The organism is Niallia laureatilytica, from assembly GCF_046613985.1.
Lineage (GTDB): Bacteria > Bacillota > Bacilli > Bacillales > Cytobacillaceae > Niallia.
The window spans coordinates 1-51,959 of record NZ_JBKKHP010000018.1 but is presented as its reverse complement, the minus strand read 5'-3'; the positions used below and the strand labels follow the sequence as shown (position 1 = coordinate 51,959).

Below are 51,959 nucleotides of genomic sequence, written 5' to 3'. Positions count from 1 at the left end.
TATTTATTTGTTTCTAATCCAATCCTTTGTAAAAGAATCTCGACAACTCGCTTATCACCTGTATTCTCTCCAATTTTCCCTAGAATAAAATAGATATTCCTTTTAATGGATTCTTTTTTACTTTTTTCTAACAGGTCACTTAGAAAAGAAATTAAAGTTGTATCTGTCAACGACCTTGCTTTATTGTATGCAATCGAAGATGGAGATCCTTCACTTGTATAAACTCCCTGCATTTCATTATAAATAGTGCCAGGTCCATCCATTTCTCTGATTATACTCAGCAGTTCTCTCTCATTCACCATCAAAACACCTGCTCACAGTTAGTTTTTAGTTCTATTATATAATGAACTTGCAATAAACTCCCTGTCGTTCTAAAACTTAAAGAGAATTAAATAAAAAAAGCACTAAGCCTTAATTTGATTTAATTAAAGATTCTTTCATCTTGAAATAATTGATTTTTACCCAAGCTTATTCAGCTAAACTGCCATTTTAGCGACATAACAAAGGAAGGAAAGCCCCCTATAGCTTAAGTATAATTATTCATAAACCTATATTTGTAATGGGTATTTTATTTCAAACCTAAAATTACCTAGGGTTAAACAAGAATGACAGAGACTTTAGTATTTTAAGTTTTTTTATTCAGTGTTTTTTAAAATTTTATTAGTCGAGTCTATTCCCCAATTCCAATAATCCGAACCATATGAAGATAAAAATCTGTTCAAAAACTCAGTGAAATTACTGTTAATACTAACAAAGTAATCATCTGCAATTGGATCGACGACATAAATTCTATTATCATCCTCATTAGTAAGAAGATTAATAGCTATTTGTAGTTGTGAACTCAAGGATGTTCCAATAACCACCATATAATCTGGGTAATCAAATATTTCATAGCTTTCAAGCATATCTTCTATATCGGAAATTTTAGCATCATAATGACGAAATTTTAATCCGTTTGTATATTGCAAAAATTCTTTATAATCATTTGGCAGCTTATAACCAATTTTGTTTTCCAAATAACTAATTTCTTTATCTGTTGCACCTTTTTTAAAATTAAAGCCATACTCAACTTTTGAACCATAATAGTATATTTCAGTATTTTTAGTTTCGGTTAACGCCTTAAGAATACTCTTAATATTTATATTGAAGTATTCCTCCATATTTTCCTCGCTCATGATTTGATTCCCCTTTCATATTTACTCTTACAAACCAGCTCTTCCTATGAAGATTCAAACAAATTCGTCACGTAAGTTTTGCTTCTTGCTCTTAAATATTCGTTCGATCATTAAAAAAACCTTCTTGAGCTAAATGCCACGTTTGTGAAACAAGAAAGCTTCTCTTCAGTTATTACAGGAATGCTGCCCTTTTAGTTACAAATAAAAAAAGAACATTAATTGTACTTAGATTAATGTCCCAGTTAGTTCAATATAATCTCCATTTTTCTACTCTTCGTTTTCATCCCAATCGACCTATAAAATCCAATGGCAGCTGTATTTTCCTCGGATACTCCCAATTCAATACTATCAACTTCAAGGCTTCTTCCAAAATCAAAAATGTATTTAATTATTTTTTTTCCAATACCTTTCTTTCTATGTGTTTCAACAACACATAAACTCTTTATATATAATACTTTCCTCGTTTTAACAAAAGTATTTTCTGTTACTTCTTCTTCCTTTGTCACTACAACACCAACTAATTCAGTGTCAGTAGTAGCCACAAAAATATGCTGTTTGTCATCAATCAATTGGCTTTCAAAAAACTCCTGTTCGACTGGTGTGGAATTCTCTTTGTACAGATCTGGTCTTATAAAAACATGGAATTCGTGAACCTGCCTAAATAATGGCAACAACGATTCATAATCACTTTGCTTAGCTTTTCTAATAAGAATATCCATAAATTTTCTACCCCCAGTATTTGTTTTGGTTGGAATTTGACACTTTTGCTCTTACCCAAAATGCTTTATTAAATTATGCTGCCACAATTGTTACAAAAAAAGCTACCTTAGGCAGCTTATGCTTTAGGTTCAAAAATTTAAGTGCTATGTATAGTAACGGTTCCTTCGTTTTTCTCCTTGTGATTCCATACTACATGAATTTCAAATGTGCCATCTTTAAAAAATAAAGGAAATCTCCTTTTAATTGATGGTTGCATTGGAAGATTGTAGGCTTCCTCTATATTTACCCAGTTAGCTTTTCCTTCAGGACCATCTTCAAGAAGTTCTCCTTTAAAGTCTCTTGTAATGTAATTAAAAATCATATATCTATCATTCACAACTGGATTTACATATTCATATAGCCCCTTGTAAATCAGATTACTAACCTCTAATCCTGTTTCCTCTTTTACTTCTCTAATTGCACTTTGGACAATGCTCTCTGGAAAGTCAACCTTGCCACCAGGCGGAATAAATCCTTTAAAATGATCATGTTGTCTATTCAAAAGCAAAACCTTCTCGTCTTTTTGAATCATACAAACAGTCCATATCTTAACATTTACTAATTGACCCATTATTTTTCCACTACTCCCCCACAAAACTAATCTTTATATTAATTCTATGAGTAATTAAGATAGTCCTTCTTCCGTTAAACTTCCCTGTTAGCGCCAAAGCATATATAGCATCCCTATTGTTACATAAGGAAGTTACTTAAACATTTTTTACAGGAATTATATCCATTTAGCACCAAAAACAATTCCAGTAACCCTAATGTTATGACAAAAAAAGACTATATATATTTATAGTCTTTTAATTCTTCATTTTCTTATTCAATCCCGACTCCCCAACCGTCGATTTCTCCATCTAGCGGATGAATCAAGTCTCTTAGTTTGTTCTGTACTTCAACAATACCTTCATAAGTCAGCATCATTTCAATGAAGCAGTAAACAGTCCACATGTCTTCTTCCTCATCATAGTCCATTTCACATCGGTAACCTTCCGTCTTTAACTCTTCAAGAACTTGCTTGCCAGAATTCTCATTAGGTACATCGATAACAAATTCCACTGTTTGTTCTACACTAAAGTCACATCCATATTTATCTAATTCATGTAAAACATCTCCATCTTCATCTTTTGGAAACTTTCGTTTTCTAAAAAACACCATAAAATCCCCTCTTTTCTACTACTATAATCAATTATCATTAAAACAATTATAGCACTGTATACGTTAAGAATTAATTCCTGATTTTAATTAAAATAGCTTTTTTTCCTCATCAAAATTACAACTCTTGCACTGGTAAATATTAAATTATCTGTCCCTAAAACCTGAATGTTTTTAGAATCAGAAAACTTGAATTTATAACTCAATAAACAGTATCAATTGGTAATAACTTTAAGATCTTATTATCGGCATTTAACTTATGTATCCAGGAAAAGAGTTAAGAACAGTTATACTGTTCTGATACCTTTATTTGTTAATTAAGGGTCACACCTTTAAAAGTAGTGATTAACTCATAAAAATACTATATTGTGAACAATTTCACTTAAACAAACCTGCCCCGTTTCTACAATAAGAAAATAACCTACGTAGCGATCATAATGTTTAACTCTAGTCCACTTAAGCTTTATTTTGTTCAGCATCCTCGAATTGTGCATTACTGTTCAACGGAATGACTCAGTTTCATACTGTTTAATTTTCCGTTATAATAGCATCGGACAGGAGGGACTATTTATGACAAAAGATGAAGATTTTATTGAAATAGCCATTAAAATGGCTTTAAAGGCTAGAGAGGATGGAAATGAACCATTCGGTGCTATCTTAGTAAAAAATAACGAAATAGTAATGTTTGGTGAAAATAAAATTAATAGTTATTGTGATCCTACGCACCATGCTGAAATCGGACTTATTCGTACTTTTTGCTCTGAAAATAACATTTTTGATCTTAGCGAATATACTTTGTATACCAGCTGTGAACCTTGTGTGATGTGTACAGGGGCAATGGTATGGTCTAATTTAGGCAAAATAGTCTACAGTGTATCTCATGATCAACTAGCCAAAATTGCAGGTAGTAATATCATGATTTCATGTAAAGAAGTTATTGAAAAAAGTCCAAATAAGCCAGTAGTAGTAGAACAAGTTTTAAATGTTGAAGGGTTAAAAGTATTTGAAGGGTACAAATTTGCTCATTAACATTATAGTTCACAGCAATATTTATCCATGTTATTCAAGCACCTTAGAATGACATGGATATTTGAATTCTCATTACTAGCCATTTGTTTCTATAGTTGAAATTTTTTATTAACAAAACTGCCCCTATAGTAAAATAAAAAATTAATTCTAAATGGAGACTGTTTGTTAATTTTATTCTTATCCGTTGATAAGTACAACAAGATTTACTTATGGGCAAGTACTATGTTACCGTTAAAATACATCACATAATAGATTGGGTCCTATTAGACTTTTCTTAGTCACCTTCCCTTTATAAATCATGTCGACAGCCAAGAATTTAGACCATATTAGTAATATTTCGTTCGGTCAAAAAGTTAAATACAAAAGTAAAATACACTTTTGCTTTTTTAATCATGAAAATGGATTATTAGAATTAAAAGATCCTGATACAAGCTCTATTTTTTTAGTTAGACAAAAACCACTCGTTTATAGGATTAAGTAAAACCTTCAATAGTTTAGCATTGATGGTTTTGTTTTGCTTCATCCTTCTTTCACTAAACTCCCCTGTTAGTTCAATGGAATTAAGATTTAGTCGTTTCCCTTAATTAAGATTTGTTTGTTAATATGATGTTCCATATGGTTAAGGTAGTCCTGTATAAGCCATTGTAATGTTTTTTGGCTATTCCCAATATCACAAAGATAGGTTAATTTCTCAGAAGGAATATTCTTAATGATATTTATCACTTGCTTATTGAGGTTTTGAAAAAGAGTCAGTATTTCATCAAGCGGCCTTTCTTGATAATTCTGAACTACAACCCATTGTTCTTGATTATAAGATTGGATGACATAAGGTTGCTCCGTATATTGAATATCCACAAACCTCTGAATATTATTTATTGCAGAGTCACAAAGATGTCCTAATATCTCTTTTTTAGACCATTTATTTGGTAATGGGCGGTTTGATATTTCTGTATCTGACATAGAGTTGTATTTCTTTGGTAATGCTTGTATCCAGTGGTTTATTGCATTAATTATATCTTCCACACTCATACACTCCTTTAATATGTATCTAAAAAACAATATTCTTCTAAAGTCGTAAATATCCCTTCTTCCACTATAGTGCCATGTTAGCACCATAGCCAATAAAAGCATTAATGCCCCAGTCAATTTAAGTGTATCACTTCACAAATTTGGTTTTTACGTAGGTAATATATTAGAGGAATGCTTCCCCCTCAGTAAAAAAAGAAATGCATCCTAAAACAGTCGGTATAAAATTTTATTTATTCGCTATAACACTTGGTAAATCCATAATTCCCCTTTTTATTCCTTCAAATAAAGTTTTTTATAATCAATAAAAAAATTGACACAATACTGTTATCTACAGCATACTGTTATTAACAGTACTATATTATTGATAAAAAATAAGGAGGTTTTATACTTTATGAAACATACTGGGAGACATACAGGTGCATTTCTATTGCTGTTTTTAACAGAGGGCGATAACTATGGAGGGAAACTCCTACAAAAATGCGAGGAAGAACTTCCCATTAATCCCATTGATAGTTCGATCTTATATCGCACACTAAAAAAATTAGAGGAAGAAGGTTCTGTAGAATCTTATCTTGATGCATCTGAAAGAGATAAACCAATAAGGATGTACAAAATCACTGATGTTGGTAAAAAGAGATTAGAGGAATTTAAAATAGATATTGAAGAAAAAATTAAAAATTTATCGTTTTTCCTAGAAAGATATAAAGAATGGAACGATTAAAATAATGATTAGTGGAATTATTCTCTATACTATTGCCGCTATTTATTTGGGAATTTCCTTCATAAAAGACAAACATAAAACAAAGGCTGCCTTATTGAGTTCATGGAAAATGTTTCGCAATGTTTTACCGGATTTATTAGCCATTATGCTTTTTATTGGGCTGGCATTATCGTTATTTACACCGACTCTTATCTCATCAATTATTGGTGAAACTTCCGGCTTACTAGGTATCATTTACTCAACAATCATCGGCTCTATTGCTTTAGTACCGAGCTTTATTGTCTTTCCTCTTGGACATACATTATTTCAAAATGGTGCCGCGCTTCCACAAGTAGCCGTATTAATGTCAACAATGATGTCAGTAGGACTCGTAACTTTATCTATGGAACAAAAAACTTTCGGAAGAAGATTTGCTTATGCCCGAAATATTTCTGCCATAATAATGTCTCTTCTATTCGGATTGATTATTGGGGTGGTAATGACATGACAAAGCTAAAAGAATATCGGTTCTTTTTCATCTTATTATTAGGGCTTCTTATAATTGCGTTTATAAATCACTCTATAGCTTTGAAAACCGTTCAGATAACTAGTAAAAGTATTTTAGATATGTTATTCCTACTTCCTCCTATATTCATCTTGGTGGGATTATTAGATCAATGGGTAAAGAAAGAATCACTTATTCGGTATATGGGTGAAAAATCAGGGATATACGGAGTCTTCTTTACTATAATATTAGCAACGGTGGCTGCAGGCCCTCTTTATATTGCCTTTCCAATTGCAGTATTATTATTAAAAAAAGGAGCAAGTGTCCGCTATATAGTGTTTTTTTTAGGAGCTTGGTCAACAGTGAAATTACCAGTTATAGTCTATGAAATCACTTCATTTGGCTCTAAATTTACACTTATTCACATTTGTTTTGGCCTCGTGTTTTACTATTTAACAGGAATTCTTTTCGAAAAATTTATGACCGACAAAAATTTAAAATATGAAATAAAAAAGAAAATCTAGATTTAAAAGCATTAAGGACAATTCAGATTTGCGTTGTTATGGGGGATAATAGAAGAGATAGTAAAGATAGTCGCCAAATTGGAGTATTCCAAAAGATAATATTGCTGGAACTTTCTAAAATTTTATTTTGGCCGATATCGAGGTTGAAAATAGTAGAGAATCATTAACTCCTATAATAGGCCTTTGTAAAATTCATTAATCAAATGGGTGTAACTCCTGCTTTCTAAGGACTAATTGTCTTAATTAGTCCTTTTATTTTGTCTTATTGCACCTATTATTTTCATATGCTTACTAAACACAAAACTGCACCGATTGTTACATAAGCAAGATTTTTTTCATTTATTACAGAAGTGCTGCCACTTTAGTTTAATTAGAAAAGTAATCCTGAATATAAAAAAAGAGGCCATCCTTTTTGGACAGCCCCCTTTCCGCTAATTATAAAATTTCTAACAGAGCAAGATATCATTATATTAGCCACTACAGAATGTATCATCTATTCAATCTTGAAAACTATGAGTATACTGCTATTTTACGTGCGATAGATTCTGTTAAACGAGATGCTACTTTCGGAACTGCCAATTTAATAATTGGTGTTAACATTGCACCAGATAATCCGCCTGCATGGATTTCCACCGTACAAGTCATCATTGTTTCACCATTAATATCTTCTGCAGTAAAGAGACCGCTTCCTGAAAAATTATCTGATAAACCTTTTAGTTCAAATTTAATATTTGAAGGTTCATTCCATTCGGTAATATCTACCTGTGCTTGTATTGTTTTTTTAATGCCTTTCAGACTACCTTCAAATGTCCAAATAGATTGCTTGTCATTTATGATTTTATGTTCTTTATAGGCTGGTACTGTCGTTGCCCATTTTTCAAGATCACTGACATAATCCCAAACTGCTTGTACATCTACTGGAACTACTACGGTATGAGTTCCTGTTGCCATTATGACCCCCACCTTCCCTATGTATGTAACTTTACATCTCTACAGTTTAATTATTACATAAAAATCATAAACTTTCATCTATAATGACACATAGCTTTCCTACTTCCACTTCCCCAATTATTTACATTCTCCACAACCCAGCTGTTTAATGAAATAAACAGAACTTCCGTTTTCAATCGACTTTTATGTTACTTAATACTATTCTTTATGGAATTTATCACATAAAGAAAGGCTATCCATTTAATTAAAGGCTAGTATCTTCTGTTAGGTGTTTACCAAAAGAAACTGGAATTCCCATTAGTAAAACAGGTATAGAAGTAGTAGGAAGTTTGCCAGCCTTCTTATTTAAAGGTGAAGAGAAAATAATAGTTCAACCAAAATCATTTATTTAAATCCTTGTGTCTATCCAGTGTAAACCATCGTATTAATAGCAACATATATCTGTTCTCCCTGATTATTATGGTTATTATTTCTCCACTTTCTTTCCTCTTTTGATATCATCAATTTTCTCCGATGTAAATTATATAATCGTTCTTCTTATTGCTACTTTAAAACTCAAAATAGTTAACCCTATCTGAATGGCATTATAAGCACACCTTACTAAGTTTTTTCACATAACATTAGATTCCTTCGGGTAATTAGTATGCGATAAAATCAAAGGTTTTATAAGTAGAACGATTGAAAGTGAACACTTAAGGACTTAATACGTGGAGGGAACAACTATTCCCCTTTTTTGAATGACTTACTTTTGTTATTAATTTTAACCTGAAGAATTTGGCACTGCTCGAATCTTTTACTTTTAGTATGCCGCAGATGCTTTTGTGCACAATATGATACATGTAAGCAGCATGATAAGTAGCATCCGTTTAACTTATTTGTTGTCTTTGTATAACCACAGACTACGGAGTTGAAAAAATGAAGTTTAACAAGAAGAAGATTAACATCGTAGATATCCAAACGGCAAAGAAAAGTGTGTTTGCAACTGGGGTTGGAAATGCAATGGAATGGTTTGATTTTGGTTTATATTCCTACTTAGCTGTTATTATTAGCCAGAACTTTTTTAGTGCAGTACAAAATGACGAGTTAAAATTAATATTTACTTTCACGACTTTCGCCATTGCCTTTTTAATGCGTCCATTAGGCGGTATTATCTTCGGTAAAATTGGTGATAAAGCAGGAAGAAAAGTCGTCTTAACTACAACCATTATTTTAATGGCCTTTTCTACCTTATTGATCGGTTTATTACCTACTTATGATCAAATTGGTATATGGGCTCCCATCCTGTTATTAGTCGCAAGAATTATTCAAGGCTTTTCAACTGGAGGCGAATATGCTGGTGCAATGGTCTATATTGCTGAATCATCTCCTGACAATAAGCGCAGCATCCTCGGAAGTGGATTAGAAATTGGTACCCTAACTGGGTATATATTGGCTTCCCTCGTAGCAAGCATACTTTTTGTCGCATTATCTGATGAACAGATGGCCACATGGGGATGGAGAATCCCATTCTTGCTTGGTTTACCGCTAGGACTTATTGGAATGTACCTGAGAAAAACCTTAGAGGAATCACCTATTTTTGAAAATGAAATTTCTTCTACTGAAGCTGAAGAACAAACAGAAGAAGGCTTCTTTTCTATTCTAAGAAATCATAAAAAAGATATAATAGTCTGTTTCGTATCTGTAGCCTTCTTTAATGTGACAAATTATATGCTACTATCCTACATGCCTTCCTATTTAAACGAGATAATTGGTTTATCAAGCACGACCGGTACTATTTTAATTACACTTGTGATGGTCATCATGGTGCCACTTACATTACTATTCGGTAAGTTAAGTGATAACATTGGTAATAAAAATGTCTTCTTAATTGGTTTAGGCGGACTATCACTCTTATCTGTACTAGCTTTTTATTTCGTGAATCTGAATGGCTTACTATTTATTTCGTTAGGTATCCTTATTCTGGGCGTACTGCTTGCAACGTATGAAGGCTCTATGCCCGGTTCATTGCCAGCAATGTTTTATACCGATATACGCTACCGAACACTATCTGTAACATTTAATGTCTCTGTTTCCATATTTGGAGGTACTACACCATTAGTTTCCACCTGGCTTGTTCACCAAACAGGCAATAACTTAGCGCCTGCCTGGTATTTAACAATCGTAAGCCTTGTCGGATTCTTTGTAATACTATTCTTATTTAAGAGTACTACAGGAAAATCCTTAAAAGGATCTTATCCAACAGTTGCGACGAAATCTGAATTTAAAGAAGTTGTTGAGAATCCTGAGGATGCACTATGGTGGCGGACGGAACAAGAATAAAGCAAGCTTTATTAACATTCACCAATTAGACAAGGTTCGACTGACACTTTTTTAGCTTATTATTACATCAAAGGTTGAAAGAGAACGTATTTATATGTATAGAGTTCTCAATAGATTAAAGCATCAGCATACTTGCTGGTGCTTTTTTTAGTATTAATTGAAATAAATTACACATTAACTATAAAAGTGTTAACTCCAATATAATTGTTTATCCTTCTTAAGTTGAAATTGAAAAATACGTCTAATCCTTTACACACCAAGGTTTATACGCATTTCCCAAAATAAATTTAATGATACTTGTTTATACTTCTTCAACGACTGCTTCTTTTCTTAACTATTTAAGAAAACCATCAATTATTATTTGCTCCTCTTTGTTTAAAGTAGAAATGGGTTCCCGACAAATACCTGCAGATACATTTTGCTTATCTAATATATACTTAATGGCTCGAAGTGCTCCAATCTCTGTAATAGTCTTCATATAAGGGGACAGTTTAGAGAGTAGCTCCTTTGCAACATTAATCTTACCAGACTTTATTTGTTTAACTATCTCATGTATTTCGTTAGGAAATACATTTCCTAACACACTAGAAATACCATTAAAACCAAGTTCAGCATCTTCTAATATAGTTTGGTCTGATCCAGTTAATACAATAAATGAAGAACCGAGTTTTTCTTTTACTTCCTTTACTGTAGCTCGATCACCCGCTTCCTTTAATGCAATAATCTGAGGGAACTGTTTAACTAATCTAAATAATGTTTCTATATTTAAATTAAAACCAGTTCTTGGAGGGTTATTATATAGCATAATTGGTAAAGAAGTATGGGAACAAACCTTTGCTACATAATGAAAGGCTTCCTCTTGATTAATTCGGAGGTATGGAGGGAAACCTAACATAATTCCATTTAAACCAGCTTCTTCTGCTGCAATAGCCAGTGAAATCGCATCTTTCGTTTGAACTGCTGCAACTCCTCCATAAAGTAGAACTTCATTTTTCGCTGCTTCTTTTACTTTATGAAATAAAGTAATACGTTCTTCTATAGTCATAGAATGTTGCTCTCCTGTAGATCCACTAATCAGTAAGGAGGGAACATTATTCTTTTTATAGTAATCAATTAATGGCGGTATACCGTCTAAATTAAGCTTACCGTCATAAGTAAACGGTGTTACCATCGCAATACTGAATTCAAGAAAAGGATTTTTCATTTCAAGTTCTCCTTATATTTTATTTTCTTCACCACTTGTGCCACTTAGAATCAAGTTCTTTATACCTGCTTCATCATTGGGAAATATTAAGTTTTATAGATGGCTTCAGAAAAATTCTATAATGTAATCTGACATAAAAAAAGGTACAATTATGAACAAATAAACATGTCAAGGGTGGCATTTAATGAAAAATACTATTTTTGCTCTTAATGACGACGCACCGAAATACAAACAAATTTACGAACAGTTTAAATTATATATTGAGAATGGAAATATCTCCGTTAACGAACAGCTGCCATCTATTCGTCAACTTGCAGACTCCCTTTCGGTAAGCAGAAATACTACACTTAATGCCTATGAACAACTTTTGGCAGAAGGTTATATTCGTAGTGATGGACGTAAAGGCTATTTTGTAAACGAATTAGATCCGCTTTTATATCAAAGTGTAAAAATGCCAACTAAAAATGAAAAAAAAGAATTAAAAAATGTCCGCATTGATTTCCGAGCAGGAACCGTAGATCAACAGCATTTCCCATTGAAAACTTGGAGAAGAGTGACCAATCAAGTTCTAACTATGCACCATAGTTATCAATATGGAGACCCTTTTGGTGAAGAATGCTTACGTGAACAAATTGCAGCCTATTTATTTCAATCTCGTGGACTCAAAACAAATGCAAATAATATCATAATCAGCAGTGGCACTCAGCCTATGTTAATTAATTTAGGGAAGCTTCTGAGGGAAAATTTCTCTAGCTTTATTGTTGAAGATCCAGGATATGTTGGTGCTAGAGAAGCTTTGAAGTTTCATGATTTTACATTGGAAACGGTACCTGTTTGTGAAACAGGTACAGATTTTTCTACACTAAATCAGAAGGAATCAAGACTGATTTATGTAACACCATCTCACCAAAGTCCAATAGGCGTTAGTATGTCCATACAAGAAAGGTTAAAGCTTATAAATTGGGCCAGTGTCAGACAGGGATATATTATTGAAGATGATTATGATAGTGAATTCCGTTATACACAGCAACCATTCCCAGCATTAGCTTCCATTGATTCAACAAGAGTCATTTACTTTGGGAACTTTTCGAAGTCATTTCTTCCTGGAATACGTATAAGTTATATGGTTCTTCCAGATTCATTAATAAACCAGTATAAAAAGCAATTTTACCTTTTTGAAAGCCCTGCTTCGCTTCATAATCAGCTTGCAATGGCTAAATTTATGAAAGATGGTGAATGGAATCGCCATCTTAAACGAATGCGTCTTGTTTATAAGCAAAAAATGAATTATATCGTTTCAGAATTAAAGAGTCATTTCAAACAAACTATAACGATAATTGGAGAACAGTCTGGATTATTTGTGCTCGTTAAACTCCATCTTAACCGTACTGAAGAATGGTTAATCAATCGCGCTTCATTATATGGAGTAGTAGTGTATCCTACCTCCATATATACGCTAGAAAATCACATGAATGAGCCCACTATAAAGCTTGGCTTTAGCAACCTAACATGTGAAGAAATTCAATTAGGGGTTCATCTTTTAAAAGAAGCTTGGTCATAAAAATACCATGTAGTCGTTAGTAAATTACTAACAACTACATGGCATCTTAATCTATGAAGGATTAATGCTCATTTTCTGATTGAACTGAGCTTTATCCCTTCCCTCACACTACAATCTAATAGAAGTTTGCTTCCTTTTACCAGAAAATAAATAAGTACAAATAAATCCAAAGATGATCATTAGAGTAGCTAAAAGCCCTCCTTCTAACCCAAAAGAACCTCCTGTTAATAAATCATTTCCACTACTCACATCTATTGTATATACACCATATGGCGTTGTTCCACTAACAGGAAAGCCGAAAACATTTCCCTGAAAATAGTTCCATGTAATATGATAGCCTATTGGTGTCCACAAACTCTGTGTTTTGTCATACATGTAAGCAAATAGTATTCCTACTAGGAAGATATTGAAAATGCCTAGTAGAGTTACATTTTGATTAGCCAAATGTGCAATTCCAAAAATCAGGGCTGACACCATATAAATGGTTACCTTTCGACGACCTCTATCTGCAAGGGTAGACATGATATAGCCTCTGAATACAAGTTCTTCAAACAAACCAACCAAAATAAAAAAGATTAAGTAAGTAATAGAATAAGTTGAAAAGTTTGGGTTGGAAAGTGTGTTGATTAATTCAATATTATCAGTAAATAACAGGATAAAGAAAATGATTGCAATAGATATTGCTCCTAATAGTAGACCAAATATTATATTTATTAGGAATAAACCAAAACCCAAATCTTGTATTTTCTTTTTGTTTAAGAATTTCCATAATAAAAGCAATGAAATTAAAGCAGCCACATAACCAAGTGCATAGGAAAATACATCTAACCACGGTCGACCATCCATAATAACACTTCTATCCATTGTAAACACAGCTGTACCGTCACCGTCTGAAGCCACTGTAAATAATGCGTACATCTCTACTGGAAGCATAAAAATGGCTTGAATAACAAAAGTAATGATAAGCGTTACAAAAATGAGCCACCCTGTCCTTAACTGGCCTTTACTGTTTTTAAACAAAATGCTTTCACTCCTTCTGCTTTTATACAGGCACATACTAGTAGACTAATCTTATAGAAAATAGAGGTGAAAGAAGTCCCTATCCTAATATACGCATATTATCACTATATTCCATTATCGCTAATAAATGCTTTCAATGATTAAACACTTTACTCCGATTTATACACTTTCCCTAAAGATGAGTGTTAAGCCATAAAACAAGCGTTAATCCTTCTTAGAATAATTAATTCGGAAAGAAAAAACCGTCTAATCCCATATATATTAGTGGTTTCGACGGTCTCTTTACTTATTTTATTAAGTGTTAATAAGAATTTAACGCAGACTTGGAGATTCATTTATTTATTGTTTAAACTTCTTCTCTTGTCTGTTAAAGAAACTCCATTCTATTTTATAGGCAGTTTTACTTTCTCCAATTGATACTATAAAAGGAACAAGAAAAAGCTAAAATCACAATATTTTCTGTAAAAATAAAACTTGCTCTATAGAGTTTTAATTTATTAAAATAAACCAAAAAGGCAAATGAAATATCTTTGCCTTTTTTTGATTTATTTCAATTGCTTCTAGTGATTATTCAACGTTCCCGACTACCAATCGTTTTTTTCAAAAATAGACTATTAACCACTACATTTAAAACAAAAAATACCGCAACAAATATACCCCAATATAAAGCTAAACTATCGTAATTGAGTAGCAGCACTCGATAGATAATCTTATGTATTAATACGGTAAATAAAATTAAAATAACATTTATAAAACTTAACCCTACAATCTTCATAATTCTAGCCCCTTCTCTCCTATACGTATGATTCTATCCGAATTATCAGCGATTTCCTTATCATGGGTTACACAGACAATCGTTTTGCCTAACTTTTGCAATTGGTGAAATAAGGATAATATCAACTTTTTATTTGAACTATCTAAATTTCCTGTTGGCTCATCAGCTAATATAATCTCACAGGGTTTTAACATAATTCTAGCTATTGCTATTCTTTGTTGTTCCCCACCACTTAACTGATACACCTTTTTATTTAATGCTGTAGAGTCTAATCCTACCTTCTCTAATGTATCTATCAACTTTTCTTTACTAAATGAATTATTATATGTTTTTGAAATCAATAAATTTTTATAAACTGTTTCATTATCCATTAAGACGTAATTTTGAAAAATGTACCCCATTGTATACCTTCTCAAATGCATGGTTTCTTTTTTATTAGGATTTACATAACCTGCAACCGAAACATTGCCTTTATCCGGTTTATCTAATAAGCCTATAATGTTTAAAACTGTTGTTTTTCCAGCTCCACTTGATCCTACTATAGAAACAAATTCATTTTTCTTTATCTTTAATGAGAAGTTAGATAACACAGGCTTACCATCAAAACTTTTATTTATGTCCTTCAGTTCGATCATACATGATCTCCTTTTAAAACTTTTTTCATATTTTTTTGGTTTAAATTGTTACCTATAATATTTATAACAACTAACTCAATAATTAAAACACAGCCTATTATTACGAGAACTATAGTAACGCTGAAAACAAAATACACTAATAACCCTGATAATATATTTGATATAACTGTAAATAAAATAATTTTTTTATTTCTTTTCCAGTAAGAATATCCAAACACATATCTTAGACTTAATTGATAAACATTAGCACTGTAATAAGCCCAAATAAAGGAAAGAAAGAGAATAGCTGAAAAAATAATAGTTAAAATTAAACCTACTACTTGCTGGAATAATAGCCATTGTTGCTTCACAATTTCTTCATTTGCCTCACTATAAACAGAAATGGCATTCTTAATCTCAGGTACTTTTGCCTTTGTTATAGAAGGTAATATGTTTTCATATGCTTGTCCTTGCGAAGTATCCAAATAAAATAGAGAGGTAGTTGTATAGGCACCTATATTAGAAGTATCTACACTTTCATTATAAATTACTGCAATAGGATCTCTGATTTTGTTTTGACTATTACCCGTGAAGCTATCAAAGGTAAAATAATCCTGCCCTGGCTTGGTATAAATAATATTAATCTTAAGATCATCGATCTTTTTCTTATTCAGCGGAAAACCAAGCTCTTCATTATAAATATTATCAACTTCCACCTTTTGAAAATAGAACCATTCTTTATAAGACTCAACAATTTGATTTTCTCTATCTCTAAATTGTTCAGGAACTAAAATATTTAGAATATCTTTATCATCTTTTACTTGAATCTCAATAGGTATACCATTACTACTTTTGATTGCATTGACATTTAAATAGTTTTTATTTATTGTTACTTTTCTGCCATGCGGAGAATATATTTCCTCTTCCCCGAATGCATTCAGAGTATAACTATAAATCGGGTTTCCTTTGACATCATAATCCATTACATTGAAATTTTCAGACTCTATTAGAAACGCATTGTTTTTAGATTCAATCTCTTTATAGAAAGTAAATAGTCTATCATTCAATTCCCTATCTTTTTCTAAATTACTATCTATATCGTCATCTAAATTTCCGACTTGTACTTTAAACACATCTTTTGTTTCATTCCAATAGCGAAAACTATCAACTTTTTTACTTAACTGGTAATAATTCGAAAGAGAGAAGCTAATAAGACTGAATAAAATAATAGCGATTAATGCTTTTAAAATAGCAGACATTAACTGTATTCTTTCGAAAGGTAATTTACCTTTAACATTTAACGAGCTATCATTAAATTTTTGGATCAGCCAAGTTCCGAACAACGTAAATAATAAGAGAATAATGATGGTAACTATATTGGTAAGAGTAAACATCATTATATAGTCTAAAAGAAAGTATGTTTGTTTAAACCAAATGATAAATATTATATATCCAAACAATATCAAACATTGAAGTGTAATACAAAAACGCAAAAATCTCTTTGGAACAGAGAATAATATTAAACTTTCTGAATATCCCCATAATTGCTCCAATAATAATGCTTTCCGATTACTAACAAGAAAATAAAACATCCCTATAAAGAAAAGTACAAATGAAAATATTACAACCATTAACAAGGGTATGTTCATTAGCTCTAAACTGCTAACCTTTTCGTGCAATAATGAGATATTCCCATAAATAGAGAATTCTTTAATAAAGGCGTTAACTATTTCTTTCTCTGCGCCGATTATATAAAATTCATTACCTAGTCCAACATTTTTGACTTGTTGAATATCATAAAAACGAATCTTCCATTTTGATAAGGGTAACGAAAAAATTCCTGATTGTTTGGTAGTACTATCATCTATATTTTCATTGGAGATGTATTGATTGCTCTTTGGTAATTCGCCAGTTTCTATATGAATCCTTGAATCATCTTTTATATTGGTGGAATAAATATTTAGATCACTTTCACTTAAAAAATTATACTGTGAAATGTTTATTTTTGTATCTTTAGAGAATTTAACCAGATGGTCTATTAACTTTGCATTTTCTATATTGGACGTAGCTTTACTATAATCAAAATGAACTATTTGATACTTTGGATATAGTACACTAGTCAATTGCTTGTTACTCATTAAAGAATATCCGAATATATTTACTAAAATGAAAACTAAAGTCAATAACACATAAAGCAATTTTTTCACAAAATATACTCCTTTAAATAAATTAACATAGTGTAGTTATTTCTACACTATGTTAAAAGTTAGTGATTATTTTGTTGCCCAGTTTGCCTTGTTACCAGTCAAAGTAGATTTAATCCAAACCGAAGCTAAATCTTCTTTGCTTTCCCAAGCACTACGTTCAGTAAATTTTTTATTTGAGGCACTGGATCTATGAGTTTTTGTTGGATGATTATAATTCGACCAATGACGATCCCCTCCCCATTCAACCCAGAATGTTCCTCCACCGGCTTCTTGTACATTAGAAGCTTTTGCAATAGAGAAAACACCTTTTGTGGATGAGCTAGATAGTTTAATAGTTCCCTCAGGAGAACTTGCAAGGAAGGAATCTAAATTAACTGCACTACCTTCTTTAATATTTGTAGATGAAGCAGCAGATGCACTAATTGCAGAAACTCCAAGACAAGCACAAACCACAAGTGATGAAACTATTTTTTTCATAATAAAAAACCCCTTTTCTAAGATGCGTTTTAACAACATTTTACATATTATCATATATTCCCCAAAAATTCTATGGCTTTTTCTTTAATTTTAGTAATTTATGTATTTATTTGTCAAATATATACAGTATTAATGTTATTTGGCTGATTTGAAATATTTAAAAATAAAAAGCTCACTGTTGTCATCCCAGTATGCTATACCAATAATTCCTTGATCTCCCACTATAAAAACCGAATCTGGATATGCTGGTGAATAAACTGGACTTATTTCTGTAAGTTCGCTTTTTTTATATGATTCTATATTTCTCTTTTCCTTTGGCATAACTGGAATCAGAATAAAATTGGAAGGAAGCGTGTTGCAATATACCTCTTTTAGTCTCAGAAAATCTTCTTTTTCCTAACCGATTATTAGGACGAATCAATTTAAAAGAAACCCCTATTTCATCCTCTTCTAGAAACAAAGTTTTCTCTCTTACACTCCCTAATTTAAAATACATAGTGTTTTCCAGTAGGACGAAATAATCCCTTTGTTCTAAATATTTTTGAAAGGCTTCCTTTTTTATTCTCTCGTAAAAGGTTTTTTCACTTTCTGTTATCTTCTTTTACCACTTGTCCACTTTAGACATAACCACTGATAATCAAATCTTTCACAGTATTTAGCGTTCTAACCGATGTTCATATTCCCATATCACAATCCCTTCTCCATTATATTTTGTGAATAAATGTGATTGCCCTTTATTTCATCTATAAAGGTAATAAAAGAACACAAAGTGAATAGAGATATAACTAAAGACGCTACATTTGAATGTAGCGTCTTTTTCCGTAAAACTAGCTTAATCTTCTTTATTTATCTATTACTGTTGCAAATACCCTCGCAAGAAAACTTTCTATGGCTACAGCGGGAGGCACTGCGGTTATCATAAATCCATCACTAGGTAATGCTTGTAAGTTTGTCATATCTTCACATATAGGGATTTCTTCACCTAGAAGTATATAGTGTACTGGTGTACCATTGTCAGAAAGATTAGAAATATCATCTACAAGAGGGGTATCAATACCTACAAACACTACTTGATTTTCTACTAGTGCCCTAGCCAAATCAATTGTTAAGTATGCTGAATTCACCCCATATTCGGGTGTCATAAAAAATTTGTCGTGTCCACTGTAAAATAAAACTGCTTTGTCTTTTAAATCTAAACCTTCAATATCCTTCACATCAAAATAATTTCTATCGTCTGCTAATGTGACTACTACGGAAGGGATGTTGACAAGCTTTTCTAATGGGTAATCTTTAATCTTTTTCCCATCCTTGAAAACATGATAAGGAGCATCTAAATATGTCCCACTAGTACTAACCAACGTAATTTTATTGATTTCTGCACCAGAGTTTGGTCCTCCTCCATTCTGCTTAGAGATCATATCCCTACTAAGATAATTTTCAATTAATACTGGAGGATCTCCCGGGTATGTTACCGTTCCATTTTCAACAGAGTGGCTAAGATCAATGTACTTTAATTTTGCTGATTCACCAAAAAAACTCATCCTTTATTCCTCCTTATACAACTTCTTGTTTCTGTTCTTTTTCAATTAACATTGTATATACACGTTTTTTAAAGAATTGTACTAGCGGACCTGTGAAAAATGCTGTAATTACAGTACTAATCCCTACAACTGCTCCAAATGAAAATCCAACAATGACACATGTTAAATCTGTCATTACTCTTGCTGCAGCAAAGGGAATTTTGTTATTACTAAGCTTAATAATAATGAGAGCTATCGTATCGTAAGGTGCAACTCCTAATTCAGAAGTTAAGTAGATGGAGAATCCTAGAGTTATTACAAAAACAGCTAACACCAAAATTACCAATTTAAGGGCTAACGATAAATTACTATCAAAACTGTAAATATACATATATACAAAGAAATCAGCAATATAACCACTACCAATCATATTGATAATAGTCCCTAAACCAATTTGATTTCTAACAAACAGTAAGGCGAACAAAACTAAAATAAGATTTACTAGTAATGTATAAAAACCAAATGAAAGTTTAGTAAAACTACTTAATCCTAAATTCATCGTTGTAAATGGATCAGTACCAAGGTTAGTAATGCGAAATAATGCAATAGCAAATCCAACCATTAAATTACCAACTAGCATCATACTAATTCTTATAGAAAGATTCTTTTTCATAGTGCTCCTCTTCTGGCTATCAAAATTTCTTTCGAAAAAATCGACTAAATTTCTTAGTCGATTTTTCCGTTGCTTAGTCATTAAAGATAGATATTTCAGATAGTGCCTTTCTAAGGTTAATAGCATCCCAAGGCAAGTGTTCAGCAATTCCAAGACCTACAATTTCTGCTTTTGTTGAAACATCTTTTAAAATTCGAACTACTTGTGCAAGCGTCATCTCGCCGATTGCAGGCTCAAAATTTTCTAAATATGGTTCAGCAGGTAAAATAGAACGGAAATCTGTCGGTGATAAAACATCTAAATCGAAGTGCACAGCTAAATATTCAATTTGATTCTTTTCGATCCAATCAATAATTAGCTGACTGCTGTCCCTTAACTCATCTGGACCAGCAAATTGTAAATTCAACTCTTTTACTGTTTTTTCTTCTTTATCACCCAGATTCTTCTCTATTAATCCCGCATACATTACGTGGGTTGTTGAGATTGGATTTTTTACTTTCGATGCAAATCGTGGTGCTCCTTTTCCAAGCAAATTGCCTAATACCATTGCATGAACATTTGGCCAATCATTTGGTGTTGAAACGTCGGGATGCGCATCCAACCATAATACCCCCAGCTTCCCTGTATATTTTCCATTTAGATAATCAAAAGGAACTTGATCTATTGAACAATCACCTCCGAAAATAATAACTCTATCAGGTTGCTGTTCGTCTAGAATTCTTGCTGTATCTTCCATTTGCTTAAATAATACTTGCTCTCCAATAACGCCATTTTCAACTTCTAATTTTTTTCCGAAGTCTTTGTCTACTGCCACTTCAAAAGTCTCGCTTGTTTTACTTTTAGGTGCAATATGTGCTAATAATTCAGCTCCAAAAGCATATCTCGGGTCATTACCACCTTGCCATTGTGGTAATAAAATTCTTATTGTTTTTTTACTCATTTTTTATCCACCCTTTCTAAACCTTCAAATAAAGACTCACCATTAGACTCAATTACATTTTTATACCAATCAAAACTTTTCTTCTTGTAACGTTCAAGCGTCCCGCTGCAATCATTGTGTTTATCTACATAAATAAAACCATATCGTTTCTTCATTTCAGAAACAGTATTACTTACAATATCTATTGGCCCCCAGCTTGTATATCCTAGTAGCTCAACACCATCTTTAATTGCTTCAGATACTTGCTGAAGATGCTCCTTCAAGTAATTTATACGGTAATCGTCAATTACTGTGTAACTTCCTTTCTCATCAGGAACTAGTTCATCAACTGCACCTAAACCATTTTCGACAATAAATAATGGTAGCTGATAGCGATCGTAGAATTGATTTAACGCATATCTTAGGCCTTTCGGATCAATCTGCCATCCCCAGTCGCTTGCTTTAAGGTATGGATTTTTCACCGTACTTTTCACATTTCCAAGTTCCTGAATATTTAATTCTGGATCAGCAGTCGCACAGTAACTCATGTAGTAACTGAAAGAAATATAGTCGACAGTATGCTGCTTCATTAATTCTTCATCTTCTTTAGTTACTTCAATGTGGATGTTATTTTCCTTAAAATAACGTTTCATATATCCAGGATATTGTCCACGGGCATGTACATCAGCAAAGAATAATGTTTCCCGGTCACGATTTAATGCTTCTTGGATATCATCTGGATTCGGTGTTAAAGGATAGTATGGACTGTTAGCAACCATACAACCAATTTTAAATTCCGGATTAATTTCATGACCAATTTTTGTAGCTAAAGCACTTGCTACAAACTGGTGATGAATAGCTTGATAAAGAATAGATTTATCAATTTCTTCTGGCTTTCCTTGAATTCCTCCCCCGTTAAAAGGTGCATCTAAGATTACGTTTATTTCATTAAAAGTAAGCCAATACTTTACCTTATCTTTGAAACGAATATAAACTGTTTCTACAAAGTGCTGATAAAAATCAATCATCTTCCGATTGGTCCAACCGCCATATTCAGTTGCTAAATACAGCGGTATTTCAAAGTGGACGAGTGTAACCATAACTTCTATTCCATGTTTATGGAGTTCATCAATAAGATCATCGTAGAATTTTAAACCCTTCTCATTTGGTTCTGTTTCATCGCCATTAGGAAAAATCCTTGCCCACGAAATCGAGATTCTTAAAATCTTAAAACCCATTTCGCCAAATAACGTTATATCTTCTTTATAACGATGATAGAAATCGATAGCTTCCTTTTTTAAATAATTTTCAGGGGGAGGGATGACAACATCACCAAATACCCCATACGGCATTGCGTCACCTGTTGTCCACTTTTTCCCATCTTCTAATGATGCTCCTTCACATTGACTAGCTGCTAAAGCTCCTCCCCAGAGAAAATCCTTAGGGAATCCTGCTTTTAATTCTTTTGCCATTTCTTTTTACCCTCTTTCTTTTTGTCTAAGTTGTAAATGTTTGTTCAATAAGGTAAATAAACATTTCAGTGTGCAGCAACTACCTCAAAAAGTACATCACCTGAATTTGATTCTGTTTTGTTTGAACCTGTTACAAACTCAAAGGCGCTACTATTTGTAATAATCACTGGTGTTGTAGTATCATAGCCAGTTTTTTGGATTTGCTCTATATCAAACTCCAACAGTAAATCACCGGCTTTAACCTCTTGACCATTAGTTACATGTGATATAAAGAATTCACCTTTTAATTCAACAGTATCTAAGCCGACATGTATTAGCAGTTCACAACCATTATTACTTTTTAAGCCAATCGCATGTTTAGTATCAAACACCATTTCAACAACCCCATCAAAAGGTGCAACTGCTTTTCCGATATTTGGACGAATCGCAATACCATCCCCCATCATCTTTTGTGAAAAGACTTTATCATTTACTTGATCAAGTGGTATGACGCTTCCTGATAATGGACTAAAAATCTTCTGCTTCTCTTCGGTTTCTGTTACAGCACGTTTATGATTTTCACTCTTTTTAGTATTTGTAGTTGTATTTTCTTCAGGGATATCATCAAAACCAATTACTAATGTAAGAATAAAGGCCACTACCAAGGAGACAAGACTACTTATTACAAAATAGATAAAGGTTGGACCTAAAAATAACGGAATACCTGCAATAGGACCTGTTCCCATACCAGATGCTTGAACATGAAAGGCACCAGCAATTGCTCCTCCTAAAGCACCACCTATTGATACAGCAATTAAAGGTCTCTTCAGCTTGGTCGTCACGCCAAATAATGCTGGTTCTGTAATTCCTATAAATGCATTTAAAGCAGCAGTACCTGCTAAAGCCTTGAATCCTTTATTTTTGGTTTTTGTGTATACGGCAAAAGTTGCTCCTGCTTGAGCAGAATTAGCTGCAACAAAAAGTGCCATCATATAATCCACACCAAACTTTGATAGTGATTGAACCATAACTGGTGTAAACCCGACATGCATACCTAAGATAACAAGGAATGGATAAACAGCACCTAATACAGCCCCAGCAAGTATGCCAAAGTTTAAGTAAAAATCAATAAATCCTTGACCTATTGAATTTCCAACTATTGTTCCAATCGGACCTAATACAGCTAAAATAATTGGTGCAACAATAAGCACAGTCAATAAAGGAACTAATATTGTTTTTAAAATTTTAGGAATAACATTTGTTAACCATCTTTCTACATAAGACATAAGCCAAACACCTAAAATTATTGGCAGTACACTACTTGCATAACTTGCATTAGTAATAGGAATTCCAATAAACTTCAGTGAACTAGATTCATTCATCATAGTTATTAAGCTAGGATGAACTAAAATACCTGCAATCGCGACAGCAACATAAGGATTACACTTGAATCTTGTTGCTGTGCTGAAGGCCAATAATAGTGGGATAAAATAGAATGCTGAATCTGAAAAAATATTTAAAAATTTATAGATATCACTTTCAGTAGATACAATATTATAGAACATTAAAAATATCATTATTCCTTTAAGTAAGCCTGCTCCAATAATTGCGGGAATAATAGGTGTGAAAATACCAGAAAGTGTATCTAAAAACCGACTAATTAGACTTTCTTTATTGCCCCCCTTGCCTTCACCATTAGAACTTGATGCGTTTACAAGCGGAAGAAAAGCATCATATATTGCATAAACTTTTCCTCCAAGGATTACTCGAAGTTGATTTCCGACTATGTTGACACCCAACACACCAGGCAATATTTGTATATCATTCACTTTAATTACGTTTGTGTCATTTACCGATAAACGTAAACGAGTAACGCAATGAGTAACTCCTTTAATATTACTTTCACCACCGCTAAATCTGAGAATCTCCTCTGCTAGTTGCTTATCATTCATTGTTAATAACCCCCGTTAACCAGTTTGGGAAAGATCTTTATAAAAGCGCTTTTATATTAGTTAGATAATATCGAAAAATAATTCAGAATACATTAGATTTAATGGATATCGGTCCCATAGTTCATAAAAAGCTCTATTTAAAACATCTCCTTTGACACTCCTGGTCCATAATAAAAAGTCATTTGACTAAATCAAATGACTTTTAAAAGTTATCTTTTTCTTTTCTCTTTTCATAATCAATAACGTCTAAGGCATATTCTAAATTGTTGTCAAAATCAGAGATTAAAAGTGCAGAGAACAAAAGATCAAAGATGTAAGTAATGGAAATGAATGGTGTCAGCACCTCCATACTCATGATAAGCTGTTTTGAATTTATCTCTATATATTCATTACATTCCTTTTTCAAGTTATCGGACTCAGCACCACCGATTCCAATAATATAGGTTCCTACTCCCTTAAGATATTTTGCAGTTTTAATCATGGCAGGATTCCCGCCTGTAAAAGATACAATTATCGCCACCCTATTTTTATGTTTTTTAGTAGCCATTATGTAATGTTCATTAATACCTGTTTGTGCTGAACACTCAATACCGATAGAAAGAAACTTAAACATAGCAGCTGTTGCGCAACTATACGTTATTCCCTGACCATAAATATCTATTTTATCTGCTTTTTTTAATTGATTGATAACTCTATTTAATGAGTTATAATTTAACATCATTTTAGTGTTAGTAATTGATTTGTCATACACAGAAGGAACAATATTTACTATCTCCTTAACCGAACTGTTTTTATTAAAAGGTTCCTTTTCTAGAATTTGAATTAGTCTTTCCTTTTCAACTATTTCAAGTTCTAGTTTTCGACGGAATTCATTATAGCTAGAAATTCCTAACTTTTTACAAAACCGAAGAACAGTGGCCTTGCTGGTATACGATCTCTTACCAAGTTCTTCAGCAGTTAATTCAACCGATTCTAAGGCGTGTTCAAGAATATAATTCGCTATTTGTATTTCAGAAGAAGTAAATTCTATTTTATTTTCCAATTGTTCAATAAGCATTCCTTTTTCACTCCCAGACAGATTATTCACTTTATCTCATTTTACATCAAGGGACCGATTGGTAGAAATTCATATTCACTAGAGCTAAAGATAGTAAGCACAACATAATCTGCAATACTAAAGCCAATATTACAGTTTTTAACAATAGAAAAACAAAGTAACACTGCCAAAAAACCTGCTAAGAGTTGCTTAGCAGGTTTTTTGGCAGAAAATAAAATTTTACTACAAACACATTTTGTACATAATAGATTAGCAATAACAGTTACTAATATTTATGGACAACTATTATTTTTCTAGCTTAAAGCCTATTTCCATTGCCAATTTGATTTCTTCACACATATACCACATATCAGTTATTTGTCCAGCTTCATTAAATTCAAAGATACCCACCTCATCCCACTCTATTCTTTTATAAGTAGCAGGCATTCCAACGAATGTATCTTTATGAGTTACATAATAATGAAATTGTGCAATGACTTTATTTCCTTCTGCAACAATGGAGTTCATTTCCACCTTTTGCTCACTCAATGCACCGTGCAGTACAGCCCAACCTTCTGTCATCCACTCTAAGAAGTTTCCTTTTTTCGGAATTGCATCACCTGTAGCTTCATAAAGTGCGGCAAAGCCAGCTCTATGGGTAACAGCAACCTTTGATACAACTTGACGAACGTAATCTACATCGTTAGTTGGTAAAGCCTCAGTAATAAATTTTCTAACAATTTCTTTATTATTCTCTAGTATATTCAAAATAGTACCTCCTAAATGTCTTTTCTATTTTTAGTAGCGCTCTACGAACCAAATCATAAACCCTATAGTAGGAATAGGGTCAACTGTTTTTTATGTATCCCAATACAGCATACGTTATGTATAGCAATCTCACCTCTTCCCTTCTATTACATCCACCAAAAAAATAAAAAAAGCTCCTACCATACAGTAGGACCTTTTTTACTGATGTATTCTTTTTACTCTCAATTCAATAAGAAATGCCTCTTCTTTTAATGAACTATAATTTGTAGGAAGAGAAACTTCATAAACCTTCCCCTCGGTTTGAATATTATTAGATTCAATATAATGATAGAGCATTTGATAATAATGATTGTACTCATTATTATTCTCTGTTCTATCAAATGCAATACAAACATAATCTCCTGAGGTAATTGTATCTAGGGTCATTGGTGCTTCTATATTTAGACTTTCTTCTGATACTGATGTATAAATAAACTCATAGTTAATGGGAGTATCTTTATATGATTTCAAAGGAAAGATATATCCATACTGATTATCTATGATACATCCCTTCTCTTCTAATACGTTAGCCAACTTTCTAACATAAAGACCTGGACGACCATTATAAGGAGTGAGTGAAACTGTAGGCATAATTAAAACCCGTTCTTCTTTTATCGTACGGTAATAGACTTTTCCTCTTTCTTTCCCGCAAATTTCTAACTGTTCGTTTAGTTGACGTTTTTTCTTCTCTAATATGCATTTTGCATCTTGCAATTTTTTAAACTCATTTTCAATTACAGTCTCTTGCTGTTGTAGAAAGTTTCGCATATCTTGCGGTGTATTTAGGATAATCTGTTTAATTTCTTCTAATGGAGTTTGTATGCTTTTTAAATATTTTATAATATCAAGATAAAAGAATTGACTAATATGATAGTATCTATATCCATTACTCGGATCAGTATAATCCGGTTTAAAAATTCCTAGCCTATCATAGTACCGCAATGTTTGAATAGAAATATTGTTCAGCTTCGCAGTTTCCCCGATTGAAAAATGTTCGTTCATTTTAAAATTCCCTTTCTATCCTCTTTAGAAGCAAATCAACTTAATTCTATAGCTACTTTTCATTTTGTTCTTTTTTGTAATATAAATACAACCATTTAGAAAGTCAATAATTTGTTTCCTTTCACTCTCGTCATTCCCCATATCCTTTTCATATGATTTTTTGCATATTCAACAAATAATTATTGACTCTATTCTTACTATAGAGTTTATACTCTGATACAGATCAAATATTTTTATAAAGGAAGTAGAGTGATAATGATGAATAACAATAGAGTATGTAAGATACTCGGTATAAAATATCCTATCGTGCAAGCTGCCATGAACTGGATTACAAACGCAAACATGGTTGCTGCTGTTTCGAATGCAGGAGGAATGGGAGTATTAGGTCCCAACGCTGGACCAAAGAAAGATGGAGCTAGACAAATTAACAAGGAGGAAAGAATCCGTAATGAAATACGAAAAATTAAATCACTAACGGATAAACCATTTGCGGTAAATATTATCCTACCTGAAGAAGGAATGGACGATAACGGATTTTATGTTCGAACTACTCTCCATGTAGCTTTTGATGAGGGTGTTAAATATTTTGTAACAGTTGGAAATGTAAATCGTCAAGTATTTAAAGAGATCAAGAATCAAGGAGGTGTAATAATCCATCGTGAATTAACTCCTACAACTGAAGCTGCAAGAATTGCCGAAGAAGCAGGCGCTGATATCATTATAGCTACAGGTTATGATGAAGGTGGTGTTATTCCGCAACAAGCAATTGGAACATTTTCCATTGTTCCAACTATTGTAGATTCAGTTGATATACCCGTAATTGCTACAGGTGGAATTAATGATATCCGTGGTGTGAGAGCAGCTTTTGCTCTTGGAGCTGTAGGCGTTTATGTGGGTACTCGATTTATTGTTTCCAATGAATGCCCTGCTTCAGATACAACAAAGCAACAAATTATTCATTCAAAAGGTACTGACCTTCTTTCAGTTTCTGCCAACCAACGTTCCATACCTAATGAAGCAGCTCAAGAATACGAGAATTTGTACAAAAATGGGTTACCTTCTGATCTAGTGAATAAAAAAATAAGTGAAGACGGTGGCATTCGCACTGGAATGCTAGAAGGGAAAATGGATGCGGGGATTGTTTCAGTAAATACCGCTATTGATCTCATTAAGGATGTAAAGACATGCGAAGATATAGTCAAGGAATTAATGGCTGACTTTATTAAGTAAAGGCATTTAGGAACCACAATCATATTATCTTCAAGTAAAAGCTGGAACTGGTAAAATCCTTAGGATATAGCATCGGTTTTTACCAGTTTTTTAAGATTTTTTATTGAACACTAACTTACGTCTTATATATGCGAAATGCTTGCCTGGTTATCACATAAGAAAAAGTGTCCCCTAAAATACTTGATTACCTTACCGCTTGAAGCACAAATAAGCTGGCTGCATTTCTAAAAAAGACTATTGCCTAGCAGCCATCCCTCCAATTTTCCACATAGGAATCTTTAATTTTTTGGGCTTTAGTACAGAGCATATTCTGAATACATTTGGAAATATTATGATGGAGGTGAATTTTTATGGAAAAACCAGCCCTTACTTCTTCTGAAATAGGTTCCTTATGGGCAGAGTATATAAATGGAACAGCCACAAATATTATTAATAAGTATATGTTTTCCATTATAGAAGATAAAGCAATAAAGGAACTATTTAATATCGCTATTAAGACATTTGGCCAACAAAAAAACGAAATTGGTAATTTCTTCGTTAAAGAAGGATTTCCTGTTCCCATTGGATTTAATGAAACTGACTTATATCTTGGAAAACAGAAATTGTTTTCAGATGCATTTTGCCTAAATTATTTACACATCATGACTATACATGGAACTTTAGGGCATAACACAGCACTATGTATTTCAGTCAGAAAAGATTTGAGAACTTTTTACGATTCATGTAGTACTGCAGGAAATAAAATGTATCATAAAACAATTGAGTTATTGCTTGAGAAAGGTTTATTTCAAAGGGATCCACTATACTATTCGTACGAACACCCAACTTTTATTAGCAGTAAAGATTTTAGTGATGGTTTTTTGGGAAAAGGTAGAATGCTTGCCGCTACAGAAATTGTAAGTCTTTCCTTGAACCTTAAGAAAAGTATAATGGCTAAAACTCTTTCCATTGCATTCTCACAGGTAGCAGAATCTAAAGAAGTAAGAAAATTTCTAACTGAGTCAGAAAAGACAGCAGATGGCCAAATAAAAGCATTAGCAAAAATACTTCAAGCGGATAATTTACCCGTTCCAAAATCATTGGAAACAGAAGTTACCACCTCTACTGACTCACCATTTTCAGATAAGTTAATGCTTTTCCATATGGGTTTTTTATTTCAAGCTGCCCAAAATTATCATGGCGCTGGCTTGGCTTCAGCCATGAGAACAGATCTTGTAGCCACTTATGAGAAGACTATTCTACAAAATCTTTTAGTTACCAAAAATTGGTTTGATCTTATGGTGAAAAATAAATGGTTAGAACAACCACCACTTGCACCTAATAGGAACGAAATTGCTAAAAAGAATTAACAAACTCTTGCCCTTCCATATTGGTAGGGCAAGAGTTTATTAATTATTCTTTCACTAAACTGCCCAGAATGCGACATTTGGACAATTTATTCCATGAATACTGTAAATTAAAGCCAAAAAAAGTGTTAACACTGCTCTGTTTAATGCTCCCCTTAGGACTATTTGTTTATCCTTATTGAGAGAATTTCCGCAAGTATCTCAAATTATAACACCCGATAGCAATCGTTCCTTACTCAAATAATTGGACGTTCGGCTCACGCTTCAATACATGAACGATTAATGAGTGTAACTGTGCACGGTGATGAAATAGATGAGCCTGTGTATCCAACAGCCATTCGTATCTAGAATGTTTTACTCCATAAAAAGAAGTGGTTTCACGTAACAACTCCTCTTCCCGTAATGATGTTACGCCTTCCTTTAAATAATTAAAATTGTTAATAAGGGCTTCCTTTATTGCTAATTTAGTAGCTTCTGGTTCAGAATCTACATAGAAATGGTCTAATTCCTCTTCTGAAGCACCAGCACCGATTAAAAAATCTGCTTTGCATAAAACAGATATGTGTGAAAGTAGCTCACCAATTGACCATTTACCAGCAGTCGGCCTTATATTCAGTTCTTCCTCACTTATAGTGTCTATTAACTTAATTATAGAGTTAACAGCCAATTCCATTTGTTTGATAACACCATTGCTGTAAACGTTCATATTAATATATATCCCCCTTTTTTCACCTATTTTAATTTATTCAAGAAAGGTATACATTAATCCTGTTGGCTACATGTTTAACCTATTAAAAATACTTTTTTACGTTTGATGCTACCCCATTTTCACGAACTGAAATTATCTATTTTTTAAGAAAGATGAACCTCCTATCGTAAAAAACTCAACAAGTTAAAATTACATCTAAGTTACCTTGTTAAACTAAATTCCCTGTTACCCTTTGTCTCCTGTACATAGTTCGCAACTTAAATTAATATAGAGATACATAGAATTATCAGTTCTACAAAAATGAAGGTTTATTTTTCAAACAAACGAATGGAGATTATCAGTTAGTTTAAATCAATAAATAGCTTTGTGGGATGATTCTCTTAAATACGCAGTTTCACGTAGAAATGAGCGTTATCCTCTAAAATAAACGTTAATCCTTCTTAGAATAAAATTGGATATAATAAAAAAGAGTCTAATCCTTTATATACCAAGGGATTAGACTCTTTTTCAACCAAAATTATTAAGCGGTAATAAGAATTTAACGCAGACTTACAGATTTTATATTTCTTGTTTATACTTCTGCTCTTGTCTGTTAATTAAACTACATACTATTATTATGTAAGTAATTTTTTACCTTTTTGGTCGTTTTGTTGCTAAATTTATCTGGTAGCAATTAAGCTTCTTGAAATACGAATATACTTTTACTTTTTTATCTGGCACAAGGCGATAATAATATTAAATATAATCTATAGGGGCGTGTCGGATTTATTTTGGACATATAGGATTTTCCTCTAATTCAACTATAGCCTAAATATATTATTTTACAAATTTTCCTTTAATACAGAAATGCTGCCAAGTTTGTTCCAAAATATTTGCATTTTACCTTTATCCACAGAGAGAAAGACTTTTAATAAGAAAGGGATTAATAATGTTTACTACCTTTAGCAATAAATCTTGTTACTTTTTTGACCATACTCATAGTAATCTTTGGTGTAACACCTTGAATCCAGTCTTCATTGAATTTACCATTCCAGTCATTATCGAGACTTCTCAATAGATTAAAGTCAAAAATCTTTTCCCACGAATCTTCAGTAGGATAACTCTCCTCATCCTCTAAATATCTTTCCCATTCGTCCTCTGACTCTGTAATTGGACCATTATTAAGTACAAAATGCCAATGATCAAAGTCAGACCATAAAATTTTATCTTCAGGTATTTCTAAAGTAAGTATTACTCCTTTTATCCCTTTACTAAGCAAAGCATGTTCATTTCTATTAACTTTTCTCTTCCAAACCCAAATAGGGTAGTCCTTTCCGTTGTATCCTTCAATCTTCTTTTCCATTTGCTTCATCATCCATTGGTAAGGTTTCTTAAAGTCTTCCCAAACGAACTTCTCATCACCGATTAAATATCCTTGTTCCCTCATTCGGTAATATGTTTCTAACCGTTGTACTGTATAAACTTTCATATTACACCAACCTTACATCTCTTTTCCCATCATTATTTTTCTACGTTTCATTATTTTAGCTTTAATGCTTGTTCTGTGTCTATTACTATCAATGATTAGGTAAATTTCCACTGCAAACTCGTACTAAAAAAGAAAGGAATTTTTTAATCATAATTGTTTTTTTAATTCGTACTAATATTTTATGGGCTGACTTTTTATCCTAATTAATGATTGGGTTGATTAGGCGTAGTTATTCCTTTCGTATTAGGAGGAAAAAATTAGATCAAAATTATCCGGTCTATTATAATTCTAGTTAAACTAACGTCCCTGTTAGTTTAAGAAGAGAAGTTATATGTGTTTCCTGACCCCATTAACACAATTCCTCAATCTAACGCCAAAGTTATAATGACATACCCTTTTCGTGCCCCTTTTCCATGTAGCGGTGAGCTTCAGCAACTTGTTCCAATGGATATCATATAACCATCATCATAAAGCTCTTTAGGGAATTTAGATTAGACTTGTTCTTCATGAGCCCTGCAGTCCCGTTTACAGCTAATTTAAATTCAAGTTATTTACAGCAACCCTTCGAACTTCACATCATACAGATATTTCAACTGTTTCTCCATAACCTTGGCTGGTATATGAGGAAATAGTGAATCTCGAAGAGATACTGAAACGCGGTTATTCAACTGTGCAACCCTTCCAATTCGGTTTGACATTTTTGTAATTAGACTGGTCCGCCCAATTCGTTCGTCTTCATATCTTTTCAATGCCTCTTTAATTGTAGCACTCCGTTTTAAGTGTCCTGCGAGAATAACTGCATCTTCAATAGACTGTCCGGCCCCTTGCCCCATATTGGGCGTCATGGCATGAGCCGAGTCACCGAGCAGAACAATGTTTCCAAATGCAAAGCGCTCGATTGGTGGCAAATCATAAATATCATGGTGGAGAAATTGGTGAACAGACGATTGCGCCAGTATGCCAGGGATTGGCTCGTGGTAGCCTTCAAAAATCTTGAGTAAATTCTGCACAGTAAAAGTTTTAAATTGAGGTTCATCTACTTTGGCATTAACACATGCAAACCAATAGATTCGGTTGTCCGGCAAAGGAACCAAGCCGAAGCGCCCCTTACGACCCCAAGTTTCTGTAAATAATTTCGAGTCATATTCCTTCAAATTTGGACCTGTCTGGACAACCGCCCTCCAACAGGTATATCCTGCATACCGTGGTTTTGCATTAGGTAGCAGTGTCTCACGAATGGTGGAGTGAATGCCGTCCGCAGCGATTAGCAAATCTCCTTCCTCCGATGAACCGTCTTCAAACTCTACTGTCACCCCAAAAGCATTTTGTTCAAAACGCCTACAATTCTTTCCAGTATGGACAAGTTGCTCTTGACCTAAAGCTCTCATTAGCAATTCCAGGAGCTTTCCACGCTCAATCGCCACATTGTCAATTCCATACTTGGGGCTTATTAACGCTGTCTCCTTCCGTTGCAGGACTTTCCCAGTGGGTGTTAGGATACGAAGTTCCTCCAATACCTTCCCTTCCCGAACAACCTGGTCACCTACACCTAACTCCTGCAATGCCCGGACAGCATTCGCGCTAATTGCAAGACCTGCACCTGAGAAACGTACTTCATCCTTGCTTTCAAAAACGTTCACGTCAATCCCTATTTTCCGAAGAGCAATAGCTGTGCTAAGTCCTCCTATGCCTGCGCCTATGATAATTGCTTTCATGGTATCACCGCTCTCATCTTCATTTTAATTAACCTACTAGCAAGTTCTTTATAAGGTGTAAAAATAGTGTTCAATAACCATGTTTGTGGATTTCTACTGATAATTCACCTTTCATTAAAAATAACCGAAATTACTTGTTGCACCAGTATAACCGACAGATTATCAACCATCTCTGGGTATTCTTTTAAGATTCCATCAACTAATCCCTATAAAGCTTGTAATGAAATAATTTCTCCTAAACTTAGAAATGTTCTTGTATTGCTTTTCTTTAACCTCTTATAACTCTAAACAATTACTTCTATGCTATTTTCAAAAGAAAAATACTCAATTTTCTTTTATTCGGTAAAATGGAGTTATTCTCTTTGCCATTTAAGGTATCCTGCCTAATTTATGCCTTTAAAGAAAGTATTTATATATCAAAGAGTTCCAATTAATCACCTCTCCTATCTAATCTTTTAATTAGTCTTTTATTCGTGTCTACTTCAAAAAAAATATAGTTGAAGATCCCTGTTATAAAACTTATCGTTTAATCTCCGTCATTCTTTAAATATATATCACACTCGCTTATTCTACTTATGGTAGGTTCACTGCATTGTGCATATCACAAAAAACGGGGGGAGCTGTTGCTACAGCTCCCCCCTCTTCCCTAATATACCTTCTTTATCATCTCCAACACCTCATCCAAGGTAAGGCCGAAGGATTTGTAGTAGGAGGTATCGAGAACCATTTGATTAAGAATCATTTCATTACGAATTTGCATTTTTATATCATTGGATAGTTCGGCGACAAAACAACCCTTTCCCTTTATGGTATGGATCAACCCGCATCTTTCTAGTTCTTCCCAAGCCTTTTTAACGGTAATCACACTGATGGTAAGCTCCTTAGCTGCTTGTCGGATCGGTGGGAGACAATAGCCGTTTTCCAACTCTCCTTTTAGAATCTGGGAGCTAATTTGCTCATAAAGCTGCTGATAAATTGGTTTGTCAGATGCGTTCGAGATTGCGATGTTCATTAAATTTCCACTCGAAGGAATCGTTTGACCGCAAGCCGATAGGCGATGAAGGAGAGCAACGCAAAGACCAAAATTCCAGCAATTAAAATGAATGTTTGAAGCGTCATTTCTTGTGCATCGGTTCCATAGAAAATACCATTCAATATAGGATTTTGAATGCCAAGCCATTGCGAGATTCCGGCGAAAAGCATGGCGGCCGTAACAGCTGCGCACAGCGCAAAGCCAAATCTATAAGCCGTCTTATAAAACATCGGGATAAAGATGATGTTAAAAATTGCAAGCATGATAAGGTTTAAGCCCCAGAAACCCATATTTGGTGGGAAGAAATAATAGGTTACATTTGGATATAAAATCAGGGAAACGGAACCGAAAATCGCCGCAGTCACAATATGCAACAGCTCTAAGCCGACGATAACGATTATCCTTGCCTTTACCATATCTTTTTTGGCAACGGGTAACACGGACGTAAACATCAAATCGTTTTGCGCTTTAAATTGGTTGAACACATTCGGAATCGTAATCCAGCAGAAATATAGCAGGACAATAAAGTAAATCCAACCCGGAATGAGCATTAAAGCACCAAACAAGAAAGGAAACAGGAAAAAAAAGGGTGGGACAGCCAATCTAACATCTTTCATCACCAGATTATACATACACAACCTCCTTCTTCGCAAAATAAACCATAATCTCCTCAAGGCTCGGTGTTACTGCCTTCATGTTCCATGAGAAATCGTAGTCTTTTGCAAGAATCAAACCCGTAAATCCAAATGAATTTATCTTATAGGAGATCAATCTGTCCTTCACTTGGTGCAGTTGAGTTGTGGCACCATTTAGAATAAGATAAGACTCTTTAAACTCTTCCTTCTCACCACTGCGGACGATTTGCCCATTTTCAATGAAGGTTATAAAATCAGCGCATTTCTCTAAATCTGTAGTAATATGGGTCGAGAACAAAATACTAATTTCTCCGTCAGCGACGAGTCCTTGGAAGATATCCAACAATTCGTCCCTTGCAACCGGGTCAAGCCCGCTGGTCGGTTCGTCAAGAATAAGAAGTTTTGCCCCATGGGATAAGGCAATGGCAATACTGTATTTCACCTTCATTCCCATCGATAGTTCGGCAATCCTTTTGTTTTCATCCAACTTGAATTTCCGAAGGTAATTGCTGTACGTTTCATTATCCCAATTGGCATAGAACCTCTTAATTACATCAGTCAAGGCCTTTACTTTGCTTCGGGTATAAAAGTCTACGCCGCCCATGGCATATCCAATTTCCTGCTTCAACTCAAGTTCGTACTCAACCATATTTTTCCCCAATATGTGAATTTCCCCGCTATCCATGTGGGTCATATTCAAAATTGATTTTATCATCGTGGTCTTCCCTGCGCCGTTAGCACCGATAAAACCCATAATATAGCCTTTCTCCAGTTGGAATGATACGTTTTTAAGTTGAAAGTTTTGGTAACTCTTATTTACGTTTCGAATGTCCAATGCAAGCACTCTATACATCCCTCCTCATTAAATTGTGATTATCGTGTATACACAATATATCTAATATAAATGATTCTGTCAATACCTACCATGAGATTGCTCACTTCTAAAAAGAAATAACCACCCTACAGGTGGTCATTAAAACAGTTTATTTAACTAAGGAACCAAAATACAGTGCTATTACATAAATGCAAAGAAACCTTTGTCTTTAAACTTTAATATCAAATAAAGAATAGCCTTTATTAATACAAGTATATATAAAGGGCTATCGCTAACGTTGAATATAGATCTGGTAACATCTTTCGCCTTTCACCTTACTATGTTGAGTATCTTCTCTTTGCTTGCAGAACTAAGCGAGTAGTTAACCTACTTAGGATTTGGATGAAAGGAATTGATGGAATGGAAGGAAACAGCAGCATTTGGTTCACTTTATTATCGAGTGTTTTTTTATTGCAATTATCGGAGTTTATACATATCGGAAATCAAGAGGTATTAATGACACAACTGAGGGTTACTTTCTTGCAGGCAGAGGAATGTCTGGTGGATTTATTGCAAGCGCTCTCATCTTAAATAACTTGTCAGCCGAACAAATGGTAGGACTTAACGGACAAGCATACGGAGGAAACATGACCAGTATGGCTTGGGAAGTCACCTCTGTTATGGCCATCATTATCATGGCACTCATCCTGTTGCCGCGTTATTTAGGAGTTGCTTTTACTACATTATCACAGTTTTTGAGAGACCGTTTTGATGAAGATGTGCGCAAAATGGTGGTAGTACTGTTTATGCTTGGCTATGTTTTGGTAACAATTCCCTCAACCCTTTATTCTGGAGCACTCGGAGTGTTAAAACTGTTTGATCTTCCTAACTTAACTGGTTTATCCTACACTCAGTCAGTATGGACTATGGTTTGGGTTATAGGAATCATTGGAGCATTGTTTGCAGTATTTGGAGGAATGAAGGCAATCGCTGTATCTGACAGTCTAATCGGCATTGGTCTCATTGCCATATGTACGTTAATTCCTATCATAGGACTTTTTGTTCTTGGAAACGGGGACATACTCGGAGGATTAAAGACAATCTCCACAAGCAGTCCAGAAAAGCTGAACGCAATAGGAACAAGCGAGGATGCAGTTCCTTTTGAGATCGCCAATTTCATCCTTAGATGCATAATTACCTTTAACACTAAAATCACCATTTTCAGCTTCCATAAGTAAGCCTTTAACCTCTTTAATAGGACGAACAATCATTCGGCTGATGATGATACTTAGAGTTATTAGTGCCAATACAACAATACCAGTAACAAAAATAAGTATTTATTGTTTGTTTTCTTTATTTTCGTTATTAATTGATTTTGCAATTGTTAGGTTAGAATTCTGCAATTCTTTTAAAGTATCATTAAGTGCTGTTGCTCCTGTTGGTCCCGCTGGACCCGTTGGTCCTATTATTCCAGTGGCAGTTAGCAGCGCTACATCATCAATTAAAATATTAGAAGCAACTGCTAACGGTATTTAGTTTATAAGCAAATATGCTTGAGTAGTACCCGCAGGTGCTGTACTAGTTGTTAAATATACTTCTTGCCAATCGCTAGTTTGTGCATTTGGTAGCCTGTTAGCTGGAAGATAGGTCGATAAACCAGTTCCTATAAGCTCAAAATTTTGTCCAAAAAAGAAAACTTGAATTAACACTGCAGGAGCCTGTAAATTACTATCCTTAGCTAAAGATACAATAAGTTCTAAATTCTCCCCCGTTCCGGCAGGGACAAATTTTCCAATATAGGCCGGTTCAATTCCCTGTTCAAGCAAAGCAGAATATGTTCCCGAATGAGAATACTGATTTGTAACAGTGGAATTTTCAGGGAAAACCCAACCATTTAAATTTCCTGTTTCAAATCCACTATTAGTGATTAAATTTAATAAACTCATCTATCTACTCCTTTCGGAAGTATTTTGTATACGAATATAATATGAGTTTTTAATTAAATTGTCTGAGCACTACTCTATATAATGTTCTAGTTAATAGCACATTTTTGAAGTCAGTTAAGACATAAATAAAAAACCACTGTAAATATCAGTGGTTTTTAAAGTTATTAAAATGGATGAAATAATCAGTTCAACATACTTAAATTTACATATTATATCCTGTAAACTCATCTATTTTCTCTCCAAAAAGATGTACTAAAATGTACACCTTTTTGGTTTAAATACTAAATATATAGAATATAATACGTGAAAAAAGATCTCATTATTGTTCCCATAAGTTAGTACATGGCCGTGAGATCTGGAATACGAGACTCACGTAAAAAGAAAACTACTGATGAAATAATCCCTAGAAACAAGAGATTAAGAGAATTTTACGATAAGAAACGTAGTGAAGGTAAACTTTTTAAAGTAGCTGTAATTGCGTGTGCAAATAAACTTTTACACTGGATATTTGCCCTATTAAAGAACAGAACCACTTTCCAAGATATTGCATAGTAACCAAACCAATCAAGACTATGAAAAACCTTCCAAACTAAGGATACAGGAAGGTTATTTGGCATGCATATTTTTAGTATACCATTATAGATTTTTAGTTTTTATTAAAAGATGTTGACAAACTATTGGCTGGTTTTGTCTTAGTGAAATCGTTAACAAATTTATATTTTTTCGTCATTTATTGACATAAAAAAGAGAATCAGAAGTCGTCCCCCCTAGTTAAAATACCTTATCTTAAAAAATTTATTTGATAAAAGGAAAACTTTAACTGACTATTTATTTTATATACGAACGTAAGTACTTGAATTTTAACAATTAATCAGTTATGCTGATTATTAGTAAAACTGATTAATCCAGGAGGTGAATATTACACTTGGAAAAATGGAATCAATCTTATGGCTTTTTACTAGGAAAAGTTCTTCAACAAATGGAAACTAAATTTGCTGAAGGACTGACCCCTTATAAAATTAATGCTAGACAATATGGAGTCCTTTTATTTATTAGCGGAAACCCTTATTCTTCACAAAAGGATATTTCCGAAAATCTACAAATTGATCGGACGACTATGGTTAGCCATATCGATCACCTAGAAACTTTAGGATTTGTAGAGAGAACTAGAAATCCTAATGATAGAAGATCCTATAGTCTTTTAATCACATCAAAAGGGACTCAAGTTTTAGATTCACGTTGGGAATTTCTAATGGAAACGGAATTAGAAGTACTCACCCCTTTAAACAATCAAGAAAAACAATTGCTTAAGGAATTTCTTGTGAAAATTTGGAACCAACTATAAAACTGGAGGAATTTATTTATGAATGCACTCGATTATTTTAAAGCACGTCTGGAAGCAACTGTTAGTCCTATGGATTATTTAAGATCGGCACAAGTCGATCCAGAAAGATACTTCTTAATTGATGTAAGAAACGGTCCTGAACATGTAAGAAGTCTAACAATAAAAAATGCTAATATTATTCCTCAACAAGAGTTGCAAGAGCGAATACATGAAATTCCTAAAAATAAAGAAATTATTGTTTACTGTTGGGATGTCTGGTGTAATACAGCAGCTAAAGTAGCAGTATTTTTGTTAGAGCGTGGTTACAAAGTAAAAGAGTTGTCTGGTGGGATAGCTGCGTGGAAAGAAATGAATTTTCCTGTCTCAGATGCTCCTCTAAATGTTAATCCATCTGATAATTGTGGATGCTAACTCTAATGCATCATGAAAAAAGGTACTGGATTGGTGTTGCTTCTCGTGATCATGTTTTAAATGCAGTCCAAGGTGGATTCGCTCAGCTTTGTCATGGCAAACAAGCGCCTTTAAGAAAGATGAGCACTGGTGATTGGATAATTTATTACTCTCCCAAGGTTAATTATAAAGAAAGTGCTCCTCATCAAAAATTTACTGCTATAGGAAAAATTATTGATGAAGATGTTTTTCAGGTGAATATGGGAAATGATTTTGTACCTTTCCGAAGAAATATTGATTTTATTCCTAGCATTGAAACACCCATTAAACCACTAATTTCAAAACTGTCATTTATTAAAAATACAAAATACTGGGGTTATTCCTTTCGATATGGTCATATAGAAATAAGCGAAAAAGATTTTAAACTAATAGCAGAAAAAATGGTTAATAGAAAAGGAGATTAGAACATTCTAACCTCCTTTTTACATTGATTATTTAGCTACCCTTCCATGTTTTTCCATAGACAAGTTTTCATTTATTACAGGAATGCTGCCCCGTTAGCGCTATAGTTAATAGAGCATTAATACCCCCGATAGCTTAAGTACATTTCTTAAAAAACTTATCCTTTTTACACCATTTAGGGGATCGTCAGAAAAATGCGGATTTACAACGTTAAGCAAATTCAAACGTAAAAAAGTCGAATTCCCAGTCCTTAGAGGAAAACGACTTTTTTATTTGACTTCTTTAAGTAAAGCCCCATTAACCTTTTTCCGGGACTATTTGTAATTTCTGCGACGTTAAATTAAACCTGTGCTAGCCCACCATCTACGAACAATTCAACACCCGTCAAGTAACTGCTTTCGTCTTCTGAAGCAAGGAAAGATACAGCGTTTGCTACTTCTTCTGGTGTCCCAACTTTTCCAGCTGGAACAGTATTTCTACTATTTTCCATTACTTCTTCAAGTGCATCACCAAAAAGCTCATCGTATGCAGGTGTAAGAATACCTCCTGGACTAACCACATTTACACGGATTTCAGTACCTTTTAGGTCAAGAATCCAGTTGCGAACTAATGCTCTTAATGCTGCTTTAGATGCTCCATATACACTAAACGCTGGGTTTCCAATTGATCCAGCAGTAGAGCCCGTTACAATAATAGAACCTTTTTTGTTCGGGAAAAGCGATAATGCTTTTTGAACAGTAAAGATGGTTCCTTTAACGTTAATGTCGAACGTTCTATCAACCTGCTCTTCCGTAATTTCGCCTAATGGAAGGAAGTTGCCGGTGCCTGCATTAGCAAAAAGAATGTCCAACTTACCTTTTTCCTGCTTTATAATGTCATATAGTTTGTCTAAGTCTTCAAGCTTAGAAATATCCCCTTGAACACCGGTTACGTTCTTGCCAATTTGGTTAACAGCTTTATCAAGTTCGTTTTGTCTGCGTCCTGTTATATAAACATATGCACCTTCGTCTACAAACTTTTGTGCAGTAGCAAGACCAATCCCACTTGTTCCGCCCGTTACAAGCGCTATTTTACCCTCAAATTTACCCATACTTAACACTCCTTAAGAATTTTATTTTAAGTCTAATACCTTTAAGTACTTGAAGAACAACTTACAAGATATAGTATCCTTCAGTAAGCACATTATCGGAAGTACCCACTTTTTTGTGATATAGTAACTAAAAAGTAATTAATGTGGAATGGAGAGGTTTAGACATGAAAAAATTTAGTTGTGGTTTTGAAGTGACAAAGGAAGTTATTGGCGGAAAGTGGAAAGGTCTTGTATTATACTTTTTAATGAATGGACCAAAGAGAACAAGTGAATTAAAGCGCATTGTCCCAAATATAACTCAGAAAATGCTGATTCAAACACTTAGAGAGCTTGAAGCCAGTGGACTCGTGAGCAGAAAGATGTATAATCAAGTACCGCCGAAGGTTGAATATTCATCCACTGAACTTGGAGAATCTCTTAAACCTATCTTGCAGGAGCTCTGCCAATGGGGAGGCCATTATGCAGAGCAAGAGTATGCAGAAGGTGAATTCGAAATCGTACCACCAGAAGAGGCTTCATAATAAGGAATACAACTTTTAACACCTTATATGTTAGGGTGTTTTATGTTGCACTGGGATGAGGGCATAATAATTCGAAGAAGATTGTCTCGACTACAGGGTTGCTGGTACGACTTTTAGAACAGAAAACAGCTACCCAATTAGGTAACTGTTTTCTGTTCTAAAATGTAAGATACTCAATTAGTCTCACTCTGTTTCCAAATGGGTTCCCATTAACTATACAAAAGAAGTTAATTATCACGGTTTTTTTCTCCCCATTCACATAACTGTTCTAAAACAGGTAATAGCGTTTCTCCTTTATGTGTAAGACTGTATTCCACTTTAGGAGGGATTTGAGGATATTCTTTTCGTCTAACCATCCCATCTGCTTCCAAATCTTTCAGTTGTGAACTCAATGTTTTAAAGGTGATAGTACCTAATCTTCTTTTCATCTCATTAAAGCGAACGGGTTGATTTTCCGAAAGGAGATACAGAATTAACATTTTCCATTTCCCTCCAACAACAGACAATGTATATCCGAAAGGTGTCTCTTGGATATTTCCCTTTTCTTTAAAATCAGCCATACTCATATTTGACACTATCCTTTCTGGTAGTAGCTATCTAAATAGTGCGTACTATTTTTTTCTTTGTTTTCATTTTATACTTACCTTACTTTGAAATAAAGGAGAGAAAAAATGACTAATATTAAAACCTACAATCACGACCTATGGGATCACGGCATTACACAAGGATACAGCGTCAACAGTACTATCTATATTTCTGGTCAATTTTCCCACGATAAGGATGGTATGTTCATTGGCAAGGAGAATATTGAAGCTCAGACGCGACAAACATTTGAGAACCTCGATCGAGTATTGGAGGAATTTGGTGTCACGAAGTCCAACCTCGCTTATGTGGAAATCTTTCTAACAAATCCGCAAGAGCACTCCGAGCCTGTCATCAGTCTGTTCAAGGAATATCTAGAACAACACAGACCAGCTGGCAGCCTCATCGGCGTGACTTACCTGGCATTCCCAGAGCAATTGATTGAAGTCAAGGCTGTCGCACACACTGAATAAGCAAGTTACATTTTAAACACAAAGTAAATTATGTCAACCCTATTTAGGTCATATTATAACAATTAAATCTGTAATGATTTTGAATTAATTAAAAGCAAGTATCATTACAGATAATATTGTTATCTGTAATGATACTTGCTTATGTCATAAACCTGCCTCAATTACGCCATATCCTCATAGCGACACAAGAGTAAGGTGGTATCTATTTACCGCTTATTATCATATAAGCACAATAAATATTCGAGATAACCAAACTAGGAGACATTAGATGATTGTTAAAAATGAACAAGATATTAAAGGGTTTAAAATAAATTGGAAAAATTGTTAGTCTAATTAGAGAGGAATTAATTAAAAGTACCGTTCCTGGTATTACGACAAAAGAGCTTGATGACATGGCAGGAAAATTACTCCAAGGGCACAGGGCCATTTCAGGGCCCAATATATGTATGGTTTTCCTGGGTATACATGTATTTCTGTTAACGATGAAGTAGCACATGGTATACCAGGGAAAACAATAATGGCCTGTAGGCTCCATCCCAGTAATGACAGACTATATTCCGCATGACTCTTTTATTTGACTATCTAATTAATAAATGTCTTAAATCCTTCTTGTGTATTATCAAAAAAGCAAGTGGAACCTAGCTCCATTCCACGATCATCCTGTGCTCTAGCTACATGATGATGTTTCGCGATATCAATTCCAATTACTAAAGTCTTAGGTGTAATTTGAGCTATTTTATGATTTTGGTTATAATTCATAGTGAGACCTCCGAGTAGATGTTTTGTTCTTTTAGCGCGCCAGCTTTGGACATATTTATCTTATCAAGAGGTCTTTTTTCATTCAAATCGCATTTTCACTTATTACAGGAATGCTGCCATGTTTGCGACACAAGAAAGTTTATCTTCATTTAATAAGATATGCCGCCATTTTATTAACAATAAATAAAAAATCTACCACTTGGCAGCTTTAAGAATATAATGGAATATCAATAATGGGATGTTTTTGTTGAGTAAAGTGATAATTCTGTGGATAATTTTCTTATGATATTTTTTAATATTTATTGGTAGTAAATTTTACTTATTAGCAAAATCGAGACTGTTCATAGCAAAAAAACGACCCACCATTAGGTGAATCGTCCCTTCCTGCTATTCAAGGAATTTCTGCATATCCTCATCTAAATATACCCAGCCTTTCCAGCCGATATGAATTGTGTCACGCATAAAATAAGGCTCGTATTCATAGTCAGAGTAATCGGCGTAAGTAAATCCGCTATCATTTATTTGTGTCTTTATACGAGTGTAATAGTCTTGCCGGCCTTTTTCGGGAAAGCCTGTGTAATCATAGTAAGCGCCATTAACCGGGATAATGACAAAAAGCGGTTCGGCGCGAGATTGCTTGAGTATATCAAGCATCAGCTGGAAATCATCGTATTCTGGTGATTCTGCATAGGAACGGCCTTTATTTTTTCCTTTCATTTCCTTGATGGAGTGCTTCTTATGATTATATACTTTGTCATCAATATAAAATTCGGACTGCTGTGTTCGTTCTTCTCCATAAGAATCAGCTTGTGTTTGCAATTCTTCCCATGTTTTGTCCTTGACTTCAGCTGATTGATGCCTATTAGTGGTTGAATCATTCAGAAGTGTGAAGTACAAATCCTTTTTCTTCAGTACGGAAAGATAGGTCTTTGCAGGAACTGATAAAATATTAAACTTAATCTTTTTATCATTCAGATAAGCGTCATAAAGCTGATAAAGGATGGTATCATTCTTGACTGCATTATACGTCATCAGGCGTTGCATCAATTTTCGTTTCACCTGCTCGTCCACTTCCTTATTGAAAGGAAGCTCGTATGCTTGCAGAGAGGAATAGTTTGGTGCAAAATGCTGCTCGTCTGTACCATGCTTTACAAACCATTGCGGTGATACGATGATGACCATTTGCTTGTTCTTCAATCGAGCGGCATGGGTGGCAAAGTTTAAGTCGTGAATAATAGAGGTCATTCCGCCTTTTCCTACTAAATAAGGTGTGAAGGGAGCTGCGTTCGTTTCAAAATAATTTGATGGATGGAATGGATCCCAGCGCGATAATTCTGAAGAACCATAAATCGGAACATACTTTGAATGTTTGAGCATTTCACTTTGTAAATAGGTTCCTTGGAACATATTTGGCTCCAGACTGATAGCCGATTCCTCCAAGCGATCAGCAGGAACTAACTTAGCCAGCCATGATACGGGTACGAATACAACCCCGACAAACAGGACCAATGCAAGAATGATTGGTCCAAACAAATACTTTTTCTTCATTATTTCAACTCATTCAGACGGTCAACGATAGCATTTGGTGTATTCCATGTATCTCGGTCGAACTCCGTAATTGGTACATTAATATCAAGCTGATCCTGGAATTTAACTAGTAATTCTACTGTTCCAAAAGAATCAATTAGTCCTGAATCGAATAAATCCAAATCAAGCTCTTCTTTCACAACATCATCTTGACAAACTTCTGCAATAACTTGTAGTACTTCTTCTTTAAAATTCATTTATATATCCCCTTTTATTGAAATGGTTTGCCGGAAAACAGATAAAAACCGAAGCAAACGACATGGAAAGTGATGATGATAGACACCATTGTCATTGCTTTTCCTGTTGGCCAGCGTTTATGTTTTTTATTCCAAGTCTCGAAGAAATTAAATCCGGTCATCATCATGGCATGATATGCTCCATAAATGATGTACTGAATTTCTAATCCATGCCATGCTCCCATCAGCAGGAACAGCAGGATATAACCTAAATTCGAAACGAGCATTTTGTTTTGTATCCATTTTTTCTTCCTTATGAGGAAGACAAAGCGCATGAACACATAATCACGGAACCAGAACGACAGTGACATATGCCATCGGTTCCAGAAATCCTTGATGTTGCGGCTGATAAATGGTTTATTAAAGTTCTCCGGTGACCGGATACCCATTATATAACTGACTCCGACTGCAAATGCCGTATAGCCGGCAAAGTCGAAGAATAGGTACAAGCTATAGCTGTACATGTACAACAGGTGATATGAAAACTTACCATCTGCTATATAATCTAGATTCATAATGAAGTACGTATTAATGCAATAGCCGATTATAAATTTATACAAAAACCCAAGGAAGATTTTGTTGATCCCTTTATATAGCAGCTCTTTGTACTCCTCCGGTTTCCAGTGCTTTTCTTCATCCTTCTGGAATCTGCGGAAGCGGTCAATAGGACCCGAGGAAATTGTCGGGTAAAACAGCATAAAATTAACAAGCTTAAAAATCGAGAGCTGCTGCTTAATCAAACCATCTCTTGTTTCAATAATAATTTGGACAGCTCGGAATGTCAGATAAGAGATACCTAGAAAACTAGCCCAATTATCCACTGCCAAAATCGGTAAAATCTTGGATAAAATTAAAGGCAGGATGGATAAAAAACTTATTACATAGAATACGAGGCTGCTATTCTTTGTCTGTCGATACGAAATATAGCCTTTGACCAATATAACTTGAAGGATGGTGAAGACTACTAATGAGAAAAAGCCCGCGTTCCCTCCTGAAAATATAATAGCCAATACAACAATTGAGACAAAAACATTATAATAACGCAGGCGCTTGCCCATTATGCCGAGTATCATTGTCGGCAGAAGCAAGATACCTAGAATAATAAAGAAAAGGAACGAGCTATACGGGGTCATGCGAATACCTCTTCCTTCATTTTCTTGCGGTCTGCTTTTCCATTTATCGTCATTGGAATAGAAGTATGATACGAGAACTTACGCGGAATCATATATGCTGGCAAGCGCAGAGCAAGATCTTTGCGGATTGCAGCTGTCAGTTTGTATTCCTTATCAAAATCATGGTCCGCCGGCACAACTGCCGCAATCAAGTATTCAATTTCTTCGTTTGGTGCATAAGGAATAATAATCGCAGCCTTAATAAAATCAGACTGATTAAGGTGGAACTCAATCTCTTCCAGCTCCATCCGGTAGCCATGAAGCTTGATCTGAAAATCCATTCTGCCTTGGCAGTACACCAACCCGTCTTGAATAATGCCGGCATCTCCGGTACGATAGGCATTCATTCCGTTAATCATGCCGAATGCATTTTCTGTCAGTAGCGGCTCACCTAGATAGCCTTTTGACACACTTGGCCCAGCAAGAATTAGCTCCCCTTTTTCCCCTTCTGGCAACGGATTATCCAATTCATCCACAACGAAAATACGCATATCAGATTTTGGGTAGCCAACTGGCAGAGCCTTCTCTTTCGCAAGCAATTCTTCTGTAATCTCGATAGACGTCACAGCCACTGTTGCTTCTGTTGGCCCATAGGTATTAAAAATCCTTGCTTTTGGGAAACGTGCTTTCAGCTCCTTGGCCACAGCTAGCGGCAGTACTTCTCCACAGAAAAGAAATACTTCAAGCTCTGGAAGCATCTTGTCATTAAAATCTGGATTTGGAAAACACATTTGCACGAAGGATGGTGTCGATGTCCACACTTGCAAGGCAGAGCGGCTCAAGTTCTCAAACAAAAGCTTCGGCTTATTGCTTACATCTTTCTCTAGCGCATGAATGGAGCCTCCGCTCTGTAACGCTGGATAAAAGTCCATCACAGACAAATCGAATGAAAAAGGCGCCTGATTCAAGAATACTTTTCCTTCATCTAATGGAAAGTCACCTGTCATCCAATCGGTAAAAGATTGCAGATTTGCTGCAGTTATTTGAACACCTTTCGGATTTCCTGTACTGCCGGAAGTATAAATGGTGTAAAAAACTTCTTCAAGATGGACCCAGTACTCATCGCCAATAAGCTCTTCTTGTTCCAATTCCAGGTTTAGCATATGTAAAACTGCAACACTATCAAAATCCAGCTTGCTATCTGTTGTATTAATTACTAATCCAGCACCAGATTTTTCGACGATAAGACGCACCCGTTCCATTGGAATGGATGTATCTACCGGTATATAAGGGTATCCAGCCTGCACACAGGAAAGGAACGCTACCGGCATATCAGTTGCCATATGGCCATACACAACAATTGGCGTCTGCCGCTCGAGCTGAATGGCATGTAATAAGCTTGCTAGTCTCCTCGATTTGTCCCAAAGCATCCCATAGGTCAGCACCTGATCCTCTGTACGATATGCAATATGCTCCGGTTTTCTTTCCGCATGCTGTGCAATACGAGTTAAAAGTTTCATTTTATTATCTTCTCCATTTAGAAATCATTATAAATATAGTTGCCAGTATTGGCCGTATGGAAGCCGTACATCAAAAACAAGGTAACGAGGATAGCCAAATAAAAACAAGTATGTAAAGCAAACCGGACGCCAGTGTGCATATACAGCTGTTTAAGCTTATTCATCTTCTCTCTCCTTTCTTTTATTCAAATTTATAGCCGGTTCCAATAACAGTCCGGATATGATGTGATTCAAAGCTTAATTTAGCTCTTAGCTTTTTTATATGTGTATCCACAACTCGACTATCACCATCGAAGTCAAATCCCCATACGTGATTCAAAATTGTTTCCCGTGAAAGGACATTATTTTTATGCTGAAGCAAGAACACCAATAATTCATATTCTTTTGGCGTCAATTCGACCTGTTGGCCCCCGAGCTGAAGCTGATGGGACTTCGTATTAACGATTGCTTCACCGAAGCTTAGCATATGACCAGTCGGCAAGTAATGTTCGTTTGCCCGTTTCATTAAAGAATTAGCACGTGCTACTAATACTTTTGGGCTGAATGGCTTCGTAACATAATCATCGGCCCCAAGTTCAAAGCCATGAATTTTATCATCGTCACTGGATTTCGCTGTCAGCAGAATAATCGGTACACCAGAACTCATTCGTACCTGCTTGGTGACAGCAAATCCATCCATTTGCGGCATCATGATATCGAGAATGACTAAATCCGGATAAATGGCATCAAACCAATCTATCGCACTGCTGCCATTATCCGTTTCATACACTTCCCAACCGTCCTTTTTGAAGTAATCAGCTACAACTTCTCGAATTCTCACTTCATCCTCGACAAGCAATACTTTCTTCCCCATCGTGAATCTTCCTTCCAATTTATAGATATTAACAAGGTTATATGTCTTTCATGTGTCCTAATAGGAAATTATTACCATTATTTGAAATGAACATAGAAACGTACACCGTCTGGCATGTTTTCCGCACCATAATGAAATCCATGCAAGTTAAGTATTTGCTGGACAATCGCCAACCCTAAGCCTGTACCACCTGTCATTCGGCTTCGCGAAGATTCAGTCCTATAGAACCTTTTCCAAATATTATCCAGATGCTCACTTGGTATTTGCTGGCCTTTATTCTCAATTTTGAACACACAACCGCCATTTTCCTGATCCAATTCAATTCGAATCACAATAACAGAATTAGGCTCACTGTGCCGAACCGCATTAATAAGAAGATTTTGCATTACTCGTTCCATCCACTCATAATCCGCCAAAATATGCTGTTCATTCTTCGGCATGATTTCAATGACAACATTTTTCTCTTGTGCAATACAGAATAATTTAGAGGCCAATACCTCAATCATTTCACTAAGCAAAAAAGATGTTTTTCTTAGTTTAATCGCACCGTTCTCCAACTTAGCCAAATCGAGCATATCTTTAATAAGCACTTCCATCTTTTCTGACTCCTCAATGATCACTTCTACATAGTGGTCATGCTTATCCGGACTAACACCATCCTGCAGCCCCTCAGCGAAGCTTTTGACAATGCTGAGCGGCGTCTTCAGTTCATGGGACGCATGCTCGAAGAACTCGCGCTGCTCCTTTTCCATCTGCACACGTCTTTCCATATCACGTTTTAGCTTTCCATTAGCTTGTTTCAAGTCATTTAATGCAACATCTAAATTCTGTGCCATAACAAGCATATTGTTCGAAAGGCTCCCAAGCTCATCCTTCTGCTTAATCGGCTTCGCCGATGAGAAGTCTAGATGCACCATTTTTTTTGCCATTTCATTCAATTTAATCAATGGTCTGCTGACAAGACGGGAATAGAATAGCGACAACAAAATGATGAGAATAAAGCCAATAATGCCGATATATATATAAAATATTCGAAGTGCTTCATTGGTATCTTTAATTTCCTGAATAGATGTGACAGAGAACATAAATTGCATTTCTCCATCTTTCTTAATTGGCTCAATTAGTACTAAATTATGTTTTCCACTCCATGATTCCACCCAATCCAACTGCAGACTTTCCCCTTCAGTAAGCTGCTTTAACTGTTCCTCCTCAAGCGGGAACCATTCCAACAACGCATCATAGAGTATTCCTAGTCCTCTATTAATCATTCCACCCTTAGGCAGCGAAATGCTTTTTACCTTTCCTTCAATAGCCACTTCATTCTCGATTGGATCTTCCCCTGCACTTGACGAATTCTTTGTAATAACAGATGGATAAATGACCGTAGGAACCTTAGCATCTGGTTCTCCTCGAACAATCAATGTATCTCCCTCTTTGATATTCAATGCTTGTAACTGTTGTCCGTAAGACGAGACTAGTAAGGACAGCGATACTTCTACTACATTTCCATCTCCTGTTTCCAGCATAATATTAAACGGATCCTGAACTAACTGAAAACCTTCTTCGTCCACAATCGTCAACGGACTTTTGGACTTCCTCATGTAAGATAAAGTCTGTTTTGTCAGTTCCGCTTCGCTCCAGGAGTTTTCCTCATAACCTTCTGCTAATTGATGTATGCGATTTGCTGCTTCTTTCGTTTTATGATGCTGATAGAAACGATCAAATAATGACAATTGAAATATCATAATCATGGCGTAAAACACCAAAAAGAATAAAGCTGTTACAGCAAATAATTTAACGGTAATACCGCGTTTTCTCATGTTCTACTCCTTTATTTCATACGACTGTTTATTAATAACTTAAGCTATTCGTATGTTTTTTGTGTGTCCACAAACACCACTTCATATAGTAACCATCTTTTTGAAGTTGTGGAACCTTTTTTTACTTGAGCATTTCCATCAGAAATGAAGGTATCATTGGCAAAATAGATGTATGATCTAGACAGCCTTGTTAACATCAACTACTTATTTAAAATAAAAAAACATCTAGTAATTAGATGCCTGCCTGCACTGATTAATGTCCTTACACAAAGTTAACCTTTTTCACATTTCTTCTACTAGATGCTTCAGTTAATTCCACAATAAAAGGAGCATTAATCTTTTCATCGATTAATGCTCACTAAACCTCTCTATTATATTATTAAAGGAATATTTTCGGTTTAGCTAACTAGACATAAGTCTAACAAATAACGATTAATGGATTTAAACACTTATATTGACTTAAAAATCCGTAGTTCTATCAAAACAACTATAGGTACACATTAATATGTTTGAATATTCAGTATTTTAAATAGATAAAAAAATGGCTCCGCAGGTAGGACTCGAACCTACGACCGATCGGTTAACAGCCGATTGCTCTACCACTGAGCTACTGCGGAACAAAAAAGTATGTATTATATGGTGGGCCTAAATGGACTCGAACCATCGACCTCACGCTTATCAGGCGTGCGCTCTAACCAGCTGAGCTATAGGCCCATATTGGAGCGGGTGATGAGAATCGAACTCACGACATCAGCTTGGAAGGCTGAGGTTTTACCATTAAACTACACCCGCATAATAGGTTGTAAAAAAGATTTAAGATATGGCTAAACTGGTTCATTCGAACTGTTAAGCACCTGCCATAATATTATTATTGGCAGGAGTAGTAGGAATTGAACCCACACCGGAGGTTTTGGAGACCTCTGTTCTACCTTTAAACTATACTCCT

55 protein-coding genes, 4 tRNA genes and 2 pseudogenes are annotated in these 51,959 nt (G+C 34.6%); 17 read left to right on the top strand and 44 right to left on the bottom strand.

Features of this window, described 5'->3' with window-relative positions:
- The 5 genes from ACLIJJ_RS25210 to ACLIJJ_RS25190 form a co-directional block, all read right to left on the bottom strand.
- The coding region (locus ACLIJJ_RS25210; RefSeq protein ID WP_411411867.1) for a hypothetical protein at positions 1-302 on the bottom strand (302 nt) is incomplete at its 3' end.
- A 333-nt stretch (positions 303-635) separates the two neighbouring features.
- Complete coding sequence (locus ACLIJJ_RS25205) at positions 636-1,175, bottom strand: SMI1/KNR4 family protein (RefSeq protein ID WP_233317911.1); 540 nt, start codon at positions 1,173-1,175, stop codon at positions 636-638.
- 242 nt (positions 1,176-1,417) lie between these two features.
- Positions 1,418-1,894: a GNAT family N-acetyltransferase gene (locus ACLIJJ_RS25200; RefSeq protein ID WP_233317913.1), complete on the bottom strand. Its 477-nt coding sequence runs from the start codon at positions 1,892-1,894 to the stop codon at positions 1,418-1,420.
- A gap of 137 nt (positions 1,895-2,031) precedes the next feature.
- Positions 2,032-2,505 (bottom strand): 8-oxo-dGTP diphosphatase, encoded by a 474-nt coding sequence (locus ACLIJJ_RS25195; protein ID WP_233317915.1) that lies wholly within the window; start codon positions 2,503-2,505, stop codon positions 2,032-2,034.
- Positions 2,506-2,756: 251 nt separating this feature from the next.
- Positions 2,757-3,095, bottom strand: coding sequence for a ribonuclease E inhibitor RraB (locus tag ACLIJJ_RS25190; protein WP_233317918.1), 339 nt, complete (start codon positions 3,093-3,095; stop codon positions 2,757-2,759).
- Positions 3,096-3,662: 567 nt separating this feature from the next.
- On the opposite strand from ACLIJJ_RS25190, the gene ACLIJJ_RS25185 reads away from it, so the two are divergent.
- On the top strand, positions 3,663-4,121 hold the full coding sequence (locus ACLIJJ_RS25185; RefSeq protein WP_233317920.1) for a nucleoside deaminase: 459 nt from the start codon (positions 3,663-3,665) through the stop codon (positions 4,119-4,121).
- Between the two features lie 567 nt (positions 4,122-4,688).
- Here ACLIJJ_RS25185 and ACLIJJ_RS25180 read toward each other — a convergent pair.
- Positions 4,689-5,144 (bottom strand): DinB family protein, encoded by a 456-nt coding sequence (locus tag ACLIJJ_RS25180; RefSeq protein WP_237943570.1) that lies wholly within the window; start codon positions 5,142-5,144, stop codon positions 4,689-4,691.
- A 397-nt stretch (positions 5,145-5,541) separates the two neighbouring features.
- Here ACLIJJ_RS25180 and ACLIJJ_RS25175 point away from each other — a divergent pair, with 397 nt between their 5' ends.
- From ACLIJJ_RS25175 to ACLIJJ_RS25160, 4 genes are read left to right on the top strand one after another with little or no spacing between them, the layout of a single operon-like run.
- The gene (locus ACLIJJ_RS25175) at positions 5,542-5,871 is read left to right on the top strand and encodes a PadR family transcriptional regulator (protein WP_237943567.1); all 330 of its coding nucleotides are present in this window, start codon (positions 5,542-5,544) and stop codon (positions 5,869-5,871) included.
- Positions 5,872-5,875: 4 nt separating this feature from the next.
- Positions 5,876-6,358, top strand: a complete 483-nt coding sequence (locus ACLIJJ_RS25170) for a hypothetical protein (protein ID WP_233317927.1) — start codon at positions 5,876-5,878, stop codon at positions 6,356-6,358.
- Positions 6,355-6,879 (top strand): permease, encoded by a 525-nt coding sequence (locus ACLIJJ_RS25165; protein WP_233317929.1) that lies wholly within the window; start codon positions 6,355-6,357, stop codon positions 6,877-6,879. Before ACLIJJ_RS25170 ends, ACLIJJ_RS25165 begins: the two co-directional genes overlap by 4 nt.
- Before the next feature lie 38 nt (positions 6,880-6,917).
- Complete coding sequence (locus ACLIJJ_RS25160; RefSeq protein WP_325169594.1) at positions 6,918-7,046, top strand: hypothetical protein; 129 nt, start codon at positions 6,918-6,920, stop codon at positions 7,044-7,046.
- A gap of 343 nt (positions 7,047-7,389) precedes the next feature.
- On the opposite strand, the gene ACLIJJ_RS25155 is transcribed toward ACLIJJ_RS25160, so the two are convergent.
- Complete coding sequence (locus ACLIJJ_RS25155; RefSeq protein WP_237943566.1) at positions 7,390-7,830, bottom strand: SRPBCC family protein; 441 nt, start codon at positions 7,828-7,830, stop codon at positions 7,390-7,392.
- Positions 7,831-8,745: 915 nt separating this feature from the next.
- On the opposite strand from ACLIJJ_RS25155, the gene ACLIJJ_RS25150 reads away from it, so the two are divergent.
- Positions 8,746-10,149 carry an MFS transporter gene (locus ACLIJJ_RS25150; RefSeq protein ID WP_233317933.1) on the top strand — a complete coding sequence of 468 codons (1,404 nt, stop codon included), beginning with the start codon at positions 8,746-8,748 and terminating at the stop codon, positions 10,147-10,149.
- A gap of 334 nt (positions 10,150-10,483) precedes the next feature.
- Here the strand turns inward: ACLIJJ_RS25150 and ACLIJJ_RS25145 are convergent, their stop codons facing one another.
- Complete coding sequence (locus tag ACLIJJ_RS25145) at positions 10,484-11,353, bottom strand: dihydrodipicolinate synthase family protein (protein ID WP_411411866.1); 870 nt, start codon at positions 11,351-11,353, stop codon at positions 10,484-10,486.
- A gap of 184 nt (positions 11,354-11,537) precedes the next feature.
- On the opposite strand from ACLIJJ_RS25145, the gene pdxR reads away from it, so the two are divergent.
- Positions 11,538-12,914 (top strand): MocR-like pyridoxine biosynthesis transcription factor PdxR, encoded by a 1,377-nt coding sequence (gene pdxR / locus ACLIJJ_RS25140; protein WP_411229971.1) that lies wholly within the window; start codon positions 11,538-11,540, stop codon positions 12,912-12,914.
- Positions 12,915-13,022: 108 nt separating this feature from the next.
- Here the strand turns inward: pdxR and ACLIJJ_RS25135 are convergent, their stop codons facing one another.
- From ACLIJJ_RS25135 to ACLIJJ_RS25070, 14 genes are all read right to left on the bottom strand, one after another.
- A complete protein-coding gene (locus ACLIJJ_RS25135) occupies positions 13,023-13,934 on the bottom strand; it encodes a CPBP family intramembrane glutamic endopeptidase (RefSeq protein WP_411411865.1) in 912 nt (303 codons plus the stop codon).
- Between the two features lie 571 nt (positions 13,935-14,505).
- The gene (locus ACLIJJ_RS25130; protein ID WP_411411864.1) at positions 14,506-14,709 is read right to left on the bottom strand and encodes a bacteriocin-like WGxF protein; all 204 of its coding nucleotides are present in this window, start codon (positions 14,707-14,709) and stop codon (positions 14,506-14,508) included.
- Complete coding sequence (locus ACLIJJ_RS25125; RefSeq protein WP_411411863.1) at positions 14,706-15,344, bottom strand: ATP-binding cassette domain-containing protein; 639 nt, start codon at positions 15,342-15,344, stop codon at positions 14,706-14,708. The genes ACLIJJ_RS25130 and ACLIJJ_RS25125 overlap by 4 nt, the downstream gene beginning before the upstream one ends.
- The gene (locus ACLIJJ_RS25120; protein ID WP_411411862.1) at positions 15,341-17,530 is read right to left on the bottom strand and encodes a DUF1430 domain-containing protein; all 2,190 of its coding nucleotides are present in this window, start codon (positions 17,528-17,530) and stop codon (positions 15,341-15,343) included. Before ACLIJJ_RS25120 ends, ACLIJJ_RS25125 begins: the two co-directional genes overlap by 4 nt.
- 66 nt (positions 17,531-17,596) lie before the next feature.
- Positions 17,597-18,007, bottom strand: a complete 411-nt coding sequence (locus ACLIJJ_RS25115; protein ID WP_411411861.1) for a lactococcin 972 family bacteriocin — start codon at positions 18,005-18,007, stop codon at positions 17,597-17,599.
- A 286-nt stretch (positions 18,008-18,293) separates the two neighbouring features.
- The gene (locus ACLIJJ_RS25110; protein WP_411411869.1) at positions 18,294-18,602 is read right to left on the bottom strand and encodes an HK97 family phage prohead protease; all 309 of its coding nucleotides are present in this window, start codon (positions 18,600-18,602) and stop codon (positions 18,294-18,296) included.
- 247 nt (positions 18,603-18,849) lie between these two features.
- Complete coding sequence (locus ACLIJJ_RS25105; RefSeq protein WP_411411860.1) at positions 18,850-19,548, bottom strand: cyclase family protein; 699 nt, start codon at positions 19,546-19,548, stop codon at positions 18,850-18,852.
- Positions 19,549-19,561: 13 nt separating this feature from the next.
- Positions 19,562-20,200 carry a YczE/YyaS/YitT family protein gene (locus tag ACLIJJ_RS25100; protein ID WP_411411859.1) on the bottom strand — a complete coding sequence of 213 codons (639 nt, stop codon included), beginning with the start codon at positions 20,198-20,200 and terminating at the stop codon, positions 19,562-19,564.
- Between the two features lie 73 nt (positions 20,201-20,273).
- Positions 20,274-21,140 (bottom strand): arginase family protein, encoded by an 867-nt coding sequence (locus tag ACLIJJ_RS25095; protein ID WP_233317956.1) that lies wholly within the window; start codon positions 21,138-21,140, stop codon positions 20,274-20,276.
- Positions 21,137-22,591: a glycoside hydrolase family 1 protein gene (locus ACLIJJ_RS25090; protein WP_233317958.1), complete on the bottom strand. Its 1,455-nt coding sequence runs from the start codon at positions 22,589-22,591 to the stop codon at positions 21,137-21,139. Before ACLIJJ_RS25090 ends, ACLIJJ_RS25095 begins: the two co-directional genes overlap by 4 nt.
- A 65-nt stretch (positions 22,592-22,656) precedes the next feature.
- Positions 22,657-24,522: a beta-glucoside-specific PTS transporter subunit IIABC gene (locus ACLIJJ_RS25085; RefSeq protein ID WP_411411858.1), complete on the bottom strand. Its 1,866-nt coding sequence runs from the start codon at positions 24,520-24,522 to the stop codon at positions 22,657-22,659.
- A gap of 202 nt (positions 24,523-24,724) precedes the next feature.
- On the bottom strand, positions 24,725-25,579 hold the full coding sequence (locus ACLIJJ_RS25080; protein WP_233317964.1) for a MurR/RpiR family transcriptional regulator: 855 nt from the start codon (positions 25,577-25,579) through the stop codon (positions 24,725-24,727).
- A gap of 285 nt (positions 25,580-25,864) precedes the next feature.
- Positions 25,865-26,326, bottom strand: a complete 462-nt coding sequence (locus ACLIJJ_RS25075) for an ester cyclase (RefSeq protein ID WP_411411857.1) — start codon at positions 26,324-26,326, stop codon at positions 25,865-25,867.
- Between the two features lie 198 nt (positions 26,327-26,524).
- Positions 26,525-27,367, bottom strand: coding sequence for a MerR family transcriptional regulator (locus tag ACLIJJ_RS25070; protein WP_233317968.1), 843 nt, complete (start codon positions 27,365-27,367; stop codon positions 26,525-26,527).
- 255 nt (positions 27,368-27,622) lie between these two features.
- On the opposite strand from ACLIJJ_RS25070, the gene ACLIJJ_RS25065 reads away from it, so the two are divergent.
- The gene (locus ACLIJJ_RS25065) at positions 27,623-28,597 is read left to right on the top strand and encodes an NAD(P)H-dependent flavin oxidoreductase (protein ID WP_233317971.1); all 975 of its coding nucleotides are present in this window, start codon (positions 27,623-27,625) and stop codon (positions 28,595-28,597) included.
- 350 nt (positions 28,598-28,947) lie between these two features.
- Entirely contained in the window at positions 28,948-29,946 is a 999-nt protein-coding gene (locus ACLIJJ_RS25060) for a DUF3231 family protein (RefSeq protein WP_411411856.1), read from the top strand.
- Positions 29,947-30,175: 229 nt separating this feature from the next.
- Here the strand turns inward: ACLIJJ_RS25060 and ACLIJJ_RS25055 are convergent, their stop codons facing one another.
- The 6 genes from ACLIJJ_RS25055 to ACLIJJ_RS25030 form a co-directional block, all read right to left on the bottom strand.
- Positions 30,176-30,649: a DinB family protein gene (locus ACLIJJ_RS25055; RefSeq protein WP_411411855.1), complete on the bottom strand. Its 474-nt coding sequence runs from the start codon at positions 30,647-30,649 to the stop codon at positions 30,176-30,178.
- Positions 30,650-31,574: 925 nt separating this feature from the next.
- Positions 31,575-32,120, bottom strand: coding sequence for a DUF3841 domain-containing protein (locus ACLIJJ_RS25050; protein WP_233317978.1), 546 nt, complete (start codon positions 32,118-32,120; stop codon positions 31,575-31,577).
- Positions 32,121-32,671: 551 nt separating this feature from the next.
- Positions 32,672-33,835, bottom strand: a complete 1,164-nt coding sequence (locus ACLIJJ_RS25045) for an FAD-dependent monooxygenase (RefSeq protein WP_411411854.1) — start codon at positions 33,833-33,835, stop codon at positions 32,672-32,674.
- 646 nt (positions 33,836-34,481) lie between these two features.
- The gene (locus tag ACLIJJ_RS25040) at positions 34,482-34,847 is read right to left on the bottom strand and encodes a GntR family transcriptional regulator (protein WP_233317983.1); all 366 of its coding nucleotides are present in this window, start codon (positions 34,845-34,847) and stop codon (positions 34,482-34,484) included.
- Positions 34,847-35,500 (bottom strand): ABC-2 transporter permease, encoded by a 654-nt coding sequence (locus ACLIJJ_RS25035; protein WP_233317985.1) that lies wholly within the window; start codon positions 35,498-35,500, stop codon positions 34,847-34,849. Before ACLIJJ_RS25035 ends, ACLIJJ_RS25040 begins: the two co-directional genes overlap by 1 nt.
- Positions 35,493-36,347, bottom strand: a complete 855-nt coding sequence (locus tag ACLIJJ_RS25030; protein ID WP_411411853.1) for an ABC transporter ATP-binding protein — start codon at positions 36,345-36,347, stop codon at positions 35,493-35,495. Before ACLIJJ_RS25030 ends, ACLIJJ_RS25035 begins: the two co-directional genes overlap by 8 nt.
- A 524-nt stretch (positions 36,348-36,871) precedes the next feature.
- On the opposite strand from ACLIJJ_RS25030, the pseudogene ACLIJJ_RS25025 reads away from it, so the two are divergent.
- Positions 36,872-37,333, top strand: a pseudogene (locus tag ACLIJJ_RS25025) (sodium:solute symporter family transporter); the annotation flags it as partial.
- Positions 37,334-37,408: 75 nt separating this feature from the next.
- On the opposite strand, the gene ACLIJJ_RS25020 reads toward ACLIJJ_RS25025, so the two are convergent.
- The gene (locus tag ACLIJJ_RS25020) at positions 37,409-37,549 is read right to left on the bottom strand and encodes a hypothetical protein (RefSeq protein WP_411411868.1); all 141 of its coding nucleotides are present in this window, start codon (positions 37,547-37,549) and stop codon (positions 37,409-37,411) included.
- A gap of 46 nt (positions 37,550-37,595) precedes the next feature.
- Between ACLIJJ_RS25020 and ACLIJJ_RS25015 the strand changes: the two genes are divergently transcribed.
- On the top strand, positions 37,596-37,853 hold the full coding sequence (locus tag ACLIJJ_RS25015; RefSeq protein ID WP_411411852.1) for a hypothetical protein: 258 nt from the start codon (positions 37,596-37,598) through the stop codon (positions 37,851-37,853).
- Here ACLIJJ_RS25015 and ACLIJJ_RS25010 read toward each other — a convergent pair.
- Positions 37,850-38,263 (bottom strand): NTTRR-F1 domain, encoded by a 414-nt coding sequence (locus ACLIJJ_RS25010; RefSeq protein ID WP_411411851.1) that lies wholly within the window; start codon positions 38,261-38,263, stop codon positions 37,850-37,852. The genes ACLIJJ_RS25015 and ACLIJJ_RS25010 overlap by 4 nt on opposite strands.
- Positions 38,264-38,602: 339 nt before the next feature.
- On the opposite strand from ACLIJJ_RS25010, the pseudogene ACLIJJ_RS25005 reads away from it, so the two are divergent.
- The 4 genes and pseudogenes from ACLIJJ_RS25005 to ACLIJJ_RS24990 all read left to right on the top strand — a co-directional run.
- Positions 38,603-38,815: pseudogene (locus ACLIJJ_RS25005) on the top strand (IS110 family transposase); the annotation flags it as partial.
- 373 nt (positions 38,816-39,188) lie between these two features.
- Positions 39,189-39,608 carry a MarR family winged helix-turn-helix transcriptional regulator gene (locus ACLIJJ_RS25000; RefSeq protein WP_233317993.1) on the top strand — a complete coding sequence of 140 codons (420 nt, stop codon included), beginning with the start codon at positions 39,189-39,191 and terminating at the stop codon, positions 39,606-39,608.
- An 18-nt stretch (positions 39,609-39,626) separates the two neighbouring features.
- Positions 39,627-40,019 carry a rhodanese-like domain-containing protein gene (locus tag ACLIJJ_RS24995; RefSeq protein ID WP_233317995.1) on the top strand — a complete coding sequence of 131 codons (393 nt, stop codon included), beginning with the start codon at positions 39,627-39,629 and terminating at the stop codon, positions 40,017-40,019.
- A 5-nt stretch (positions 40,020-40,024) separates the two neighbouring features.
- On the top strand, positions 40,025-40,462 hold the full coding sequence (locus ACLIJJ_RS24990) for an EVE domain-containing protein (RefSeq protein ID WP_233317998.1): 438 nt from the start codon (positions 40,025-40,027) through the stop codon (positions 40,460-40,462).
- A 338-nt stretch (positions 40,463-40,800) separates the two neighbouring features.
- Here ACLIJJ_RS24990 and ACLIJJ_RS24985 read toward each other — a convergent pair whose 3' ends face one another.
- Positions 40,801-41,550: an SDR family NAD(P)-dependent oxidoreductase gene (locus ACLIJJ_RS24985; RefSeq protein ID WP_237943529.1), complete on the bottom strand. Its 750-nt coding sequence runs from the start codon at positions 41,548-41,550 to the stop codon at positions 40,801-40,803.
- 164 nt (positions 41,551-41,714) lie between these two features.
- Here ACLIJJ_RS24985 and ACLIJJ_RS24980 point away from each other — a divergent pair, with 164 nt between their 5' ends.
- Positions 41,715-42,071: a winged helix-turn-helix transcriptional regulator gene (locus ACLIJJ_RS24980; protein WP_237943526.1), complete on the top strand. Its 357-nt coding sequence runs from the start codon at positions 41,715-41,717 to the stop codon at positions 42,069-42,071.
- 227 nt (positions 42,072-42,298) lie between these two features.
- Here the strand turns inward: ACLIJJ_RS24980 and ACLIJJ_RS24975 are convergent, their stop codons facing one another.
- Complete coding sequence (locus ACLIJJ_RS24975) at positions 42,299-42,637, bottom strand: winged helix-turn-helix transcriptional regulator (protein ID WP_233318003.1); 339 nt, start codon at positions 42,635-42,637, stop codon at positions 42,299-42,301.
- A 105-nt stretch (positions 42,638-42,742) separates the two neighbouring features.
- Between ACLIJJ_RS24975 and ACLIJJ_RS24970 the strand changes: the two genes are divergently transcribed.
- Positions 42,743-43,126, top strand: coding sequence for a RidA family protein (locus ACLIJJ_RS24970; RefSeq protein ID WP_237943522.1), 384 nt, complete (start codon positions 42,743-42,745; stop codon positions 43,124-43,126).
- 582 nt (positions 43,127-43,708) lie between these two features.
- Here ACLIJJ_RS24970 and ACLIJJ_RS24965 read toward each other — a convergent pair.
- From ACLIJJ_RS24965 to ACLIJJ_RS24910, 12 genes are all read right to left on the bottom strand, one after another.
- The gene (locus tag ACLIJJ_RS24965) at positions 43,709-43,885 is read right to left on the bottom strand and encodes an IS110 family transposase (protein ID WP_237943520.1); all 177 of its coding nucleotides are present in this window, start codon (positions 43,883-43,885) and stop codon (positions 43,709-43,711) included.
- Positions 43,886-44,272: 387 nt separating this feature from the next.
- Complete coding sequence (dltD, locus tag ACLIJJ_RS24960; RefSeq protein ID WP_411411850.1) at positions 44,273-45,433, bottom strand: D-alanyl-lipoteichoic acid biosynthesis protein DltD; 1,161 nt, start codon at positions 45,431-45,433, stop codon at positions 44,273-44,275.
- Positions 45,433-45,669, bottom strand: a complete 237-nt coding sequence (dltC, locus tag ACLIJJ_RS24955) for a D-alanine--poly(phosphoribitol) ligase subunit DltC (protein ID WP_237943517.1) — start codon at positions 45,667-45,669, stop codon at positions 45,433-45,435. The genes dltD and dltC overlap by 1 nt, the downstream gene beginning before the upstream one ends.
- A gap of 14 nt (positions 45,670-45,683) precedes the next feature.
- Positions 45,684-46,841, bottom strand: coding sequence for a D-alanyl-lipoteichoic acid biosynthesis protein DltB (dltB, locus tag ACLIJJ_RS24950; RefSeq protein ID WP_411411849.1), 1,158 nt, complete (start codon positions 46,839-46,841; stop codon positions 45,684-45,686).
- Entirely contained in the window at positions 46,838-48,340 is a 1,503-nt protein-coding gene (dltA, locus tag ACLIJJ_RS24945; RefSeq protein WP_411411848.1) for a D-alanine--poly(phosphoribitol) ligase subunit DltA, read from the bottom strand. The genes dltB and dltA overlap by 4 nt, the downstream gene beginning before the upstream one ends.
- Before the next feature lie 17 nt (positions 48,341-48,357).
- Positions 48,358-48,504 carry a teichoic acid D-Ala incorporation-associated protein DltX gene (locus tag ACLIJJ_RS24940; RefSeq protein WP_233318026.1) on the bottom strand — a complete coding sequence of 49 codons (147 nt, stop codon included), beginning with the start codon at positions 48,502-48,504 and terminating at the stop codon, positions 48,358-48,360.
- A gap of 17 nt (positions 48,505-48,521) precedes the next feature.
- Positions 48,522-49,193, bottom strand: coding sequence for a response regulator transcription factor (locus ACLIJJ_RS24935; RefSeq protein WP_233318029.1), 672 nt, complete (start codon positions 49,191-49,193; stop codon positions 48,522-48,524).
- A 77-nt stretch (positions 49,194-49,270) separates the two neighbouring features.
- Positions 49,271-51,013 (bottom strand): sensor histidine kinase, encoded by a 1,743-nt coding sequence (locus tag ACLIJJ_RS24930; RefSeq protein WP_233318032.1) that lies wholly within the window; start codon positions 51,011-51,013, stop codon positions 49,271-49,273.
- 542 nt (positions 51,014-51,555) lie between these two features.
- Positions 51,556-51,630: transfer RNA gene (locus tag ACLIJJ_RS24925), tRNA-Asn, on the bottom strand.
- Positions 51,631-51,650: 20 nt separating this feature from the next.
- A tRNA-Ile gene (locus ACLIJJ_RS24920) sits at positions 51,651-51,727 on the bottom strand.
- 4 nt (positions 51,728-51,731) lie between these two features.
- Positions 51,732-51,805, bottom strand: a tRNA-Gly gene (locus tag ACLIJJ_RS24915).
- Between the two features lie 80 nt (positions 51,806-51,885).
- A tRNA-Trp gene (locus ACLIJJ_RS24910) sits at positions 51,886-51,959 on the bottom strand.

Bases quoted from the DNA above. Each gene is read 5' to 3' on its own strand.
- ACLIJJ_RS25205 (WP_233317911.1), bottom strand. From the start codon at position 1,175: ATGAGCGAGGAAAATATGGAGGAATACTTCAATATAAATATTAAGAGT.
- ACLIJJ_RS25200 (WP_233317913.1), bottom strand. From the start codon at position 1,894: ATGGATATTCTTATTAGAAAAGCTAAGCAAAGTGATTATGAATCGTTG.
- ACLIJJ_RS25195 (WP_233317915.1), bottom strand. From the start codon at position 2,505: ATGGGTCAATTAGTAAATGTTAAGATATGGACTGTTTGTATGATTCAA.
- ACLIJJ_RS25190 (WP_233317918.1), bottom strand. From the start codon at position 3,095: ATGGTGTTTTTTAGAAAACGAAAGTTTCCAAAAGATGAAGATGGAGAT.
- ACLIJJ_RS25185 (WP_233317920.1), top strand. From the start codon at position 3,663: ATGACAAAAGATGAAGATTTTATTGAAATAGCCATTAAAATGGCTTTA.
- ACLIJJ_RS25175 (WP_237943567.1), top strand. From the start codon at position 5,542: ATGAAACATACTGGGAGACATACAGGTGCATTTCTATTGCTGTTTTTA.
- ACLIJJ_RS25170 (WP_233317927.1), top strand. From the start codon at position 5,876: ATGATTAGTGGAATTATTCTCTATACTATTGCCGCTATTTATTTGGGA.
- ACLIJJ_RS25165 (WP_233317929.1), top strand. From the start codon at position 6,355: ATGACAAAGCTAAAAGAATATCGGTTCTTTTTCATCTTATTATTAGGG.
- ACLIJJ_RS25160 (WP_325169594.1), top strand. From the start codon at position 6,918: ATGGGGGATAATAGAAGAGATAGTAAAGATAGTCGCCAAATTGGAGTA.
- ACLIJJ_RS25155 (WP_237943566.1), bottom strand. From the start codon at position 7,830: ATGGCAACAGGAACTCATACCGTAGTAGTTCCAGTAGATGTACAAGCA.
- ACLIJJ_RS25150 (WP_233317933.1), top strand. From the start codon at position 8,746: ATGAAGTTTAACAAGAAGAAGATTAACATCGTAGATATCCAAACGGCA.
- ACLIJJ_RS25145 (WP_411411866.1), bottom strand. From the start codon at position 11,353: ATGAAAAATCCTTTTCTTGAATTCAGTATTGCGATGGTAACACCGTTT.
- pdxR (WP_411229971.1), top strand. From the start codon at position 11,538: ATGAAAAATACTATTTTTGCTCTTAATGACGACGCACCGAAATACAAA.
- ACLIJJ_RS25130 (WP_411411864.1), bottom strand. From the start codon at position 14,709: ATGAAGATTGTAGGGTTAAGTTTTATAAATGTTATTTTAATTTTATTT.
- ACLIJJ_RS25125 (WP_411411863.1), bottom strand. From the start codon at position 15,344: ATGATCGAACTGAAGGACATAAATAAAAGTTTTGATGGTAAGCCTGTG.
- ACLIJJ_RS25115 (WP_411411861.1), bottom strand. From the start codon at position 18,007: ATGAAAAAAATAGTTTCATCACTTGTGGTTTGTGCTTGTCTTGGAGTT.
- ACLIJJ_RS25105 (WP_411411860.1), bottom strand. From the start codon at position 19,548: ATGAGTTTTTTTGGTGAATCAGCAAAATTAAAGTACATTGATCTTAGC.
- ACLIJJ_RS25100 (WP_411411859.1), bottom strand. From the start codon at position 20,200: ATGAAAAAGAATCTTTCTATAAGAATTAGTATGATGCTAGTTGGTAAT.
- ACLIJJ_RS25095 (WP_233317956.1), bottom strand. From the start codon at position 21,140: ATGAGTAAAAAAACAATAAGAATTTTATTACCACAATGGCAAGGTGGT.
- ACLIJJ_RS25090 (WP_233317958.1), bottom strand. From the start codon at position 22,591: ATGGCAAAAGAATTAAAAGCAGGATTCCCTAAGGATTTTCTCTGGGGA.
- ACLIJJ_RS25085 (WP_411411858.1), bottom strand. From the start codon at position 24,522: ATGAATGATAAGCAACTAGCAGAGGAGATTCTCAGATTTAGCGGTGGT.
- ACLIJJ_RS25080 (WP_233317964.1), bottom strand. From the start codon at position 25,579: ATGCTTATTGAACAATTGGAAAATAAAATAGAATTTACTTCTTCTGAA.
- ACLIJJ_RS25070 (WP_233317968.1), bottom strand. From the start codon at position 27,367: ATGAACGAACATTTTTCAATCGGGGAAACTGCGAAGCTGAACAATATT.
- ACLIJJ_RS25065 (WP_233317971.1), top strand. From the start codon at position 27,623: ATGATGAATAACAATAGAGTATGTAAGATACTCGGTATAAAATATCCT.
- ACLIJJ_RS25060 (WP_411411856.1), top strand. From the start codon at position 28,948: ATGGAAAAACCAGCCCTTACTTCTTCTGAAATAGGTTCCTTATGGGCA.
- ACLIJJ_RS25055 (WP_411411855.1), bottom strand. From the start codon at position 30,649: ATGAACGTTTACAGCAATGGTGTTATCAAACAAATGGAATTGGCTGTT.
- ACLIJJ_RS25050 (WP_233317978.1), bottom strand. From the start codon at position 32,120: ATGAAAGTTTATACAGTACAACGGTTAGAAACATATTACCGAATGAGG.
- ACLIJJ_RS25045 (WP_411411854.1), bottom strand. From the start codon at position 33,835: ATGAAAGCAATTATCATAGGCGCAGGCATAGGAGGACTTAGCACAGCT.
- ACLIJJ_RS25040 (WP_233317983.1), bottom strand. From the start codon at position 34,847: ATGAACATCGCAATCTCGAACGCATCTGACAAACCAATTTATCAGCAG.
- ACLIJJ_RS25035 (WP_233317985.1), bottom strand. From the start codon at position 35,500: ATGTATAATCTGGTGATGAAAGATGTTAGATTGGCTGTCCCACCCTTT.
- ACLIJJ_RS25020 (WP_411411868.1), bottom strand. From the start codon at position 37,549: ATGGAAGCTGAAAATGGTGATTTTAGTGTTAAAGGTAATTATGCATCT.
- ACLIJJ_RS25015 (WP_411411852.1), top strand. From the start codon at position 37,596: ATGATGATACTTAGAGTTATTAGTGCCAATACAACAATACCAGTAACA.
- ACLIJJ_RS25010 (WP_411411851.1), bottom strand. From the start codon at position 38,263: ATGAGTTTATTAAATTTAATCACTAATAGTGGATTTGAAACAGGAAAT.
- ACLIJJ_RS24995 (WP_233317995.1), top strand. From the start codon at position 39,627: ATGAATGCACTCGATTATTTTAAAGCACGTCTGGAAGCAACTGTTAGT.
- ACLIJJ_RS24990 (WP_233317998.1), top strand. From the start codon at position 40,025: ATGCATCATGAAAAAAGGTACTGGATTGGTGTTGCTTCTCGTGATCAT.
- ACLIJJ_RS24985 (WP_237943529.1), bottom strand. From the start codon at position 41,550: ATGGGTAAATTTGAGGGTAAAATAGCGCTTGTAACGGGCGGAACAAGT.
- ACLIJJ_RS24980 (WP_237943526.1), top strand. From the start codon at position 41,715: ATGAAAAAATTTAGTTGTGGTTTTGAAGTGACAAAGGAAGTTATTGGC.
- ACLIJJ_RS24975 (WP_233318003.1), bottom strand. From the start codon at position 42,637: ATGAGTATGGCTGATTTTAAAGAAAAGGGAAATATCCAAGAGACACCT.
- ACLIJJ_RS24970 (WP_237943522.1), top strand. From the start codon at position 42,743: ATGACTAATATTAAAACCTACAATCACGACCTATGGGATCACGGCATT.
- ACLIJJ_RS24965 (WP_237943520.1), bottom strand. From the start codon at position 43,885: ATGAATTATAACCAAAATCATAAAATAGCTCAAATTACACCTAAGACT.
- dltD (WP_411411850.1), bottom strand. From the start codon at position 45,433: ATGAAGAAAAAGTATTTGTTTGGACCAATCATTCTTGCATTGGTCCTG.
- dltC (WP_237943517.1), bottom strand. From the start codon at position 45,669: ATGAATTTTAAAGAAGAAGTACTACAAGTTATTGCAGAAGTTTGTCAA.
- dltB (WP_411411849.1), bottom strand. From the start codon at position 46,841: ATGACCCCGTATAGCTCGTTCCTTTTCTTTATTATTCTAGGTATCTTG.
- dltA (WP_411411848.1), bottom strand. From the start codon at position 48,340: ATGAAACTTTTAACTCGTATTGCACAGCATGCGGAAAGAAAACCGGAG.
- ACLIJJ_RS24940 (WP_233318026.1), bottom strand. From the start codon at position 48,504: ATGAATAAGCTTAAACAGCTGTATATGCACACTGGCGTCCGGTTTGCT.
- ACLIJJ_RS24935 (WP_233318029.1), bottom strand. From the start codon at position 49,193: ATGGGGAAGAAAGTATTGCTTGTCGAGGATGAAGTGAGAATTCGAGAA.
- ACLIJJ_RS24930 (WP_233318032.1), bottom strand. From the start codon at position 51,013: ATGAGAAAACGCGGTATTACCGTTAAATTATTTGCTGTAACAGCTTTA.